The 56,524-nt window shown below is 54.5% G+C and carries 52 protein-coding genes and 1 pseudogene (1 of these 53 cut by a window edge); 30 read left to right on the forward strand and 23 right to left on the reverse strand.

What is annotated here, in order from left to right:
- Positions 1–612: 612 nt before the first annotated feature.
- The gene (locus ACGYLO_RS20195; protein ID WP_394377246.1) at positions 613–822 is read right to left on the reverse strand and encodes a DUF6447 family protein; all 210 of its coding nucleotides are present in this window, start codon (positions 820–822) and stop codon (positions 613–615) included.
- Between the two features lie 136 nt (positions 823–958).
- Here ACGYLO_RS20195 and ACGYLO_RS20200 point away from each other — a divergent pair.
- The 6 genes and pseudogenes from ACGYLO_RS20200 to ACGYLO_RS20225 all read left to right on the forward strand — a co-directional run.
- Positions 959–1,492: pseudogene (locus ACGYLO_RS20200) on the forward strand (site-specific integrase); the annotation flags it as partial.
- Positions 1,493–1,831: 339 nt separating this feature from the next.
- On the forward strand, positions 1,832–2,239 hold the full coding sequence (gene tnpA, locus ACGYLO_RS20205) for an IS66-like element accessory protein TnpA (RefSeq protein ID WP_394377247.1): 408 nt from the start codon (positions 1,832–1,834) through the stop codon (positions 2,237–2,239).
- The gene (gene tnpB / locus ACGYLO_RS20210) at positions 2,236–2,586 is read left to right on the forward strand and encodes an IS66 family insertion sequence element accessory protein TnpB (RefSeq protein ID WP_394377248.1); all 351 of its coding nucleotides are present in this window, start codon (positions 2,236–2,238) and stop codon (positions 2,584–2,586) included. Before tnpA ends, tnpB begins: the two co-directional genes overlap by 4 nt.
- A gap of 60 nt (positions 2,587–2,646) precedes the next feature.
- Entirely contained in the window at positions 2,647–4,278 is a 1,632-nt protein-coding gene (gene tnpC / locus ACGYLO_RS20215; RefSeq protein ID WP_394377249.1) for an IS66 family transposase, read from the forward strand.
- Between the two features lie 2 nt (positions 4,279–4,280).
- The gene (locus ACGYLO_RS20220; RefSeq protein ID WP_394377250.1) at positions 4,281–4,502 is read left to right on the forward strand and encodes a hypothetical protein; all 222 of its coding nucleotides are present in this window, start codon (positions 4,281–4,283) and stop codon (positions 4,500–4,502) included.
- Positions 4,503–4,523: 21 nt separating this feature from the next.
- Entirely contained in the window at positions 4,524–5,972 is a 1,449-nt protein-coding gene (locus ACGYLO_RS20225; protein WP_394377251.1) for a hypothetical protein, read from the forward strand.
- A gap of 511 nt (positions 5,973–6,483) precedes the next feature.
- Here ACGYLO_RS20225 and ACGYLO_RS20230 read toward each other — a convergent pair.
- The 4 genes from ACGYLO_RS20230 to ACGYLO_RS20245 all read right to left on the reverse strand — a co-directional run bounded on the left by ACGYLO_RS20230 (position 6,484) and on the right by ACGYLO_RS20245 (position 10,761).
- Positions 6,484–6,693: a hypothetical protein gene (locus tag ACGYLO_RS20230; RefSeq protein WP_394377252.1), complete on the reverse strand. Its 210-nt coding sequence runs from the start codon at positions 6,691–6,693 to the stop codon at positions 6,484–6,486.
- A 131-nt stretch (positions 6,694–6,824) separates the two neighbouring features.
- A complete protein-coding gene (locus ACGYLO_RS20235; RefSeq protein ID WP_394377253.1) occupies positions 6,825–8,720 on the reverse strand; it encodes a DUF4214 domain-containing protein in 1,896 nt (631 codons plus the stop codon).
- Positions 8,721–9,044: 324 nt separating this feature from the next.
- The gene (locus ACGYLO_RS20240) at positions 9,045–10,148 is read right to left on the reverse strand and encodes a hypothetical protein (RefSeq protein WP_394377254.1); all 1,104 of its coding nucleotides are present in this window, start codon (positions 10,146–10,148) and stop codon (positions 9,045–9,047) included.
- 253 nt (positions 10,149–10,401) lie between these two features.
- The gene (locus tag ACGYLO_RS20245) at positions 10,402–10,761 is read right to left on the reverse strand and encodes a helix-turn-helix domain-containing protein (protein ID WP_394377255.1); all 360 of its coding nucleotides are present in this window, start codon (positions 10,759–10,761) and stop codon (positions 10,402–10,404) included.
- A 13-nt stretch (positions 10,762–10,774) separates the two neighbouring features.
- Here ACGYLO_RS20245 and ACGYLO_RS20250 point away from each other — a divergent pair, with 13 nt between their 5' ends.
- Positions 10,775–11,992, forward strand: a complete 1,218-nt coding sequence (locus tag ACGYLO_RS20250) for a tyrosine-type recombinase/integrase (RefSeq protein WP_394377256.1) — start codon at positions 10,775–10,777, stop codon at positions 11,990–11,992.
- Between the two features lie 399 nt (positions 11,993–12,391).
- Positions 12,392–13,861, forward strand: a complete 1,470-nt coding sequence (locus tag ACGYLO_RS20255) for a hypothetical protein (RefSeq protein WP_394377257.1) — start codon at positions 12,392–12,394, stop codon at positions 13,859–13,861.
- Positions 13,862–14,029: 168 nt separating this feature from the next.
- Here ACGYLO_RS20255 and ACGYLO_RS20260 read toward each other — a convergent pair whose 3' ends face one another.
- Both ACGYLO_RS20260 and ACGYLO_RS20265 read right to left on the reverse strand, forming a co-directional pair.
- Positions 14,030–14,239 (reverse strand): DUF6447 family protein, encoded by a 210-nt coding sequence (locus ACGYLO_RS20260; RefSeq protein WP_394377258.1) that lies wholly within the window; start codon positions 14,237–14,239, stop codon positions 14,030–14,032.
- Positions 14,240–14,385: 146 nt separating this feature from the next.
- Entirely contained in the window at positions 14,386–16,254 is a 1,869-nt protein-coding gene (locus ACGYLO_RS20265; RefSeq protein ID WP_394377259.1) for a DUF4214 domain-containing protein, read from the reverse strand.
- A gap of 282 nt (positions 16,255–16,536) precedes the next feature.
- On the opposite strand from ACGYLO_RS20265, the gene ACGYLO_RS20270 reads away from it, so the two are divergent.
- Positions 16,537–16,869: a helix-turn-helix domain-containing protein gene (locus ACGYLO_RS20270; RefSeq protein WP_276155550.1), complete on the forward strand. Its 333-nt coding sequence runs from the start codon at positions 16,537–16,539 to the stop codon at positions 16,867–16,869.
- Positions 16,870–17,771: 902 nt separating this feature from the next.
- On the opposite strand, the gene ACGYLO_RS20275 is transcribed toward ACGYLO_RS20270, so the two are convergent.
- Together ACGYLO_RS20275 and ACGYLO_RS20280 are read right to left on the reverse strand one after the other, a co-directional pair.
- Positions 17,772–18,899: a ParB/RepB/Spo0J family partition protein gene (locus ACGYLO_RS20275; RefSeq protein ID WP_394377260.1), complete on the reverse strand. Its 1,128-nt coding sequence runs from the start codon at positions 18,897–18,899 to the stop codon at positions 17,772–17,774.
- 3 nt (positions 18,900–18,902) lie between these two features.
- Positions 18,903–20,198, reverse strand: a complete 1,296-nt coding sequence (locus ACGYLO_RS20280) for an AAA family ATPase (protein ID WP_394377261.1) — start codon at positions 20,196–20,198, stop codon at positions 18,903–18,905.
- 503 nt (positions 20,199–20,701) lie between these two features.
- Here ACGYLO_RS20280 and ACGYLO_RS20285 point away from each other — a divergent pair.
- The 3 genes from ACGYLO_RS20285 (at position 20,702) to ACGYLO_RS20295 (ending at position 22,826) form a co-directional block, all read left to right on the forward strand.
- Entirely contained in the window at positions 20,702–21,382 is a 681-nt protein-coding gene (locus ACGYLO_RS20285) for a DnaA N-terminal domain-containing protein (protein WP_276155547.1), read from the forward strand.
- A 611-nt stretch (positions 21,383–21,993) separates the two neighbouring features.
- Positions 21,994–22,725 (forward strand): IS3 family transposase, encoded by a 732-nt coding sequence (locus ACGYLO_RS20290; protein WP_394377262.1) that lies wholly within the window; start codon positions 21,994–21,996, stop codon positions 22,723–22,725.
- On the forward strand, positions 22,632–22,826 hold the full coding sequence (locus ACGYLO_RS20295; protein WP_394377327.1) for an integrase core domain-containing protein: 195 nt from the start codon (positions 22,632–22,634) through the stop codon (positions 22,824–22,826). The genes ACGYLO_RS20290 and ACGYLO_RS20295 overlap by 94 nt, the downstream gene beginning before the upstream one ends.
- Positions 22,827–23,675: 849 nt before the next feature.
- Here ACGYLO_RS20295 and ACGYLO_RS20300 read toward each other — a convergent pair.
- Together ACGYLO_RS20300 and ACGYLO_RS20305 are read right to left on the reverse strand one after the other, a co-directional pair.
- Complete coding sequence (locus tag ACGYLO_RS20300) at positions 23,676–24,014, reverse strand: hypothetical protein (RefSeq protein WP_394377263.1); 339 nt, start codon at positions 24,012–24,014, stop codon at positions 23,676–23,678.
- Positions 24,015–25,187: 1,173 nt separating this feature from the next.
- Positions 25,188–25,547: a plasmid mobilization protein gene (locus tag ACGYLO_RS20305; protein ID WP_394377264.1), complete on the reverse strand. Its 360-nt coding sequence runs from the start codon at positions 25,545–25,547 to the stop codon at positions 25,188–25,190.
- A 760-nt stretch (positions 25,548–26,307) separates the two neighbouring features.
- On the opposite strand from ACGYLO_RS20305, the gene ACGYLO_RS20310 reads away from it, so the two are divergent.
- The 3 genes from ACGYLO_RS20310 (at position 26,308) to ACGYLO_RS20320 (ending at position 29,223) form a co-directional block, all read left to right on the forward strand.
- Positions 26,308–26,679 carry a response regulator gene (locus tag ACGYLO_RS20310; RefSeq protein WP_394377265.1) on the forward strand — a complete coding sequence of 124 codons (372 nt, stop codon included), beginning with the start codon at positions 26,308–26,310 and terminating at the stop codon, positions 26,677–26,679.
- Positions 26,680–26,798: 119 nt separating this feature from the next.
- Positions 26,799–28,586, forward strand: a complete 1,788-nt coding sequence (locus ACGYLO_RS20315) for a hypothetical protein (protein ID WP_394377266.1) — start codon at positions 26,799–26,801, stop codon at positions 28,584–28,586.
- A gap of 346 nt (positions 28,587–28,932) precedes the next feature.
- Entirely contained in the window at positions 28,933–29,223 is a 291-nt protein-coding gene (locus ACGYLO_RS20320) for a CcdB family protein (RefSeq protein WP_394377267.1), read from the forward strand.
- Positions 29,224–29,332: 109 nt separating this feature from the next.
- Here ACGYLO_RS20320 and ACGYLO_RS20325 read toward each other — a convergent pair whose 3' ends face one another.
- Positions 29,333–29,656, reverse strand: a complete 324-nt coding sequence (locus ACGYLO_RS20325; protein ID WP_394377268.1) for a hypothetical protein — start codon at positions 29,654–29,656, stop codon at positions 29,333–29,335.
- A gap of 80 nt (positions 29,657–29,736) precedes the next feature.
- Positions 29,737–30,171 carry a hypothetical protein gene (locus ACGYLO_RS20330; protein WP_394377269.1) on the reverse strand — a complete coding sequence of 145 codons (435 nt, stop codon included), beginning with the start codon at positions 30,169–30,171 and terminating at the stop codon, positions 29,737–29,739.
- Between the two features lie 626 nt (positions 30,172–30,797).
- Here ACGYLO_RS20330 and ACGYLO_RS20335 point away from each other — a divergent pair.
- On the forward strand, positions 30,798–31,046 hold the full coding sequence (locus tag ACGYLO_RS20335) for a type II toxin-antitoxin system Phd/YefM family antitoxin (RefSeq protein WP_394377270.1): 249 nt from the start codon (positions 30,798–30,800) through the stop codon (positions 31,044–31,046).
- A 130-nt stretch (positions 31,047–31,176) separates the two neighbouring features.
- Here ACGYLO_RS20335 and ACGYLO_RS20340 read toward each other — a convergent pair whose 3' ends face one another.
- Together ACGYLO_RS20340 and ACGYLO_RS20345 are read right to left on the reverse strand one after the other, a co-directional pair.
- Positions 31,177–32,145 (reverse strand): hypothetical protein, encoded by a 969-nt coding sequence (locus ACGYLO_RS20340; protein WP_394377271.1) that lies wholly within the window; start codon positions 32,143–32,145, stop codon positions 31,177–31,179.
- 101 nt (positions 32,146–32,246) lie between these two features.
- Positions 32,247–32,732, reverse strand: coding sequence for a hypothetical protein (locus ACGYLO_RS20345; RefSeq protein WP_394377272.1), 486 nt, complete (start codon positions 32,730–32,732; stop codon positions 32,247–32,249).
- A gap of 609 nt (positions 32,733–33,341) precedes the next feature.
- On the opposite strand from ACGYLO_RS20345, the gene ACGYLO_RS20350 reads away from it, so the two are divergent.
- On the forward strand, positions 33,342–35,303 hold the full coding sequence (locus ACGYLO_RS20350) for an acyltransferase family protein (RefSeq protein WP_394377273.1): 1,962 nt from the start codon (positions 33,342–33,344) through the stop codon (positions 35,301–35,303).
- Positions 35,304–35,334: 31 nt separating this feature from the next.
- Here ACGYLO_RS20350 and ACGYLO_RS20355 read toward each other — a convergent pair whose 3' ends face one another.
- Together ACGYLO_RS20355 and ACGYLO_RS20360 are read right to left on the reverse strand one after the other, a co-directional pair.
- Positions 35,335–36,798, reverse strand: coding sequence for a DUF4214 domain-containing protein (locus ACGYLO_RS20355; RefSeq protein WP_394377274.1), 1,464 nt, complete (start codon positions 36,796–36,798; stop codon positions 35,335–35,337).
- Between the two features lie 483 nt (positions 36,799–37,281).
- Entirely contained in the window at positions 37,282–38,436 is a 1,155-nt protein-coding gene (locus tag ACGYLO_RS20360) for a DUF4214 domain-containing protein (protein ID WP_394377275.1), read from the reverse strand.
- Positions 38,437–38,731: 295 nt separating this feature from the next.
- On the opposite strand from ACGYLO_RS20360, the gene ACGYLO_RS20365 reads away from it, so the two are divergent.
- The 7 genes from ACGYLO_RS20365 to galE all read left to right on the forward strand — a co-directional run bounded on the left by ACGYLO_RS20365 (position 38,732) and on the right by galE (position 44,686).
- Positions 38,732–38,977, forward strand: a complete 246-nt coding sequence (locus ACGYLO_RS20365; protein ID WP_276154641.1) for a type II toxin-antitoxin system CcdA family antitoxin — start codon at positions 38,732–38,734, stop codon at positions 38,975–38,977.
- A gap of 384 nt (positions 38,978–39,361) precedes the next feature.
- Positions 39,362–40,120 carry a hypothetical protein gene (locus tag ACGYLO_RS20370; RefSeq protein ID WP_394377276.1) on the forward strand — a complete coding sequence of 253 codons (759 nt, stop codon included), beginning with the start codon at positions 39,362–39,364 and terminating at the stop codon, positions 40,118–40,120.
- 125 nt (positions 40,121–40,245) lie between these two features.
- Positions 40,246–40,806, forward strand: a complete 561-nt coding sequence (rfbC, locus tag ACGYLO_RS20375) for a dTDP-4-dehydrorhamnose 3,5-epimerase (protein ID WP_394377328.1) — start codon at positions 40,246–40,248, stop codon at positions 40,804–40,806.
- A gap of 3 nt (positions 40,807–40,809) precedes the next feature.
- Positions 40,810–41,862: a dTDP-glucose 4,6-dehydratase gene (gene rfbB, locus ACGYLO_RS20380; protein ID WP_394377277.1), complete on the forward strand. Its 1,053-nt coding sequence runs from the start codon at positions 40,810–40,812 to the stop codon at positions 41,860–41,862.
- Positions 41,859–42,701, forward strand: coding sequence for a dTDP-4-dehydrorhamnose reductase (gene rfbD, locus ACGYLO_RS20385; RefSeq protein WP_394377278.1), 843 nt, complete (start codon positions 41,859–41,861; stop codon positions 42,699–42,701). The genes rfbB and rfbD overlap by 4 nt, the downstream gene beginning before the upstream one ends.
- Entirely contained in the window at positions 42,698–43,570 is an 873-nt protein-coding gene (gene rfbA / locus ACGYLO_RS20390) for a glucose-1-phosphate thymidylyltransferase RfbA (RefSeq protein ID WP_394377279.1), read from the forward strand. Before rfbD ends, rfbA begins: the two co-directional genes overlap by 4 nt.
- Before the next feature lie 132 nt (positions 43,571–43,702).
- Positions 43,703–44,686, forward strand: a complete 984-nt coding sequence (gene galE, locus ACGYLO_RS20395) for a UDP-glucose 4-epimerase GalE (protein WP_394377280.1) — start codon at positions 43,703–43,705, stop codon at positions 44,684–44,686.
- Positions 44,687–44,943: 257 nt separating this feature from the next.
- Here the strand turns inward: galE and ACGYLO_RS20400 are convergent, their stop codons facing one another.
- On the reverse strand, positions 44,944–45,396 hold the full coding sequence (locus ACGYLO_RS20400) for a hypothetical protein (protein ID WP_394377281.1): 453 nt from the start codon (positions 45,394–45,396) through the stop codon (positions 44,944–44,946).
- Positions 45,397–45,647: 251 nt separating this feature from the next.
- Here ACGYLO_RS20400 and ACGYLO_RS20405 point away from each other — a divergent pair, with 251 nt between their 5' ends.
- The 3 genes from ACGYLO_RS20405 to ACGYLO_RS20415 all read left to right on the forward strand — a co-directional run bounded on the left by ACGYLO_RS20405 (position 45,648) and on the right by ACGYLO_RS20415 (position 49,130).
- Positions 45,648–47,096 carry a mannose-1-phosphate guanylyltransferase/mannose-6-phosphate isomerase gene (locus ACGYLO_RS20405; protein ID WP_394377282.1) on the forward strand — a complete coding sequence of 483 codons (1,449 nt, stop codon included), beginning with the start codon at positions 45,648–45,650 and terminating at the stop codon, positions 47,094–47,096.
- Between the two features lie 335 nt (positions 47,097–47,431).
- Positions 47,432–48,352 (forward strand): aminoglycoside phosphotransferase family protein, encoded by a 921-nt coding sequence (locus ACGYLO_RS20410; protein WP_394377283.1) that lies wholly within the window; start codon positions 47,432–47,434, stop codon positions 48,350–48,352.
- 70 nt (positions 48,353–48,422) lie between these two features.
- The gene (locus tag ACGYLO_RS20415; RefSeq protein ID WP_394377284.1) at positions 48,423–49,130 is read left to right on the forward strand and encodes a hypothetical protein; all 708 of its coding nucleotides are present in this window, start codon (positions 48,423–48,425) and stop codon (positions 49,128–49,130) included.
- Here the strand turns inward: ACGYLO_RS20415 and ACGYLO_RS20420 are convergent.
- A complete protein-coding gene (locus tag ACGYLO_RS20420) occupies positions 49,105–50,475 on the reverse strand; it encodes an oligosaccharide flippase family protein (RefSeq protein ID WP_394377285.1) in 1,371 nt (456 codons plus the stop codon). The two genes, ACGYLO_RS20415 and ACGYLO_RS20420, sit on opposite strands and share 26 nt — an antisense overlap.
- A 443-nt stretch (positions 50,476–50,918) precedes the next feature.
- Here ACGYLO_RS20420 and ACGYLO_RS20425 point away from each other — a divergent pair, with 443 nt between their 5' ends.
- The 3 genes from ACGYLO_RS20425 (at position 50,919) to ACGYLO_RS20435 (ending at position 52,464) form a co-directional block, all read left to right on the forward strand.
- The gene (locus tag ACGYLO_RS20425; protein ID WP_276154775.1) at positions 50,919–51,086 is read left to right on the forward strand and encodes a hypothetical protein; all 168 of its coding nucleotides are present in this window, start codon (positions 50,919–50,921) and stop codon (positions 51,084–51,086) included.
- 314 nt (positions 51,087–51,400) lie between these two features.
- Complete coding sequence (locus tag ACGYLO_RS20430) at positions 51,401–51,679, forward strand: hypothetical protein (RefSeq protein WP_394377286.1); 279 nt, start codon at positions 51,401–51,403, stop codon at positions 51,677–51,679.
- Positions 51,680–51,978: 299 nt separating this feature from the next.
- Positions 51,979–52,464 (forward strand): hypothetical protein, encoded by a 486-nt coding sequence (locus ACGYLO_RS20435; protein ID WP_394377287.1) that lies wholly within the window; start codon positions 51,979–51,981, stop codon positions 52,462–52,464.
- A 273-nt stretch (positions 52,465–52,737) separates the two neighbouring features.
- On the opposite strand, the gene ACGYLO_RS20440 is transcribed toward ACGYLO_RS20435, so the two are convergent.
- The 4 genes from ACGYLO_RS20440 to ACGYLO_RS20455 all read right to left on the reverse strand — a co-directional run.
- On the reverse strand, positions 52,738–53,319 hold the full coding sequence (locus tag ACGYLO_RS20440; protein WP_394377288.1) for a TadE/TadG family type IV pilus assembly protein: 582 nt from the start codon (positions 53,317–53,319) through the stop codon (positions 52,738–52,740).
- Positions 53,316–53,846, reverse strand: a complete 531-nt coding sequence (locus ACGYLO_RS20445) for a TadE/TadG family type IV pilus assembly protein (RefSeq protein WP_394377289.1) — start codon at positions 53,844–53,846, stop codon at positions 53,316–53,318. The genes ACGYLO_RS20440 and ACGYLO_RS20445 overlap by 4 nt, the downstream gene beginning before the upstream one ends.
- Complete coding sequence (locus ACGYLO_RS20450) at positions 53,843–55,558, reverse strand: pilus assembly protein TadG-related protein (protein WP_394377290.1); 1,716 nt, start codon at positions 55,556–55,558, stop codon at positions 53,843–53,845. Before ACGYLO_RS20450 ends, ACGYLO_RS20445 begins: the two co-directional genes overlap by 4 nt.
- Before the next feature lie 321 nt (positions 55,559–55,879).
- Positions 55,880–56,524 (reverse strand): IS3 family transposase gene (locus tag ACGYLO_RS20455; protein WP_394377291.1); it runs 509 nt beyond the window's last position. Within the gene, positions 55,880–56,524 belong to an annotated coding region that runs on past the window's edge; the region does not span the whole gene.

The raw sequence follows: 56,524 nt of genomic DNA on the forward strand, positions 1-56,524 counted from the left end.
TGACGTCCTACGGCGCCTCATGAAGGGCGCGGACGCCACCAAAAGCGCTACCAGAAGTTACACCTCTCCCTGGGACAGGACCACCTGTAGCCTACGCCGGATGCTTACTATCATACCAGTTCCAGTTCGTTTCCAGATGAGGGCTTCATAAACATAGGCCCTCTTTATCGGATCGTCTATTTGCTGCCTAGATATCGGCGGGGGTTCACCGAGAGGTTTTAAGGTCTCAATCAGTCCGTACGAGACTCCCATAGAGCGAATGTATGGCCGCTTGTGGACCATGCATCATCGGCTTTCGCTAAAGCCCTCTGTGAGTTCCTTATATCCCCCCCTATGAGTCACTTCTGTGTCATTCTTAGGTGATCTCAAACAATGGTGGGAGCGGGATTTGGATCGGTTTCACCCAACGGCAAACTGGTCACCCATATTGGTCAGCCTAACACCCAAGTTGACGATCTCACAGACCCTATCCGTGAGCGACGTCATATACGGTAACGCCTATTCCCCCCGGTGGCACTCGCCCCCTACCCCCTTAAAGCAAAAAGACCTCCACCGTTTCCAGCAGAGGCCTTCTAGCAGGTGTAGTCAGGCAACTAAGTCTACAGTTGTAACTTACTGCTGTGGCTCAACTTTGGCCAGCTCTTCTTGCAATGCTCGTGCGTACGCATTCCGTGCTGTCTGAGCGATGGCCTTTTGCTGGTCAAGACGCTTCAGTTCTAAATCCACAGCTTGGATATTGCCCAGTTGGCTTCTGGCTTCATCACTAAGGCTGTCGACATCATAGGATTTGCCATCAATGTCGATTGTTTGAACGTTTGCCATGTTTGCTCTCCTTACGTTTTCTGAAGGCTTAGGTGCGGCAAGCGGTAAGTAAAATCAACCCGACATCCCTAACCGTAAATAGCAAAAGAGGGGACTCCTTCCTGAGAACAACAAGAAGGAACGGTATGTCACGGAAGAGGAACTGAAGCGCCTGTATGAGGCTGTAGTAGCCAGTAAGAACGCTATGCTCCGCTATGTCCTGCCCATGCTGGTCGTAACGGGTGCCAGATTGGGCGAGGCGCTTAATGCCAAATGGGCTGACTTCGACCTTGATCAACGCCTTTGGCGTATCCCTAAGGCCAAATCGGGTCAGGCGAGGCATATCCCCCTAGGAGAGAACGCTCTGAGGGTGTTGGAAGCCGTACAAGGCGTCTCTCGGTCCGACTACGCTTTTGGCAACCCAAAGACCGGGAAGCCGTATAAGTATCTGTACAGGGCCTGGGACAACGCTCGGATCAAGGCTGGTTTGCCAGAGGTACGAATGCATGACCTCCGTCACAGCTTTGCATCCTTCCTGATCAATAGCGGGCGGGGCATATACGAGGTACAGAAGCTCCTGGGACACACCCAGATCAAGACGACTCAGAGGTATGCCCACCTCACGCAGAAGACCCTTCTGGAGGCTGCTGACGTAGGTACAGCGTCTCTCACTGCTATCTTCAATCCGTAGTCCCCTGCCCTCTTCTGCGGCTCCAGTTTACGGCTGTAGAGAGTCAGATTGGCCTTACCCTTGATCCCCCTCCAAAAGGCAATGGTGACAAACCTATTGGCTAGATGGGGGGGGATTACCGTGCATCAGAACGGGGATATCGCAGGTACGGATGGGGCCAAAACTGGGTTAGCCAATACCCCTTATTTATATGACTCAAACAGTTATCAGCACATAGAGTAATATAGTATGGCAACCTCCCCCCTCACACAGGATCAAATACTATCGCAACTGAATGCTCGTAAGCCTCCGGGGGCGGCCGTCTGATCTCAGGCTCGATCTGATGGTAAGTCCGACCTTATGTCCGACTTTATCACTCGCCCTCAAATCGAAGTTCTGTCTGCTGCCGATGGTGAACGCCGCCGGCATTGGTCGGATGATGACAAACTGCGCATTGTGGAAGAAAGCTTTATTGGCCACCGTCAGGTGACAGCCACAGCTCGGCGGCACGGCATTTGCCGGTCACTTCTGACCACTTGGCGGCGGCAGTATCGAACTGGTGAGCTTGGGTCTTCTGGCTCTGTATCGTTCGCGCCGGTGACTGTGCCGAAGGAAGTTTCCACGTCGCAGGCAAATCCGATCGATGCCAGTCCACCTCCGGACTGCCGGATTGAGGTGGCTCTTCCGAATGGGCGTCGTCTCATCGTCCCGGTGGGCGTGGAGCCCGAAGCGCTTGCTCGGATTCTGGCAGTGGTGGCCGGGCAATGATTGCGTTTCCGGCGGCCGTGAAGGTGTGGATCGCAGGCGGTGCCACCGATATGCGGCGGGGCATGAACACGCTGGCACTACAGGTGCAAGAAGGGCTCGGCCGTGATCCCCATGCGGGTGAGATATTTTGCTTCCGGGGCCGTAAAGGCGATCTGGTCAAGATCCTGTGGCATGATGGCGTGGGCATGTCGCTTTATCTAAAGCGCCTGGAGGCAGGTAAGTTCATCTGGCCCGTGAGCCGGTCGGGCGAAGCGGTGCAGATCTCGGCGGCGCAGTTGGGTTATCTTCTGGAGGGCATCGACTGGCGTAACCCACGCTGGACACAACGTCCTGCAAAGGCTGGTTAATTTGCGCCAGGTAGCCTGTTTTTATTGGTGCTTCGCGGCTTCGGCTGGTAAATATTGGTCATGTCTGATGCCGCCTCTGAACTCGCTAAATTACGCGCCGCCCTGGCCGCCGCAGAGGCCCGTGCAGATGTGGCGGAAAGCGAGCTGGCGCAGGTCCGTGCGGTTGTCTCCTGCTCAGAAGCGATGATCCAAGAGCTCAAGCTTGAGATCGCCAAACTGCGCCGTGACAAATACGGTATCTCGTCAGAACGACGCGCCCGGCTGATCGATCAACTGGAACTGCAGCTTGAAGAGATGGAAGCGGCGGCCACCGAGGATGCCTTAGCCGCAGATCAAGCAAGCGAGAAAGCCAGCACGGTGCGCGCCTTCACGCGCCGCCATCCGATGCGCAAGCCGTTCCCCGATCACTTGCCGCGCGAGCGGGTTGTCGTCGAAGCACCGGTCGCCTGCACTTGCTGTGGCTCGGACCGGATCGTGAAGATGGGCGAGGACATCACCGAGACGCTGGAGGTGATCCCACGTCAGTGGAAGGTGATCCAGACCGTGCGCGAGAAGTTCACTCGCCGAGCCTGCGAGAAGATCAGTCAGCCGCCGGCGCCGTTCCATGCGATTCCGCGCGGATGGGCCGGGCCCAGCCTGATCGCAATGCTAATCTTCGAGAAATATGGTCAGCACCAGCCGTTGAACCGGCAGGCCGAGCGGTTCGCCCGTGAAGGTGTAGAGCTGAGCCTGTCCACCCTGGCGGACCTGGTCGGGCATGCGACTGTCGCCCTGCAGCCGATCCATGCGCTGATCGAGGCCCACGTGCGTGCCGCTCACCGCCTACATGGCGATGATACCACCGTGCCGCTTCTGGCGCGGGGCGGTGCAAAAAAGGCCCGGCTCTGGACCTATGTCCGTGATGACCGTCCCTGGAATGGCGGAGCACCGCCGGCCGCGTTCTTCCGCTTCTCCCGAGATCGTGGCGCAACCAATCCCAATCAGCATCTGGCAGAATGGCAAGGGGTGCTGCAAGCGGACGCCTATGGTGGATACAACGACCTCTATCGAGAGGACCGAGACGCGGGGCCCGTGACCAGCGCGCTGTGCTGGTCGCATGCGCGCCGGAAGTTCTTCGAACTGGCCGACATCGCGGGCAACGTCCGCAAGGGCAAACCTGCCCATCAGATCTCGCCGGTTGCACTGGAAGCGGTAAAAAGGATCGATGCCATCTTCGACATCGAGCGCGAGATCAATGGGCTGGATGCTGATGCCCGGCTCGTCGCCCGACAGAACCTGTCCCGTCCCCTGGTGGACGGCCTCCACGACTGGCTGCAGGAAGAGCGCGCGAAACTGTCCAGACACAACAAAGTGGCCAAGGCGATCAACTACATGTTTGAGAAGCGTGGCCGTTGGCAGGCCTTCACGGCATTCCTCGAGGACGGGCGTATCTGTCTGACGAATAATGCGGCCGAACGCGCCCTGCGTGGCGTGGCACTGGGTCGGAAGTCGTGGCTCTTCGCAGGCTCAGAGCGCGGCGGTGAACGGGCTGCCGCCATGTATACCCTTATCGTCACCTCCAAAATGAACGACATCGATCCGCAGGCTTGGCTCGCCGATGTTCTCGCCCGGCTGCCCGACTTGCCCGTCTCGCGCGTGCATGAACTTCTGCCTTGGAACTGGAAAGCCCTATCCCTTCCACAAGCAGCGTAACCATGCAGCTGAACAAGGTGTATTCCGTAAAGACAATCGACCGCGTCGCTGTCGAACTGGGCGAAACCGTTGATCAGATCTTCGGTCTCGCCATCGGTATGGAAACCGAAGATGGTGTGATCTGGGTCTACGGCCCCGGCGACGATAGTGTGATCGCATTCACTCCATTCGGAATCGAAAACCTGCAAGAGCTCATCGAAATGAACCGTGATCGCGAGCGATAACCCACCTGTGGCCTACGCCGGATGCTTACGAATGCTCTACAGGGGTCACATTCCCCTCTCAGCTTGCCGGGAAGAGGAAAGGGTTATGACCTTGCTTCACACAATCTCTTACCCAAGGTGGATGGATCAAAGCCATACAAGCAGAAGCTGAAGCAAGCTGTAGAAAACTTATACGATCTTCTCCGTAAAGACGGGGATGTTAAAGCCAATGTTGGTAAGCCTGTTGTGGTTAATGACAAACCACGGGCTGTGTTGACTGCATTCATCCCCAAAAACCGTGAAGCCAACCTGCTAGCGCTAGAGCATATCTTGCATAGCCTATCGTATATCGCCTCCCATCTTTCTAAGCAGTTACGCTACATCGGCATTCCGTTGAACCAAGGCGGATATGGTAAGACCGGCGCATATACACACCTCAGTTTCCCTGCCGTTCAGAGGATGGTCTACGCCCTCCACCTTTTCCAGCCGGAAGGTAAATCGTTCGTAGATATCATCCCCGGCACGTATGATCGTACTAAGCAGATAGGACAGGTCACACGTATTGAAGCCTCTCGCTCTGCGTTGGATTGGCTCACGCGTAAAGGTCTGATCCTCCCAGATCATCCCAACACTCCAGACCAGATATATGATCCTGTGCCTGTTCACCTAAGGCTGAAACCTTTTGGTCAGAAGGAAGCAAAGCGAGGGGACCCAATGGATCGCCCATTGCAAGGCACGGAGATGGTCTTACCCGTTAGCCTGGCCCTGTTGAAGAAAGCCAACCTCAGTCTGCCCCTGCCCGACTATGCCTTCTACGAACGCCACTGGGATTGGAAGAGCAACAGATCAAAGCTGATGGCCGTACGAAAAGCCGATCTATACCGTAGCTTTAAAGGTGAAGATGGCCGAGGTGGTCGGATATATGGCCATTGGGTCCAGATGCTACCTTCTGAGGCCCGTCAGTATCTCACGTTCCGCAACCAAGCTTCGGTAGAGCTGGACTATTCCTATATGCAGCTGGCCCTTCTGTATCACCTGCATGGCATTCCGATGCCAGAAGGCGAGCTATACGAGATTCCTGACACAAGCTGGTCGCGAGAAGCATGTAAGGCTGTGCTACGCATCTCCGTGGGCAGTAGCAGTAGGACCCAAACCGTGGCGTCACTTCGCAATGAGCTGATGGCAATGCGACTGAACGCTGCCAGAGCTGACGAACTGTACGAAGCATTCTGGGACCGTCATGCTGTTGTGCGGCCTCATAGCACGGGATCAAATGCCCCATGGCTGAAATTACAGGCCTTAGAAGCAAAGATCACGCTCAAGGTTCTCTGCTATCTAGCCGAATTCGGCATCCCAGCTGTCCCAATCCATGACAGCTTTCTTGTACCGGCAAAGTACGAGGCGGAATGCTACGATGCGATGGAAAGAGGGTTCACAGATTATGCCCCCAGCATTGCAGTTTCAATCAAGTCTACGAACGATGTAGTTTGATTATATCAAATACTTACGAGCTATCAGAAAGACTCATACAGCCTTTGTAGGGCCGCTTGCAGGCCATGGGCCACGAGAATGCCTACAGGCTCTGTATGACTCTTATATCGCCTCTACGGGCCTCTTCTGTGGCCGTTGTCTGGCCTTAAGTCTTCAGCTATAGGAAATTTGCCCTCAGCTACCACCAAAGCGCCTAAGTTGACGATCTCACCCACCCTATCCGTGAGCAGGGCGATATACGGTAACGGGCATACCCCCGGTGGCACTCGCCCCCTACCCCACCAGTAGAATGGTCTATTCAGTGCTGGAGTAGATTCATACAGGGCATGTAGCAGCATTCGGCACCCTACCCTACCTGAACACACTCAGAAGCTCTGTATGATTCGACCGTACAGCCAGAACTGGCATTGCCAGTAAGCTGGCCCCTGCCCTACCAGCAAAAAGACCTCCACCGTTTCCAGCAGAGGCCTTCTAGCAGGTGTAGTCAGGCAACTAAGTCTACAGTTGTAACTTACTGCTGTGGCTCAACTTTGGCCAGTTCTTCTTGCAATGCTCGTGCGTACGCATTCCGTGCTGTCTGAGCGATGGCCTTTTGCTGGTCAAGACGCTTCAGTTCTAAATCCACAGCACGGATATTATCCAGTTGGCTCTTGGCTTCATCTGTGAGGCTGTCGATCTCATAGGATTTGCCGTCGATGTCGATTGTTTGGCCATGTGCCATGTTTGCTCTCCTTACGCTTTTGAAGGTTTACGTGGGGTTAAGGGATGTCGAATGCAAGTCAGTACTTTCAACCCTCCATAGCAAAAGAGGGGACCCGAAGGCCCCCTCTCTGTCCAATCCAAAGATCAGTTTTAACCAATGTTTTCAGGCAGCTGTATAGGAGGGGTTGCCACGCCTACGATGAACGCGGAGGAATCAAGATCAGCAACAGAGACATCATCCAACATGATCAGGCCGTCATTGCCCTCGTCTCCTTCGGCATAGACGTAGGCATCGCCAGCGTAGTCAAATACGGTGAAGTCACCGGCATCAATGTATTTGGCAGCTTCGGCTACAGCTTTTGTCAAAGACCCCGCGTTGCTAACAGCTGCCGCTTGATCGTTTGCAAGCTCATCGTAGTCACCGATGAGCTTGCTCAAGTCGAGAACGTCATCATTGGCATTGAAGTCCGCGATTGTGATCAACGAAGCACCAAAGTCATCATCATCGGAAGCGTCGGATGCCACATTTTCTAACCTGTTAAATGCAATGCGGTCAGCACCTGCTCCAAGAGCGACATTGATAGCAGTGTCGGTATCTGTCGCTGCCACGGTAACGGCATCATCGCCCGCACCACCGTTAATAGATAGCGCGTCAGCTGAGAAGTCACCGCGAAGTGTCAGATCATCGTCGCCGCTACCACCGAGAATGGATTCAAACGCATCGGTGCCGGTAAGGACGGCTGTGATCCCACCTGTCGACGCGCTTGCGTCTACTGTCACGATGGTCTCAAAGCTCTCACCTCCGTCAAGCACTGTATCGCTAGTGAGTGCTAGGTTCAGTGTGGAAACGCCCTCATCGTCGGCTCCGTCAGGAAGAGCCAGCTCCAGAGTGCCTGCATCGCCATTAGCAAGCGCAGCAACACTACCCGAGATGGATACAGTTTCAACATCTGCACCGGCTACCGTAATGGCTGAGCCGGAAGTCACACCTTGGAGAGCGACAGATGCTCCGGCCACATCATCGTCATAGGAAACGATAGCTTCAACTTCGCCACCACGGAAGCCAGCTGTCTGGCCCGCAGCAAGTTTCGCTACGCTATTAGATGTGTTAACCTGCCAGATTTGCTGAGCTGCCGCACCAAATTGGCGAGCGTCTACCTGGCCCATCAAAGAGCCAGCGCCACTGTTAAGGTTGACAATTTCAATGTTGGAGATGCTTACGCCAGCAGGGATGGTCGTATTAGCAATGACGGCTTCTGCTACAAATTGCATAGCGCTATCACGTACTTGGATCGGCTCTGAGGTATTTGTAACAAACAGGTTCAAGGTGTCTTCACCCGCACCACCGTCGACCTGATCCCCAAACTGTAGAGTGCCAGTCGTCCCATCTCCAACAACTCCGGTAAACGTGTCATTGCCTGCGGTACCAACGACTTTCTCGCCAATAGCTGAAGTAAGTGTAAAGTTATCGCCAGTACCAGGGTTGCTTTCACCAGAGACAAAAGCATCGGTGGCGGCTTTCGCGGCTTCCACGGTTGCATCGTCTTCGGTGACGCCATTTACAGCTGCTGCTGCGGCGGCTTTGGCGGCGGCATCAAATTCAAAGCCAGGAGTGTTTGCTGCTTCAGTCGCAAAATCCAAGCCGGCTTCGACCTTGTTGTCCAGAACAGATTTATCAGATGTGCCTGCTTCTTCGTCGTCACGTGCGCCTTCGATGATCGCTGCAATCATATCTCCTACGGAGACGCTTCCGCTTTCCAGAGCGTCGACCCAGAAATCACGGCCTTCATCATCAGGTGTGCGGCCGAACAGGTTCGCGTAAATGTTTGTAACAAACAGTTCAGGCGAAGAAACGTCCGGGGTTGTTAGGTAAGGGTACAGAGCTTTGGCTTCGGGCGAAGCAGCGAAGTCGGCTGCGATTGTGTTAAATTCGCGGCCGTTGTCGATCTGGTCGATCCAGAATTGAAGACCTGCTGGATCGGGTGCGCGACCAAAATAGCCTACGTAAAGAGCTGTGATCGCTTGTTTCTGTTCAAGAGTGGCCATTGTCTATTATTTCCTGATTTGAGCAATATTCACGATAGGATTCCTTTGAGTGAAACCTTCATCTAACGCCGCCAATATTTAGAATAATTTAAGATTATCTAATGACGACCTATACTGATTTACTAAGGTTAAACATCTCAGGCAAGCATATAACTTCGGTAGAAAGCTGGCTGTAATGTCTGCGCTCTTTAATCTGCCAAAGGACTGGGTAGGGAAGCGGACCTCTGAAGGAATTTCAGTATTTCTGCCCGTGAATAGCAAAAGAAGGGACCCAAAGGCCCCCTCTCTGTCCAATCCGAAGATTGAGATTTTTATAACACAGACTTAGGCAACGAGGTTGGAGCCATCGATCATGTCGGTCTGGAAACCAACAACCTTAACAAGACCATCACCACCGTCAAAGCCTGCGCTTCCACCGATATCGTGGAGGATGTAGGCATCTCCACCAAAGTCGAAGATTGAGTAGTCATCGTCAGTCGTTGCCAGAGCAGCAATCTCAGCAGCGGCGGCCAAGTTGGCGGCGGTATTTGCATTGCCAAGCTCAGTGTTGGTCAGAACGTCCCGCCCATTACTGCCGAGGTCCGACAGGTCCAGCACATCTTCGCTTGCATTGAAATCAGCCACGGTGATGAGGTCGGCTTCAATTTCAGTGGCGTCCGAGATGTTGCCGAGTACATCAATCTTCAGAGTGTCGTTACCGGCACCCAGAGTGATATTCAGCGCGTTCTCATCGCTGGAATTATCCGCAGCGCTCAGCAGCATGCCATCGTTGCCGGCACCAAGGTCAACAGTCAGTTCATCGGCTGTCATGTTCGACATGTTGACCGAAACCTGGTCGTCACCGCTACCCAGAGTAAGGGTCTCAAGCTTGGAGCTAGGAACATTGGCATAGCCAATCACGAGATCACCAGTTGATGCAGATGCGTCAACAGTAACCACATTGGACAAAGTGGCGGCAGTCTGAACACTGATGCTAGTATCGCTGGAAAGAGTGAAGTTCATTGTCTCCACGGTACCAGGAATTGTATCAAGTTCCAAAATACTGCCGGTTTCGCCGGAAATATTCACTGTCTCCAGATCAACATCTGCCGCACCGGTATCAGTGTCCGCAATGGTGAACTCAACCTGCGTCACACCATCAAGTGCGATGTTTGCTTCTGTGCCAACAAAGTTAGCAGTAAGATCTTGCGGAGCTGCGCTACCAGTGACGTCACGGAAGCCAGCAGTCTGAGCGTTGGACAGCCCCGAGATGCCAACAGCTGTGCCAATTTGCCAAATCTGCTGAGCAGCCGAACCGAAGGCATTTGCGTTTACAGATGTGCCTACTGCACCTTCATTGATGTTGATGACTTCGACGTTGGAAATCTTAACACCAGCAGGGATGGCAGGTGTACCTGTCGTTGCTTCAAACAGGTTCAGTGTGTCCATGCCTGCGCCACCGTCAATTTGATCGCCAAACTGAAGTGTGCCGCCGTTGCCATCTGTGATAACGCCCGTGAAGGTGTCGTTACCAGCTGTACCGACAACTTTTTCACCGATAGCATCAGTGAGCGACCTGACTCAACTGTTCCCTTTGTTGAGTCCCTATCGGCACTTAGCTACTACCTTAATAGATGTAATCATTTGGACCAAATGTGGACCAAAGAACTCACTTAGTTAATGCCGTACAGATACCTTAGGATCAGGAATCCTCTCCGGCGGGTGCTTCAGAAATGAATAATGCATCTAGTTTTTCGATGCCCTCCGGTGTCACCCGAACCGTGACTTCGTCTTGGGAAAGCAGATCAACAATGACACCGTAGTCGCGGAAAAAGCGCAATGCAGCTTCAAGATCATCAGAGTTAAAGCTGCCTACGGCTGTCTCAGCGCGGGCAAGCTTGGACTTCGAAATGCCGATTTTTCGGGCAAAAGCCGTTTGGGAAAGACCTAACGTAGACCTACCAGCGCGAAGCGCGGCAGCTAGCTTAATGGCGTGGATGCGCCGCGATGAAAGCCCAAGTTGACTGGGTGATTTGGTCCAGTTATGATCCTTTTGATCCACAAAGGATGTCCTTATGCCTAAAACTACCTTTACTACGCACTTTGTATCGCACGCATCTTGCCCTGTCGGCAAACGCAAAGAGGTATACTTCGATACCTCAACAAGGGGATTAACTCTGGAAGCCCGTACTTCGGGGGGCAAGACCTACTACCTCCGCTACACGGATGTCCGGGGTAAATCTCGTTATCTAAAGTTGGCCGATGCTGCGGACGTCACACTGGCTCAAGCACGGAAACTCTGCGAGCAAGCCCGTAACAGGATCGCAATGGGCGAGGACCCCAATGCTGAGAAGGCCCTTAGGCGACAGGTCCCGACTTTCAGTGACTTTGCGATGGAGCGGTACCTTCCCTACGCCAAGTCCTATAAGAGATCATGGGATACCGATGAAAGCATCCTGCGCGTTCATTTGATCCCCGCCTTTGGCTCCAAGTGTCTCGATGAGATCACCAAAAACGATGTGATCAAGTTTCGTCAGACGACAATTGATACTGGGGTCAAACCAAGCACCGTGAACAGGCGGCTGGTTTTGCTTCGCTACATCTTCAATCTGGCTGTACGTGACTGGGAGGTTCCAGGCGTTCCTCGTAACCCAACCCATGGTGTCGCTTTGCTGGAAGAGAACAACAAGAAGGAACGGTTCATCACGGAGGATGAGCTAAAGCGGCTGTACGATGCAGCAAAGCTTAGCAAGAACGTGATGCTGCAATACATCTTGCCGATGCTGGTTGTCACTGGTGCCAGAAGGGGCGAGGTACTACATGCCCGATGGGAAGACTTCGATATCGAGCGGCGTCGGTGGCGTATCCCCACGGCTAAATCAGGTAAGGCAAGGTATATCCCCCTTGGGGAGAATGCCCTTCGTGTGCTGGAAGCGGTTCGCGGCGTCTCCCGCTCAGAATATCCTTTTGGTAACCCCGAGACTGAGAAGCCGTATCTCCACCTGCATTCCGCTTGGCATGTGGCCAGGAAACGGGCTGGACTGCCTGAAGTACGGATGCACGATCTACGGCACAGCTTTGCTTCTTTCCTAATCAACAGCGGGCGGAGCCTCTATGAGGTTCAGAAGCTGCTGGGTCATACTCAGGTAAAGACCACTCAGCGGTATGCCCATATCTCTCAAGAAACACTTCTGGCTGCTGCTGACGTGGGTACGGCATCATTGACTTCCATATTAGCCCCAGGTCAGGGTTCAACTCTACATATCGCGGAAACAGCCAATTCGAACGAATAAAAATCGAAATAGAATAGCCCTGTACAGGCGAATTGGCGGGCATACAGGGCATCTAGGTGACTTTGGGTGGACACCCTACCTGAGCAGACCTAGCCGCCCCCTGCGCTTATCGATTTAGAAAAAAATGAATTTGATTGCAGTTGGAATTAGGATAACATCAACTCTTTACAGAATTTTCTGAAGGCGGGGGAGGCGATTTTGTGTATCATTATTGCCAGAATACCGTGAGGCTACTGGTGGCAGTCCAAACAATACGACAGAGTACCTGAGAGCAGTATTTTGAGTTTGGCTTTAACCCTTATTTTTATGGCCAAAGTGGACTTAGCTGCACTTAGTAATAATGTAAGGCCCTCGCCGCCCGCCGCCCGATAGTTTATCCTCGCTCTATATGATCCTATTATGACTGAAACAGAACAGACCCCTACCCTACCAGAAAGAGGCAAAGGTTACGATTTAGCTTCTCGGCCACTTCTACATGAAATAGATGGGTCCCGTTCCTATCAGTTAGATCTACAAAAAGCTTCAGTCGATCTGTACGACCGCCTGCGTACTAATCCTGACGTTAAAGCGAACATTGGCAAACCCGTCATAGTAGATGACAAACAAAGAACCGCTCTACCGGCATTCCCATCCGGAAGTAGGACAGTAAATCTGGGGATGATGGAGCATCTTCTCCATAGCCTGTCATATTTCGCTTCTCACCTTTCAGAGCGGGTGAAGTATATTGGCGTTCCTTTGAACCAAAAGAGCTATCGTCGTTCGGGACGATACAGTCATCTCGGCTTACGGGCGGCTCAGAGGGTTGTCTATGGGCTGCACATCTTGAAGCTGGAAGAAGAACCCTTCCTCGAAATCGTCCCTGGTACTTTTGATCGCACTCAGGGACAGGGACAAGTCACTCGTGTAAGAGCTTCTAAGCCTGCCCTGGATTGGCTTATTCAAAAAGGCCTGATCTTCCCCAATCACCCCTTCTACCCGAAACAGAAATACGATTTCGCGTATCACCTTCAGATCAAGCGGAAGGTGCCTAGGCCCCGCAAGGCTAAGCAGGTTAAACGACCAAAAGATGCTACTGAGAAGGAAATTCTGCATCGGCCACTTCACGGCACAGAGCGGATTCTTCCTACGAGCCTAAAGCTTCTCAAGAAAGCCAGACTAAGCCTCCCCCTGCCCGACTACGCCTTCTACGAAAACCATTGGGATTGGAAGGAAAGACGGTCCAAGCTTGTAGGTAAGCGTAACGCCCGCCTATTCCGTAGCTTCAGTGGAAAAGATGGTAGAGGTGGCAGGATATACGGCCATTGGGTCCAGTTGCTTCCGTCTGAAGCCCGCAAACACCTGACATTTAACAGACAGCCCTCCGTAGAGCTGGACTATTCTTCTATGCAGCTGGCCTTGCTCTACCATCTCCATAACACTCCCATGCCAGAAGGTGAGCTGTACGAGATTCCTGGCACTTATTGGCCCCGAGAAGCTTGCAAGGCCGTACTGCGGATATCTGTAGGCAGCTTTAGTAAGATTGAAACGGTAGAGGCCCTTGCGAAAGAGCTGTTGTCTATGCGGCTAAGAGCTGGGAAAGCGGGGGAACTATATGAGGCGTTCTGGGATAGGCATGATGCCGTCAGACCCCACACCGATGGTTCTTCACCGGCTTGGGTAGAGCTGCAAGCCTTGGATGCACAGATTGCCCTCAAAGTCCTTTGCTATCTTGCTGAGCAGGAAATTCCCGCCGTGCCAATACATGACAGCTTTATCGTACCGGCAAAATATGAAGCTGAATGCAGAGAGGCTATGGAGAAAGGGTTCGCAGACTACGCCCCTGGAATATCCGTAGCGATTAAGTCGACTGCAGATACTGCAATAGGTTAGCTTTACGATCTGACTAACCCGATATTGAGTCAGCCGTATATACGGTAACGCCTGTACCCCCGGTGGCACTCGCCCCCTACCCTGCCCTACCAAGCAAAAAGACCTCCACCGTTTCCAGCAGAGGCCTTCTAGCAGGTGTAGCCAGGCAACTAAGTCTACAGGTCTAACTTACTGAGCTGGCTCTAGTTCTGCCAGCTCTTCTTGCAATGCACGGGCATAGGCATTCCGTGCTGTCTGAGCGATACCCTTTTTCTGCTCAAGAAGCTTCAGCTCAGCATCTACAGCACGGATGTTACCCAGCTGGCTCTTCGCTTCGTCGCTTAGGCTGTCGATGTCATAGGTTTTGCCGTCGATGTCGATTGTTTGGCCGTTTGCCATGTTTGCTCTCCTTGGGTTTGTGGGGGTCTAGGTGGGGTAGGCATTGTTTAAAGGCAACGCAGTAATCCGATCCTACAATAGCAAAAGAGGGGACCCGAAGGCCCCCTCTCTGTCCAATCCGAAGATCGGTTTTTTAGATTGCCGGATTAAGCAACATCGAAGTTAGCTGCATTAAGCGTGCCGGTGAAGCCGGTCAGCTCAATGATACCATCGTCGGTGTTGAAGCCGGTGGTGCCGTTATCAACAACTACATAAGTGCTATCGTTGTACTGGAACGCGACAGTGTCGTTCGTCGTCGCGGCCTTGAGTGCCGCATCAGCCGCCTCAAACAGGGTATCCTTACCCTTCACAGCTGTTTCCTCGACGTTGGTCAACGTGTAAACAGTAGCGCCTGACAACGCCAGAACATCATCGCTACCGGTGAAGTCAGTGATGGAGATCATACCGTCGATTGTTTTGGCAGTTGTATCGACCATCGCGTTTGCCAACCCATTGCCGTCGGCAGTGAACGTGCCACCGGTAGTGGTGCCAAAGTTAACGATGTCTTTGCCTTCGCCAAGCGTAATGGTCAGGGTTGTATCGTCGTCGGACGTTGCTTCCAAGTTCAACGTGTCGTCGCCAGCACCGGCGTCAATCGTCACGCTGTCTGCACCCAGAAGGTCAAGCTCAACAGTGATTTCATCGTCGCCACTGCCACCCATGATGGACTCAAGTTTAAGAGCGTCATTAAGAACGTTCGTACCGTCGATATCCGGCAGATCCGAAGTGATACCACCTGTCGAGCCGCTCGCATCGACTGTCTTGAGTTTGAAATACTCTTCACTACCACCAAGGTTCAATTCAATATCGCTTGAAACGTTGACGTTCAGAGTTTCAAGCTCAGGCAGATCATTGGGGCCGTTTGTGGAAAGAACTACCTGCTCAACTGTGGCATTCGGGTTGGACGAACCCGTAATTGTCAGTTCAGTCAGTTCTTCCCCGACCACATCAACGCGAATGTTTCCAGTATTATCAAGTGCAATTGTACCGGATGTTGCGCTATCTGCATACACGACATCAACGCCGAGGGCCTGAGTCAACCCGGTTGTAACTGCACGGAAACCAGCAGTCTGACCTTGCGCGAGTTTCTCAACGCGAGTAACCGAACCAACCTGCCAGATTTCCTCAGCAGCGGAGCCGAAATCTGTCGCATCTACAGGAGAACCTGCCGCAACGCTGTTGATGTTAACGACTTCAATGTTGGAAATCTCGACGCCAGCAGGGATACCAGTCGAACCGCCAGTAAACAGGTTCAGCGTGTCGCGACCTGCGCCACCGTCAATCTGGTCGCCGAACTGCAAAGTACCAGACGTGCCACCATCGACAACGCCTGTGAAGGTGTCGTTGCCAGCTGTACCAACAACGCTTTCACCGATAGCATCAGTGAGCGTGAGGTTGTCGCCAGTACCGGGGTTGCTGTCGCCGGATACGAATGCATCTGTGGCTTCTTTAGCAGCTTCAACCGTTGCTTCGTCTTCGGTCACACCGTTTACCGCTGCAACAGCCGCGGCTTTAGCTGCCGCGTCGAATTCAAAGCCCGGAACTTCAGCTGCGGAAGTTGCGAAATCCAAACCAACTTCGACTTTATTGTCGAGAACAGATTTGTCGAATGTACCAGCAGCTGCATCATCGCGTGCGCCCATGATGATCGCTTCGATCATGTCAGCGACAGAAACGCTGCCGTCTTCCAGAACGCCGGTCCAGAAGTCCAAGCCTTCTTGATCAGGAGTGCGGCCAAAGAGGTTCGCATAGATGTTTGTGACGAACGAAGCAGGCGAAGAAACGTCCGGTGTTGTCAGATAGGGGTACAGAGCCACAGCCTCGGGGGAAGCAGCGAAGTCCGCGGCGATCGTGTTGTACTCGCGACCATTGTCGAGCTGATCAATCCAAAATTGCAGACCTGCTGGGTCCGGTGCGCGATCAAAGTAGCCCACGTAGAGGGCGGTAATCGCATTGATTTGCGTTGAAGTTGCCATGATTATTAATCCTGCTTTGTGAAAGTTCACGATAGGGTTCATTTAGGCGATCAGCACTTCGGAAAGATGTACCTCACAGCACACAAACCCAGATCACCTGATGACCACTAGCGACTGACTATCAAAGCCAGAATTATCCGGCAAGCCTAAAAATGCAGTAAAAAGTATACCACCTTCTCCAGTCCTATGTTACAAAGAGGGACGAGCGACTTTGGCCTCACTTTGCGATTGCTTCCGCTCATAGATGTAACAAAAATACAACTTCGCCACCTGGGAGATTGAGTGGCGGTGTTGCAATGCTGCGAGTTAAACACAATGCCCAAAACTATAACGTCAGCGGTTTCGGATAAAGGTAGTGATCCGCGGGTTGAGCTAGGGGGCTGGTTGAAGTCCTTGCGGGAAGCCCAGGGGCTTTCTCAACGTAAAATGGCTGAAGAACTCTCGTTGGACTATTACACCTTCATCTCTCAGCTCGAGACTGGCCGGGGAAAAATCCCAAGCGCTCGCTATGGTGACTGGGCCAAGGTTTTGGATCAGCAACCAAAACCCTTCATGAAGAAGCTCCTTAGCTATTATGAGCCGGAAGCTTATGAAATGCTGTTTGGTGATAGCTAGGCATTCCAGTAATTCGTGGCCTTGACTGAAACAGTTAATTCCACCGCTGCTAACAAGCGGCTGAGCCTCTTCACAGCGCAGGCGCGCCGTTAGATCAGAGCCCTAACGGCGCGCCTGGATCCGAAATCTTTTCACTGCACCAGCGAAAGGTCACCATATCCGACATTGGACAGGTTCAGTACAACCACCGCCGCCGATTGCTCGACTCTCTGGCCGAATCTTAATTCGCGATCTCCGAACTCAAACAAAGCTCTACAGTAGACTCAACCCTACCGCCTGTGACCTTCCGCGAAACCTAGATCGCCCCTTTCGTCAACGATTCTCTACGTCTGGGCCCGGAGCTTGAAATGCGCCGAAAGCTCTCCATCCAGCTGCTAACTCCGGTCGCAGAAAGTTATGGCCTTGCATCGAGGCCGGGCGCGCTGGAATCTCAGAAACATGATGGTCAAACATAACTTTAGCCGAACCCATTACACCTGCCCCTCTGACTACGTTACACGCCATCCCCAATCCAATACCGAACTTGAGCTCGCGAGAAAAAAGCGCCATGCGCGGTATCAGCGTCTAGGAAATCTGCGCTGCAAAAGCGTGTCATCCCTTGTGGACGACACGCGCAAGAATATCGGGTTCATACATTGGCGGAGAAAACTAAGTTACTTCTGAACTGCCAGCTAGGCGGTTAGCGCCAGTGTTGAACAGCATCCGTGCGCCCGACGATGGTATTCGTACGAATTATCGCGAATTAGACACCTGCCGCCTTAGGTGCAGCTGGTTTTAAAGCATTGGGCAGAAGGTGTGTGGCATTGGGACGTTCGCTAAGCTGGCAGCCTTCCAAGAATGGTCGCGACCGGAGTATCTCCAGGTCGCAGTCAAACTATTTCGCAATATGAAACAAGGGCGCGCTACTTGTCAGTCTCGTCCAAGATAGCCAAAAGGGCCTCGATCCCCTGCTGCAATCGCGCTCTCGGGACTGCCGAAAAATCTCGGGCTAACCGCAACTCAACCTTCCCATCAGACGCAATCACTCGCGCTTCCCCCTCGGGGCGGCCCATTCTAAGCGAGGTTTTGGACACTGATTTCGACACACGAGCCGACGCAGGTTTCACACGCGTTAAAGCGGTGTGTAAGACGGCGATCTCTGACTCTGCATCCCGATCCGGCAAAGCATGCAGGCTCGAAGCAAGCTCCCCTGCCCTTTCAGGCTGACTTGCAATCAATTTGTAAATGTCCAAACCCAAGGCGCGTGGCATTGCCTCTGGGTAGCGGATCGCGCCTTCCAAAGCCTCCAATACCCGCGCGAACTGGCGAATGTAGGTACGTTTCTGTTTAAGCGCAGAAGCATAAAGCGTCGACACCGCATCTCCCACCGGAACGCTTTCGTCACTGGCGTAGGACAGGGCCAGCTGGGCCATCTCACCGAACGACAGGTCTTTTCTGATCAGGTTTTCGTCGACCATCTTTCGATAGAGGTCAACCAAAGGTTCCCCGCGGGGAACCATCGCCGCAGGAATGCGTGTGTAACGCGGATCGCCTGTCTCGTCGGCCAGTTGCTGAAACGCCGATAGACGGCGGAACCCTTGGATAAGCTCGTATCCATCATCAGTCTTTTCGACTCGGATTGGGTTTGAGAGCCCAACCGCCTGGATAGAATCTTTTAGCTCCGCAATCTCAGGATCTACATTAGCCGACCGGTCTCGGGTCAACTTCGAGGTTTTCACCTGGGAAGTGCTAATAAGATCAGTGATCAAACCCAGCTTCTTCAACCTCACATGCTCATGGGCCAACGCGTCGTTCTCAGCGCGGATCGCCGCCTCGGCATTCGCCCGTTCTCGCGTCGCCGCGGCGGTTTCTGCAATCGCGCTGGCCATAGGGCCACGGCGCGGGGCCGCCGGCTCGTGCTCTTGTAGCGGATGCCCCTGAACATTGTAGCCGCTGGTTTCCGGAAGGCTGTTCCCCGCGGGGAACTCTGTGGCTTCCTCTTCGGCATCTAACTTGAAGTTAATATCAAATACAGAACGCTTCTTTGACATCTATCAGTCCTCCAGTTTTTCCCATGCGTGAACGAGCGTGGTTTGGAACTCGCCATAAGCGCGATCGAACGACATCCGGGCGCGCCGCCAAGTCTCGCGCGTCATCTGTCGGTAATCCATTTCATAGATCGACGAGAGGAATCTCCCAGATTGCTCGACCGCGCGGGTCATCTCAATTGGATGCTCTGTAACATGCGACTTGAAAACCTGATGAAAGGCTGCCTGCATCGCACGGTGCAGATCATTGTTCGGTTCGAACCGAGTAAGCAGGAACCGCAGATCGGCGAACACCTTGTCTGGATCCGTCCCAGAAGGCAGCCGTCCACGAAACCGCCCCAAATCTTCCAGCGCTTCGGCCAACTGTCCGATGAAACTAGTAGTGCTGTCATACTCCCAATAACCAGGGCCAGACGGGACATAGAGTACATCAGCCGCGAAGACTGCATTCATAGATTGGTAACCAATCGCAGGCGGGCAATCGAAGATCACAAGATCATAGGCATCCGCCGGAAGCTGATCGAGAAAACGCGAGACGGCTGCGAAAAATGACCATTCAGGGTTTAAATGCCGGTACTGTGCGCTAGCGAATTCGACAAAGGCAGCATTCGCACAGCTTGGAATAATATCAATGGTAGGCCAACTTGTCGGCTTGATAAAATCCATTACCCGCAAATCGTTCAGACCCATGCCCGTTACCGAGGGCGGCAGTTTTCGGCGGGGTAGGGCCGTTCCGCTTTCCGCACCACCCGCAGCTGCATTCATCCGCTCTGTCTCACGGATCAGATCCCGGGCCATGATTCCCCAGACTGTCACCTCTTCGGAAACGTCCGACAACCCCATCGAATGGCTCAAGGTTGCCTGCGGATCGAAATCCACCGCCAGCACGCGGTAGCCATCGAGAGCAGCGGCATGGGCGAAATGCAGCGCCACGGTGCTCTTGCCCGCCCCGCCCTTAAAGTTTGCAATCGCCGCACGGATCGCCCGCTTTCCCGTCGGGCGTTTGGGCATCAGCGACTTCCCCTTGATCTTCAGCTTACGTCGCAGTTCGTTGATTTCCTCAAGCGCGTACCAGCGCTGGCGCCCTTCTTCCTCAACAGTCCCCTCGGGCAATGATGGGTCCGCCGCAAGTCGGCTGCGCAGTGTGGAGGGATTAATTTGCAAGATAAGTTCGGCAACTTCCCAGCTTGAAAATCGACGAAGTGTTTTTTCCATCTCAGGAGAGTAAGTCTGTTGCCGGATGAAGCCCTGCATCTTCAGGGACTGGGCCTGCAACTTTGCTAAATCAGTATGGGTGTACATATACCTTCCTCAATGCCTCAGCTCGTTCTTTTCAAAGTTCCCCGCGGGGAACCCCTCGACGGGACGCTAATCACAACTCCCCGTCGGTTTACGCCGATACTGGCGTTTCTGCAAAGGCCTATTGTGAAGCAAAGCGAGAATTGCGGTATTTTTAAAACACCCTCGACGACGATTCCTTGAAACGATCAATATCGCCCCTAGAGCACGCACAATACATAATATAGGGGGACGCATCCAATTCCCCGACGACATATTGGGGGACAAATTTAGCCTACTACGGGACAGCCAGGATGTCCCCCAATACCTATATACCCAAAAAATCATTATTTTTAGATGAGGTACGGACGACAATGAAAAACCGCCTCTTGACAGAATCAACGTTTTGGACGCAAATCAGGACAGAGGTCGGAAAGGCGTTGTGTCTTCCAAACAAACCCAGGGTCCGGCGAAGACCCACCGCGAGGACGACAGCGACTGCGGGAATCCGCAGCTAGAGGGCATCCATGCAACTGGTCAAACCGGCAGGTCAACGCGACGCTGCCCGCAAATACGATATCATCACAGCATTAGGCGCGTATGCGCTAGCGCGAAACAAGCACGATCAACGTTTGGTGCTCCGCCTTGTTACCTTGATGACCGCGCGTTATAATTGGGCGCGGGATGAGCTTGCAGTAGGCCAACGCGAGATCGCGCAACTCTGGTCCGTTGACGAACGTACTGTTAAACGTGACATGGCGAAGCTGCGCGGAATGGGATGGCTTGTGGTCAAGCGCCAAGGCGCGCGGGGCAGGGTGACAGAATACGGTCTTGATCTTGACCGAATACTCGCCACGACCGAGGGTGCATGGTGCAAGGTCGGCCCCGATTTCGATATGCGCATGGGCGGCAAGCCGGAACAGAGCCCCATCGTGCCTTTACCTGTAAAGGGTCATATTCCGGCGCCCGATATTAGTAGCGGCAACGAGTGGGCCTTGGCGCAGGCGATACTTTATACCGAAGCGCCCGATCTATATGGCAGTTGGTTGCGCAACCTTGTGCGCGTGGAGAGGGCGGGGGGCCGTTTGATCCTCCGTGCGCCGAGCCGCTTTCATGGCAGTTATGTCCAAACCCATCTAACGCGGCGCATTCTAAGTGCCTGTCAGGCCGTCGATGCTGATGTTACCGAGATCGCGGTGATTGTCTGAGGTTGAACTCTATAGGAAGGCTGGGCGCCCCTTTTTTACTGGTAATTGACAGGACGTTTGTATCGCTCTTCCAAGTAGCTTATTCGGCCAAATCTGACACGGACGAGCCGTTTCTGTCCGTCTGGTAAAGTCACGAAGCGCCCTTTGCATTCGGCATGGGTTACACCCGATGTCGACTAAGATTGATCAGATGCGGGTTGGGAAGTTGTCGATTGCCTCTTTCGCTTTGCTTTCTGTTGCCTTGGACATCTGGGAAAAGGAAGACATGGAGAGGTCCACTCCAAGGTGGTGGAACTTTAGGAACTGTACATTGGCGAGGTCTAGGCCAGTTGCCTCGGTCTTTCGTTGGATAGCCCCTGTGGTCCTCAGGTGCGCGCCAGCCATTTGTCCTCTGCCTTGGAAGATAGCTAATCCGCTATGCAGGCGCTAATTGCAGACAATGTGCCGTGATCGAAGGGGACGAGATCGACCTCCCCAAGCTTGTTTGGGAAGCTCGAGCGCCAGCTGGGACGCAAAACGCTGGAAGTGAAGATCTTGAAGGAAGCGCTCGACAAGTCCCGCTCAAAAAAACCGACCTTGCTTGCGCAGTCGCTCAAACCGGGCGGTTCCCGATGAAGGCGGTGGCACAGACGTTAGGCGTATCCCGTTCGAACTTGCATGAACGACAGAAAGGAACCACGAAGCCGCGTCGGAGCTATTATAAAGCTCAAGACGCGGCGCTCTTGCCACGTATCGAGCGTTTGGTGGCGGAGCGCCCAACCTATGGCTACCGCCGGATTTGTGCAGTGCTGAACCGGGAACTCAAGGCAGAAGGCCTTGCCCCAGCAAATCATAAACGCGTCTATCGCATTATGAAGGCCAATCACCTGCTGCTGAAGCGATCCGGCTTCGACCGGCCCGAACGCGCCCACGATGGCAAGGTCATCATGATGCGGTCGAACTTGCGCTGGTGCTCTGACGGGCTGGAGTTCACCTGTTGGAATGGCGACATTATCCGCGCGGCGTTCCTGCTCGATGCTCATGATCGTGAAGTCATCGCCTGGCGGGCCGTCGCCAATGCCGGGATTAGCGGCTCGGACGTCCGTGACATGCTTTTGGAGGCTGTCGAGAAACGCTTCGGTAGCTATCACGCGCCAGAGGTGGTCGAGGTCTTATCCGACAATGGAAGCGCTTACACAGCAAAGGAAACCCGCATCTTCGCTCGTCAGCTCGGCCTGAAGTCATGCTTCACCCCAGTCGCCAGCCCGCAATCCAACGGCATGTCCGAAGCCTTCGTAAAGACGCTCAAACGCGATTACGTGCGCGTCAAACCACTACCCAATGCCGAAACCGTTTTGAATTGATAGGAGAATGGATCGAGGACTATAACAACAACCACCCCCACAGCGGCCTAAGATGGCGCTCGCCTCGCGAGTTCATCAAGGCCACAACCGAAACCGCTTAGGTGTCCGGTGAAACGGGGGCCGGTCCAGCTAAGGTGGGATAACCTCGGTTTCACCGGCCATCCGCCGTGGGTGGCGTGCAAACCTGATCGGCTTTGCAGCGAGGTTCGCACGGGCAGCTGCCTGATTTTGCATAGCCGATCCACCTCATTTTTAAGTTACATTTTCGAAGCTTTTGCATGCTTGGGGGATATGATGCTTTGTCTGATTACGTTGCGGGAATAGTCGAATGAAGAGCCTCGGCACCACTTGCGTCCCAACACCGTCCTGCCAGGGATGTTGCCATTTTATATGCTGACCTCGCAATGAAATTTGCATGACTAGCGTACAGTATCATGGTTATAGGCGCACCCTCGGCGCGGAAAATACCAGTAAGAAGACCACACGTGTACCTAGCGTACTAAGACTTGATCGCGTATTTTAATTAGCAGTATTTTCGCGCCTGCGCGATGCACACGAACTGATGGTGGCTCTGGGGCAACAAATACATAGATCATTCCGTCATACGGGCCTTGATGGGCTCACTGGTGTAACTATCAGGACCTTCAGTAAGGTATTACAGTCTACGAAGCGTGAACCAAGAAGCTGTAATCTCTATGGTAAGCATTACATTCTTCGATGTGTTTTTCACGTGGGCCCCGGCATGGGTGCGGGGTCTTCGTGTTCGAGGCCCCTTGTTATGGCCTCGCGTGCTTGATCATTCCATGTTTCGTCGGGGGGCTCTGAGGTGATTGGGAGTACGATGGTTTCGTCGACCCAACTTATGGCGATCACTTCACCGTCGCGCGCTTTCGCCAAGGCGACGGGGAGGGGTGCGCCTGTGACTTCGCGGATGAGGTTTCTGATATGGATCAGCCAATCTGCCCGCGTCCAGTGGGGGGCATTCCGAGGAGGTCTGCGAGGGCGCTGATCTGGCCCTGCATCTGATGCTGCTGGTCGAGCATCTGGGCGAGACATTCGAGCGTTTGGCGGTGGAGCGACATTAGTTCCTCTGCGGCTGTGGGGATGGGGGGGCCATGCGCCATATCGCGCATGGCTGAGGCCGCCTGGCTCAGGCTGACGTCGATCTGGCTGAGGTGCTTGACCAGCTGATCGAGCTTGGCCGTCATCGGTGGGGCGGCTTCGCGTGCGAGCAGGGCTTCCAGCAGATCGATGAGGTGCATGAGCCGGGCTTCGGTGGGGTGGGGCAATGAGTGTCTCCAATATCTGTGCTGTGCGGGAAAGCCCGCGGAGGTCGAAGGTGAGCAGGGCACGCTGTATAAGAGCTGCGCTGAGGAAGCTGCGCAGCCTTTGCGCAAAAGTTGAAACGATGGTCGCAAGCTGCGAGTTCAGGCCGACCAAGGTGCGAGGGGCTGCGATGATATCCAAAGGTTTTTGGAGGACGGGATCTCTGGGGATGCTGCACAACTTATAATTGTTCTCCGCGCGGCGCTTAAAGCCTTTTCGGAGGCGCTGCGGCGCGCGCGCGATCTCGCGCCAGCGGGCGCTCTGCGCGTCATAAGGATCGATGGCGTCTTCAGCGCCATCGCCCAAAGCGGCCCCTTTGAAGGTGACGCGGGGGCCTGCCCGGTGGAGGGCGCCGCAGGTAAGGCTCGTGCGGCTCTCACTGGTCACGCCCCATTGATAAGGAGCAAGACCGTGGTGAAGCGCCTGCCGGATCGCCTCTCGATTTGATGCATTTTGTTGTACCGCCTGGCGCAGCAGGGCCCATGCGCGGAACCTTGGGTCCGAGGGGCCGAGCCTGAGCTTTTCGCCTTTGGCCGAGCGGCGCATGATTTCTGCGGCTTCTTTGGCCATCCAAGAGGGTGGGGTGGTGGCGCGACGCCTCTTCGGGTCGCGCGGGTCAAACCAGCCGTAGTGGCTGTTGACCACATCGACATAGGCATCCCAATCCGCGCGGCTGCCGATGGTGGGCGGATGGGGATTCCAACTGCGCAAAGGCGCCCCCGGGAGACCAACTGCGCGGGGCATCAGAATGTTGACTTCAAGGCGGCCCAGATGGGTATGGGTTCCCACCAGCACCGGGGGCCGAGCCCGCTCGGGAATGCCAGCGCAGGCCAGCTCCAGAAACAACCTGACGGTGCCGTCGATGGCCCGGCGCAGACCGACCGCACCGTCGTTGAAGCGCGCCACGTCGAGCTCATCCTCAGCCCAGCTCAGGGTGGCGCAGCGGTACCGGCACTGGAAGGGCAGGCTGTCGATCATCATCCCCACAAGGATGGGATCTCCCAGCAATAGCTCGGGGGCAGGGGACCGCCGTGTTACGCTGGCCTGTTGCTGCGCAGTCTTGGTGACCTCCGTTTCCAGCAGATAGCGGATCACCTGCGCGGCGGGGCCAGTCTGATGCTTGGACCAAAGCAGGATCATTTGGCGCGTGCCTCTTGGGGAACATTTTTGCCGATCAGTGCCGTGACGTGAGACAGCTGATCTTCGATTGCAGACAGCTGTGCCAAGGCTCCAAAAGTGGAGAGGGTAAGGGGGCTGGCCAGCTGACGATCGGCCAATTGCATGAGAGCGGCATGTGATGCGGTCAAGAGGCGCACGGCCTCTATGGTCTTAGGCCGGGGCTGGGAAGCCGCGCGGCGCAGGCAGGCCTCGACCGCAAAAGCCGAGACCGATTTGCCGGCGCGCGCGGCTGCTGCGCGCATGCGGTCCCATTCGTCTTGGGTGGCATGGATGCGCCGAGGCGCGGTCTTGTGGTCTCTTATGGTCCTGTGTCCCATTGATCCTGTCCTCATGTTGCGGGCCCGTCCGGGGGGCCTCGCTCCTGGGCCGAGGCCTGCGCCTCTCGCCTTCAGAATAATCAGGGAGAACAGGGCCCCCTGTGAAGCTTATTGGCTGGGTGGCCGCGGGCTCCGGGGCATTCTCGAGGCCGGGGGGGAGGGGTGAGGTGATCAACAAAACAAGGGTTCATAGGGCGTTCCAAAGCGCCGTCGGCCGGGTTTTCGCCAAACCAAAAAACTGTCCGAAGAAGGAAGCGCGGGATGCTCTCGTAAAATGCCACATAAAGATTTACGCGTATTTTGCGCGTGTTGATGTCCGGGAAACTGCGAAGAGTTATAGAGAGTGTTCGGCGGTGGCGGATGCGACCAGGGGCCGAAGCAGGTGGCCGCGCTGTCCCAAGGTGATCTGCTCAGTAAAGCATGAATGATATCAAGTAATCATCTGCGGTTCTCTTGTGTATTCACCGGGAGGCTTTGGAGCGCTTGAAGCGCGGGGCAGAAGACGGTCCCTCAGATTGCAAGAGACGGTCGGTACTGCCTTCCGATACGATGTGATATCAAGAAATCATATGGACCCAATTGCGATCATGACGACCGCTACCTGAGGGGCGCCGAACCTTGATGTATTGCGCAGCGCTTTCCGAGCACGGTTATGCAAATCTGTGCTATTATGCTGTTGCATGCCAGCTATGCCTTTTCTGCCTTAGGTTGTGTGGTCTAGGGTGGGAAGGTCAGTGTAACACCATCATGGAGTGGCCCCATGATCAAACTGCTCCACGTGGATGATGAGGCCGATATCCTAGATATCGCCAGAATGTCGCTTGAGCTTCTTGGCGACTTTGAGGTGGTGAGCTGTCTCTCTGGCGAGGCGGCCCTTCTGGCTGCAAAGCAGATTACGCCGGATGTCTTTTTGTTGGATGTCATGATGCCGGGCATGACTGGACCGCAGACATTGGCAGCCCTTCGGGTCATCCCAGGATTGGCAGATATTCCTGCGATTTTTTTGACGGCCTCTCAGCACGACGGAAAGGGGTCGGAGTTGTTGGCGACAGGCGCGATAGCGGTTTTGGAAAAGCCGTTTGACCCTCTGACGCTCGGCCATCAGATCAAGGCTTTATTGGAAGGCCAGTAGTTTAGAACCGCAGCGCGGCGGAGGTATTTGATCGTTTCTGTGGTTGTGATTGACGCATGGGGGCTTGGGGGTATGGTCAAAGGCATTCTTCTATCGGTAGGCTTTCCATGATTTCTGTGATGTTCTTGACCGCTTTCGTTGCATGTCCGGTAGATCGCTTGGGCGGGCAGCACAGGGATCATGCCGATAAGTATTTGCTCTCGGTTTCAGAAACCCGCGACCGCGCCGGGCCTGACGCGGAGATCACTAGGGGCACACAGACCGGGGAGCCGGGTCTGGCTTTCGGCCTGAATGGCATCAAGGATTACGCAACGCAGCAGCCCTTTATCGATGTGATGAACACCTCGCGGCCCTGGATCGGTCACCGGGAAGGACAATGGGGCGCGGTGGACGATGACGCGCTGCAGGCCATGGGGGTGTTGGACGCGCATGGCTGGCCAACCCAGGTTCCTGAAGGAGTAACCAGTCTGGAGAGCTTTATCCTCACGGAACTTCCTGTGGAAGCCACCCATGCGGCGGGTACCTATCACCTGCGCTACGAAGGGGCAGGGGAGATCGAGATCTTCAATGGCTCTAACCTGCGCTATGCAGACAAACACATCACCTTCGACTATGTGCCCAATGGCCGGGGGCTGGTGGGGATTAACATCCTCGAGACGGACCCAGAAGGGACGGGGAACCATATCCGCGACATCACTGTCGTTCATGAAGACAATCTACAGGCGCATGCGGCGGGGGAAATCTTTAACCCGGATTGGGTGAAACTCATCGATGACGTTCATGCCCTCCGCTTCATGGACTGGATGAATACCAATGATTCCGAGGTCTCTTCCTGGGCCGAGGTTACCCAGGTTGCCGATCACACCTATGTTCCTGGCGCTCCGGTGGAGATCATGGTTGCCCTGGCCAATCAGACCGGGACCGAGCCTTGGTTTACTCTGCCCTATCACGCCGACAGCGACTACGTTGAGACTTTTGCGCGCTATGTCCGCGATGCCTTGGACCCGCCGCTGCGCGCGCATTATGAACTGTCCAACGAAGTCTGGAACTGGCAGTTCGAGCAGGCCCATCAGTCTCATGCGGATGCCATCGCGCGTTTTGGGGAAGAGCTTTCCGACGGATGGGTGCAAAACTATGCAGCCAAAGCTGCTGAGATGGCCGCTACACTCGATGCGGTCTACGCCGGATATGAGGCGCGCCTTGTCAAGGTCATCAGCACCCAGACGGGGTGGCTGGGTTTAGAGAACTCGATCCTGGAAGCACCGGCCTGGCAGGAGATGGGGCACGCCGCGCCTTACAAGAGCTTCGACACCTATGCGATCACCGGATACTTCGACGGTGCCCTTGGCCGTGACAAGGCAGGGCTGGTGAAGGCATGGATTGCCGAGAGCCGCCAGAAAGCGCAAGCCGTGGCAGAGAGCCAAGGCCTTTCTGGAGAGGCGCGGGCGGCGTGGGTCGACGCGCATCAATATGATCACGCCACAACCCTTGCCGTACAGGAGCTGCGAGATGGCTCCGTGACCGGGGACAACAAAGGCTCTCTGGCCCATTTGGCGGAGTTATTTGCGTATCACGCGAAGGTCGCGGAGCACTATGGCCTTGATCTGGTGATGTACGAAGGTGGTACGCATATCGTGGGGGTGGGCGAGAACCTTGACGACGAGGACCTGTCGGCGTTTTTCCAGCATCTCAACTATACCGAAGAGATGGGGGTGCTGTACGAAGAGATGCTGGGTCATTGGGAGGCGGCTGGCGGCACGCTCTTCAACGCCTTTGTCGATGTGGCCCGCTCGAGCAAATGGGGCAGCTGGGGGGCGCTGCGGCATCTCAATGATACAACCGCGCGCTATGACGCTCTGATGGCGTTTAACAAGACGTACCCGCGCCCCTGGAGGGCGGGGAAGTAGATCCTATATGGTGCCACCGTCGACGTTCCGCGGCTACCGGAGGATCTGCGCCTCATGAGAGAATGCCAGATTTCTTGTCAACGGCTCGTAAAAGAAGGCTTTGAGCATTACTCTGCGCAAGACCTGTTCGAAGCGCTCGCCTGGACTGCTAGCATTGTGGCATGTCCGCAGATACTGGAACGGCGCAAGGCGTCCTCGGCCTCGGCGCCGATGTATGTTCCCTGAAAGAACCCGCCGCCAAATTTCGGCCTTACGCAAACAGAATACTGTTTGCAGCGCAATCAAATTGGCATGCGCGTAATGGGCACCCCCTGGCCGATATCGTTGCGGCGCCGGGGAGAACTTCGTGGTCTCGCTGACGCGATTTGATGTCGCGCAGTACAATGGCGTTTTTATGGTCGTGGTCGAAAGTGACTTGCTCCCGACGGATGCCTCTGTCGTTTTCATACCCTTGCTCGTGGATTACCCTGCGGTCCGATACCTGAACCCCGAACGTGAATACGATGGACGACGCTTGGTTTTGGCGACGAGGCTGATTGTGGCGGTACAGCGATCGCGTTTGCAGCGTACCGGAAATGTTGCAAACCAGAGTGATTTGATCACCCGCGCCGTGGATGTTCTTATGGCGGGCATCTAGCCTGTCATCCTTCTGTACCGGCGGGATGTGCCTGCCCATGTGGGCTTTAAATCCTCCCTTTTGACGCTTGGCAGAAGGCACCTGTGCTATACGGACGGCATTTTGACATCTAGGACCGCTTTGCTGCGTGGTTCTGCTCGGCTAATCGGAGTTGGAACTCTTTTAGGGCCGCCGGGTCTGAAAAGTCCGGCGCCAAGGTGAAAACATCATGGCTCCCGATGAGCTCGACATGAATGCCAAGTCCTTCCAGAAGTATTACGGCTTTTGCTCTGACGGATCTGCGTAATTTGGTATCTTGGCAGCCGTACACATCCACATGGGCGATGTCGTTCGGTCTGATATGATGCACTTGGGCGATGAGTTCTATCGATCTATCAGGATAGTCGGTTGCAATCGCTTCTTGCGCGGCTGCCAGTGCAATCGCATTTGTCATATGGCCTCCTTGGGGCGGCTTTTGCGGCCTACCTTAAGCAGCAGATTACCCTCGCGCGCTCTACGCAGACGGGGGCCTTATCACGCCCCCCGTGCGGCGGCTTCGGCTTCAAGCTGTCCGATCCGCTCAATATAGGGTGCGATCACCGCATCATGCTGTCGGTAGGACTGCTCGAGCGCGGCGAGGCTGCACAGCACAGCGTCTTTGATTTCGGCATAGGTCGGGGCACGGTAGCCGGTGGTCGCCGCGAGCGGGCGGGCGACGAGGGCGGCCACCTCGCGGGCAATCGCCTGAGGGTCTGCAGCGGGCGGCGCGGCGACGGCAGGGGCGACCGAAGGGGGAGCGGTCTGAGCAAGGCGCGCGTTGCCCAAAGCCTTTTGCAGGCGATCATTGCTGACCGGACCGCCAAGGGCCGTGCGTACCGCTTCATAGGTTGGCACGACATCGGTCTTAGCCATGAGGGTGCGGATGGTATCGCTGAGTTCCGCGTCGGAATGGGCAGGATGTCTTGGCATGAGGGCCTCGTGGGGTATCTGTTTGCGAGTAGGATAAGCGCTGCCCTCGCTCGGCCAAACCCTTTGCGGGAGGTTATCCACATGTTCTGGCCAAAAGAGGTATCGAAGGCCTCAACTCACCTGCAGAATGTCACGCTCTGGAGCTCAAAACTGGTCTGAGAAGACCTCTGTGACACGGGTATTGTTTAAAAACAATGAGTTATCCTTTGTCACATGTCACAGCCGAATGAGTGTCTCATGCGTAGGTGCGTGCGTATGTGCGTGCGCGCGTTAATACATTTATCTATATTCCGTGACATTTAGAGATATGTATATATAGTCATTGGATATCATATACTTAGCCATGTCACAGAGGCTGTGACATTCCTGTGACAAAAGCGGTGTTCTGTGACACGCTCCGGATGGAGGAATGCTGACGGCGGGTCCCTGTTTTGAGCACGATGTGCAAAGCACGTTCGGGTTGATGGAAAGAGTAGGGGCCGCAACCAGGCATCGGAGCTTCTGGGCTCCGCGCGTCTTGTCGTGGATCTCTGAACTCTCTTGGTCGCAGGTGGCGGTCGACAGGTAACTTGTCACCGCTTTGGGGGTTGAGGGTCAGAATGCTTAGAAGGGCGTAAGCGATGGGAATGACAGCGATCACCAGCCGGACCTTCAACCAAGACGCCAGTGGCGCAAAGCGGGCTGCGCAAGATGGCCCTGTGTTTATCATAGACCGGGGCAAGCCCGCGCATGTCTTGCTCAGCATTGAAGCCTACAGGCGGCTTGCAGGACGCCAGGAAAGCATTCTTGATTTGCTTGCCGATCCAGAAACGGCTGACGTAGCTTTTGAACCGGATCGCTTGGGCAGCTTTACACGTCCCGCTGATTTGTCTTGATGTTCATCCTCGATACGAATGTGGTGTCCAAACTGCGCAAGGCAAAAGGAGGTAGGGCGGCTGCGCGAAGCGCCACCCGGGTCGCGGGCCACTGCGGGAGAGGGGCCTGCTGCCTGGTTTTCTCGGGTACTTATTGAGTGCTCTGAGGTTGGGGAAGGGAAACACTGGGGTCCCAGCCTGAGGCGACGGCGTCGAGAAGCGCGGAGATATAGGTCTTCCCATGGTGATGATAGATTTCACTTGTGATGCGCATGTGAGACCGAAACAGGGCAGGGGGGACGATGAGGTCTGGCCGATGGGTTGCAATATGCGCGTGCAGTGCTTTTTCGATGCAGATGGCGCGATGCCCGGTGTCGACTGATGTCTCACGCAGGAGCGCCCCCTTGGATAGTTCCGGGTCGTCTTGCACCTGGCGCAGGCGGAGTGCTGGGTTGCTGCTGAAGCCAAGCTTGAGCACAGGAGCCTCAGGTAGGGTAAAAGCCATCAGGTAGATTTTGCTGGGCTTGGAGGCCCAGCTCTCTCCGCATCCGGCACAGTCGATATCTCCGCTACGCATGTTCGCAATGGCGACATCTTGTTGATGACCGCACTGATGTTCGTAGTGGCGATAGCTCTTATTGGTGCGCAGCGCGTCTCCCACAAGCTGCCAGCCCTGCACCTCGGCTTCGGCGGCATGGCGTTCTTGAAGACAGATACTGCAGCTCAGCTTATGGCCGCCGTCGGCGGCTGCTTCGACACGCGTATGTTGCCGGCGATCGCGATGACCGCAAACGAGCTGATAAAGGCCGTAGTGACGGTCTCCATCGGGGTCTGGCCCGCAGAGTTGGGCGCCTACCGCGGCGGCTGCGGATTCGCGGCGGATACGGATACAATGGGGACATTCCGGATTATGCCCTAAGACAACGCTGATGCGTTTGAGGGTGGGGGTGCCACAGGTTTTGCAGCCGAGAATGACATGCAAGCGATCGACCGCACGGCCGATCAGGCAAAAACCTTTGGCTTCTGCGGCTGTCTGCCAATGGGGAAGTTGCGCGCCTTGGAACACGGGGCGAAGGGCCCCATCGACGGGGAAGGGATACATGGTTTTGCGAGAGGGCATAAAGTTTCCGTAAAATTTGCCGGGCGCAGGTACTGCGTCATCCCGGTGGGATGTGGAAAAATACGTTTTGGAAAAGAACGGCGCTCGACCGGGACTATGGGTCAGGAAAGCCGATCGGCGCCGCGGGGGTGCATGGAGATGACCACCATGTTTGCTGAATGAACGATCAGCAAAGTGCTGGCTTCTTCCAGAAGAGCCGAAAGTCCCGGCTGTGTCTTGCGATGCCCCCGGGCAATCTGGAGAAGCTGTCGTCCCAGCCGGTCCAATGAGCTTTCGGTGGGAGTTTGTTCAGGTACGCTGTGCAGTAGGTATCCTGCTGCACAGCGGGTATCGGGATGAGCGCCGGACATATTGCGCAGTTCATATAAGGCTTGCGTGCAATTTGCCCAAGCTGACGCCGCCGCGTGAGCCAGGATGGCCGTTGCGGCGGGAGCTGCTTTCGAGCGACCGGCGCAGTAATGCCAATCCGCCTGCAGGGCGGTGAAGTAAAGATCGAGCGCATGGCGGAATTGCAGCGCAACACCGCAAAGCAAGCTGTTGGCGGGTTCTGTTTTAGGATTGGGCGTGATAAATTGGTCTTTAGCCATAAAGATTTCCTCGTAGTCTGCGTGGTTAGTGGGGCGGGGGAGTTGCAGCTCCTCCGCTTACACGATAACATGATATCATGTAATTGCGATGTCAATAGGTGATATTATGAAATCTCGCGGCCGCCCCAAAGCCGATACCCAACCGCTCATGGTCCGTATGCCGACGGCTCTTATAGAGGCGCTCGATGATGCCCGAAGGCAGGAGGAAGATATCCCCACCCGGCCTGAACTGGTAAGGCGGATTGTCGAGGAGTGGGTCACGCGCCGCGGCCCAGACCAAACGGCCCAATAGCCGCTTTGGATAGCTTGAGGGGCCAAAGCGGCGTTAGAGCCGCTTGCGCGGCAAGCAATCAGAAAGATTGAGGTTCATGTAACTTCGGGCGCAAGGTGTCTTCGTGCGACATCACGGCGATGGCGCTGTATAATATTCTCGTAAAGACGCGTAGGGCCTGTAGCACGATGCGACCGACATCTGCTGATAGGTCATTTTCTGATTTGGCCTGCATCTGGTTCACATCTTCTTTCGCCGTGATAAGAGAAGCAGGGCAATGATAGCACTGTTTCTAATTACTTTATGACAGCATTTTAGCTTTTGGTGTGATTTGACTTATGCAGCTTCAAAATTTGAGACGGCAAAGCAGCGAGCCTGTAGGGTACAGGCCTGACATTGATGGTTTGAGAGCCCTTGCGGTTGTCGCTGTGATCGCGGGCCATGCGTTCGAGGGCTGGTTCCCGCGCGGCTACCTTGGAGTGGACGTATTTTTTGTCATATCGGGCTTTGTCATAACGCTGTCGCTCCTGTCGGGGCGTTCACCCTCTTTTGGCGCCTTCTTCGCAGCGTTTTCCTTAAGGCGTATCAAGAGACTCCTCCCGGCGATGGTCGTATGTGTCGGACTGACCTGTGCCGTTCTTTTGGTGATCGATCCCGATCCTAAGGCGTCGTTTTCCGCCGGGGCTGCCGCGCTGTTTGGGGTTTCGAACTTTGCCCTGTACTTTCAGGAGCTTGACTACTTCTCAGCTTCGATAAGGTACAACAGCTTTACCCATACGTGGTCACTTGGGGTGGAGGAACAGTTCTATTTGCTGTTCCCGTTTATTTTCTGGTTTGTCTTCAAGCCGAAGGGGAACCGTGATGCGCGTGCGCTGATCTATGCGATCGGGCTGCTAAGTCTTTTGTCCTTGATAGGATTTGTTCTCCTCCAAGCTCAGGCTCCCATGGCTGCTTACTATATGATGCCCCTGCGGTTTTGGGAGTTGGGTATCGGTGTCGCCTCGGCAGCTTTCCTCCATCATCGGCCGATCAAGGTGAAAGGCGCTTGGCGAGGCCTTTACGTGCCAGCGCTCATCGCGGCCATCGTCATAAGCTTTGTGGTGCCTCTTGGCGAGAAAGCTGTTGGTCACATCCTAATCGTCATCCTGACCACTGCTTTGCTCTTTGTCGGGGCGGATGAGCCGGCGCGAACAGGTTTGTTGACCAACAGATCAGCGAGATACCTGGGCAATATATCCTATTCTTTGTACCTTTGGCATTGGCCCTTTTTGGCGTTCGGTCTCCTAGCGCCTTACAGTCTTTTATCGAACCCAGGCGTAAGCATAGCAGGGGGCTTCTGTGCGGCTGTTCTATCTTATCATTTTGTAGAGCAACCCTTCCAACGGCGCGCGACACCGCGCCCTCGGGTCTGGCATTTTGCGAGTGCTTTGATGACAGTGCTTTCGGTCATTATCCTAGTGGCTGCTGGCAACACCTACCGCAAATCATTGGAGCCGTCTCAGCTTGAAGCCGCGCTGCCCCCTGCGACCTTGCCACTCCCCGAAAGTGGCCTTCCTTTCGACCCGACCTGTGTTGTCGACGATCAAAGCAGGTTGTTGCAACAAGATACCTTCGAGCACTGTACTTTTGCGCCGCTGGCGGGGGGAGGCCGATCCGAAACACTTTGGGTCATGGGAGATAGCCACGCAGGCCATCTGCAAGGTGCTTTATTGAAGCTGCGCGATGATCACGGGCTCGGCTTTCACTTGGTTGAAACTCCCGGGAAAGTTTTTCCTGTGATGGACCCTGAAGGATTTCCTCCCCGAGAGGCGCTTTTTGAAGAGGTGAAGCACAGCTGGAAGGCCGGTGATACCGTTGTGTTGGCGCGCCTCTACTTCAATCGCACCGATCCTTTGAGTATCCAGAATGATTTTCGAGAATGGGTGGAGCATGTGGATCGTTTGGCGGCTGAGCTCGAGCGTCAAGGGATCAGTCTGCTTCTGGTTGGCCCGTCGCCTATGTTTTTGTTCGAGGACATACGTGCATGTTCGCCCCGCGATGAGCTTAGCTGCGCGATAGACCGCGATACGTTGCTGCCCCTGATTGATGCCATTCATCAAGATTTGGCCGCCATTGCTCAAACACATGATAATGCGGCGTTTGTGAACGCCTTTGAAAAGCTGTGCCCGCCGGATGAAGCCGTTTGCAGCCCCCTTCGAGAGGGCCGGTTCTTATACCGAGACCGCGATCACCTGAATACACAAGGTGCCGCGCAACTCTCTGAACCATTCTATACAGCGTTACAGGAACTCGCCCTATGATCCTGTTCGGAGCTTTCTAGTATCGTTTGTCCTAGGCAAAGTTGGTGAAAGGATCGTCGACGACTCCTATCAGTTTAAATAGAAAATCGCCGCCCCCAGATGTAATGGCATCACTGTAATGTTCATCCACACGTGTCTTCGCGCTGGCTATGTCCGAGCTCGCCTGATTGCCGAATATATTCAGCACGTCATGTGCATCGGCCGTATCCGACATGCCCTTGATCGCCGCGAAATAGACCCCGAGGTTGGCCTTATTTTCTAGGTAGGAAGTATCGGCACCTATTGCTCCTTGGATGATACTTAGGACGAACGTGGCAGGTTGCACTGCTCCACCGCCAAGTGCATTCGTCCAGAACTCAAAGCCCGCAGGGTCCGGGGTGCGCCCAAGTACATTCTCATATACGGCAGCTACAAAAGCCGACGTATCTGCTGTATTTGGGTATAGTAACTGAGCTTCGATCGACTGAAAAAAGTAGTTCGCGATTGTAAGCAGATCCATACCTTCTGCCAACTTGTCAGCCCAGTAGAACAGCCCTTCAGCATCCGCTGCCCTGTTGAAGTACGCAACATACACTTTCGCTAGGTCTAAAAACTGAGAATTATTGAGCTGCGTTAGACCACTGAAGTTCGACATTTCAATATCTATGTCATTGAATTCGATAAGCTCGATATTTGTGAGCGTATCTGTTCCCCCGGCTCCGTTTCTATCAAAGACCGTCACGGCGCCGGAATCGGCAAGGGAGATCGTGGCGTCTCTCGATGAGATACCCACTGAGACCGTATCAAAGCCAGTACCGCCATTAAATACGTTTGGACCTGGGGTCGCGGTGAAGACATTTGTATCACTCACATAAAAGCCAAGATCTCTAAGTATTTCTATGTCTAATGGGGCGACGCCAATGGAGTTTCCCCCCATAATAGAAGCAGCAGGGGAGGCAATATGCCCGCCTTCTCGCGTGGGCACGGGGCCGCCATGCGATAAGACAGCGTTTTGGCCAAGGAAAAACCCGTCTGAAACAAGATTGTCAAAGACTGTGGTCTCGCCGTACCCATGCCAGACACCAAAAGCATGACCGAACTCATGTGCCATGACAGACGAAATCCCCCCGTAGCGCGTGCCGAGGTCTGGGCCTACTCCGATAGTTGCATCATAGGCTTCGCCATTTGGATCGACACCGGTCAACAGCTCATGAAAAACGCTCGGAACTGCTGCCGGATATCTGTCATCTTGAACGGAGGAGAAACCTATCCAGGCTACGCTTGTCCCCGGGATGGACTCGTAGATTATTTGGATTTCAATATTGGCGTTCGGTGAGAATTGAGCGCCCGGCATCAAGTCGAACCACGCCTGCCAGCCTTGTCGAACTGCAACCTCTATGGCAGCACTGGAATAGTCGACGTCCGCATCGCCGTTGGGGTCTACGGAAGTTCTCGAGAATTTTCCTTGTTGGCTATCGAAATCGTCTTCGAACGTGATGGTCAGCGTAGGGGTCATAAAGCTGTCTCCAAACTGCTGTTTGAAGGCTGGCAACTTCTAAACGGGCTGTCAATCTAGGGTCTTAATTGTTTCGGACAGTTAAATACCGCGCTAAGCTCGGTCGCGATGCGAGCCCCCGGCTGGTTGCGCAAGGCGCGCGCACTAAGCGCTTATCGAGATGCGAGACGCTGTCTTATCGCATGGCGAGATCGTATTGGAGCCAATGGGGCAAGCGCCTTAGTGTTCTCCATGTCTCATTTCCTTTTGGTGCTCAAGGCTTCACTGTTTGTGCATTAGTTATCGCGTAGCACTCAGGGGAAATGAAGGAAAACAGTGTTATATCGCCGAATTCAGGCCAAAATAGCGCTTTGACTGTTTCGGAGCATGGAGCGCGACATATTCTTTTTCGCAAACGTAGTATTGGGAAGTGATTTTCAGATGATGGTGTCTGATTGATGCTTTACGCCTCTAACGGGTTGAGCCTCTTTTGGCCCCCCTGCGTTATACATACCAGATGCCGTCATCTATGGCTGGCGCGACTTTGGCGATGTTTTCTTGTGAGTCCGAGAAGTACTGGAGGATGGCCTCTTGGCTAAGGCCTTTGTTTTGCTGATCGAGCCAGAAGTCGAAGCCGGCCTGATCGGGGGCTCGGTCGAGAATATTGCCGTAGAGCAGGGTGAGATAGGCACTATCTTCTAGGGTTTCTGCTTGCCCATATTTGGCGGTGAACTCTTGGGAGTGAAGAAAGTAGTCTGCCATCGCCGGCAGCGCTACGGTGCCGGCATCGAAATGTCTTAGCCAGAAGCCCAGGCCTTCCGCGTCAGGGGTGCGGTCGAACGTGGCCTGATAAAGCCGGTAGACGGTTCCCGCATTCCCATCGGTATCGAAGGCTAGATAACCGTCATCGAACTGCAGCCGTTCGATGTTTTGCAGCTCGCGGGTGATGCCTGACGCCTCATCTTGAACTTTTATATTGAACTGATTGTCGTCGGTCACCGTATAGAGGCTCGCCGCGCCTTCAAAGCGGACCGTGTCCAAGCCCTCGTGGCCGTTTATGGTATCTGAGCCGGCCGTGGTGGTCAGCATGTCGTTTTGCGTAGTGCCGGAAAGCCGTGCGCCATACATGGTTTGGGCGCCAAGGATGTCATGGGCTGTCAGTTCAGTTTGGTTTGCGATGGTGGGGTACATGATGGTGTGTGGGTCATCTGTATGCAGCAGACCCATGGTGTGACCAATTTCATGCAAGGCTGTGGTGTAGAAGTTTAGCGCGGATGTCGACACTTTGCTGGTGGCCCAGTTCTCGGCCAGATCGAAGCGGATTTCCGCTTCCTGAACAGTGTACAAGTTTGCGGATGCACTGAGCTTGCTAAAATAGGACGTGGCGTTGCCAACAACGCCATAGGGGCCATCAATGTTATCCCATCCAAGCCGTAGCTGGCTTTGGGAGCCGTCTGCGACCTGAACGAATTGAATGTTCGCACTGTTCTCCCAAGCCTGAAAGGCGTCGCGGATCAACTCTTGGTAGAGGGGGTTTATGATCTCGCCGGCAAACGCACCCCCGAGCGCACTGGGACGTGCAAAGCTCCAGGACACGACGCCGCCGGACTGGCCCTGCTTGCCCGCGCCCCACTTATAGTCAGCCAGAGTATAGCTCATATAACATAGCCTCTCGTCAGCCGGAGGCTGATCTGTTTTGAAGGAGAAAGGGTCCTGCTTGACGCCTCAGTCATAGCCCTTGAGGGCTGGGTTGTTTTTGAATGCTGTAGTTACATTACTGGGAAAGCGTCCAACAAGACGGAAAGAGGCATGGGCACTCAAAACGTGAAGTAACTTCCTAAGCCTTGCTTTCCCGACACGGCATAGGAGTTCGCGCCTTGGTTGTTCTTTCGTCGCAGATCGCTCATGACATGCATCCGAAGTGTGCGTATTTGTGTATATAGGAGGTGTCCTGATGCGGCAGCTTGGCGCAAGAAAGCAACGTACACATATTACGCTTACCTGCGCTAATTTGGCGGCAGCACGGGAATTGGGCCTGAATGTTTCAGCAATCAGCGACGCTGCGGTCGCTGAGGCTGTGCGTCTTGCGAGAGCTAAGGCATGGACTTGGGAACATGCGGCAGCCATCGCAGAGCGCCGCGCGTGGATGGAAGCGAACGGTGCGCCTTTAGCGGATCTTCAAGTGCTGAAGATCGATTGATGGCTCTGTTTCGCGCGTGTCGTATTGCGGGTGGGCGGTTTGGTCTCAATCTGCAAGCCGATCTGATTGACTGGGACCCGCGTGGTTGCCCCACAGGTTCCAGTATTTCAGGGCCAAGTCTATTGAGCGATTGGAGCCCATGTTTGCAATTGGAAGTGCCAAGTAGGGGCTTCACACTGGTGAGATTGCTGGCCTTTACCTGAGCTGCCTAATGTCCTTTCCCTCTTTTACTGCTCCTATTCCTTCGCGATGCTGGTTTTCCATGCAAATTTGATTGGCGCGAAGATGGAGATACCCCATTGTTGAGGCTTCAATGCATCCAGCGGGGTCATATGCCTGCGGACGGGAGGGGCATGGGCCATGGGGCATTCTGGGCATGATATCATGACCCGTTTGGTTGGACAGATGGAGGCAGCTTTTGCGATCCGAGGGAGGTTGCAGAACTTGCCGGACTGCGCCCGGCCGGAACGGTCTTTCGCCGACACGCCGTCAGTCTGGTTTTCGCAGCCAGTCCCGGGCGTGGACTGGCCTGTGCTTGAGCGGGAAGCCCGCGCGACCTTCGGGGATTTCGACATACTCTTGACGGTCTTTCAGTGCATGTTCTCGTTCAAAGAGCAGGTCGCGTTGCTCCTTGAGGACCTAAGGGGGCTGTCGCCCTCTGAAGAGAACATCAAACAGCTTGAGAGGCATAGGGCGGAAGCTGTCCACCATTTCCTGTCGAATATTTCCCGGGTCGCGCTGCGGGGGAGGGTCTATCCGGCGGAAGCCTCCCCGCTTTGGGGCGTGGGAGGTGGCTATAAGCGCAGCGCCGAATGCGTCTGCGGACCTTATGTGTATCACCTGAAGTATCGTGCTCAGGATGTCGCTCTGAGCCGGAATGACCTGGGAGACGATATGTCGATGGCGGCGGATTGTAGCTATTCAGGGTATACGCCGCGATTGCTCATTTTCGATGAGACACCTTCGCCTTTGCGAGATTGGTTGGAGAGTACGTGCCGCGGTCATGGCGGAGAGGTTTTTCTGGGTGAGGCGGCTTGGGCACATGTCATCGAGCAGGCCAGTCCGATCGTCCGGATTTGCATAGAGCGTTATTCTCGCGATCCACTGGCTCTGGTGGCGGCTGAGCAATCGGGCGCCGCTTGAATGCGGTTGGGTAAATCTCATCGAGGCCTTTGGTTCGGGGTTTGGTGCGATGGGTGTTCTTTTTTCCTTGCAAAACAGATGCTAGCTCATTGAGGTACGCGAACCGCATTGGAAAGACGGGCCGTATGGAAATAGAAAAAACAGGGCTTCCGGGTGTTTTGCTGCTCATTCCGCGCCGCTTTGGGGATGACCGGGGCTTTTTTGCGGAGACTTGGAGCCGTGCGCGCATGAAGGAGGCCGGTCTCGACATCGACTTTGTCCAAGACAACCATTCTTTTTCAACGCGCGCGGGCACCATCCGGGGGCTGCATTTCCAGGCACCTCCCCAAGCACAGGCAAAACTTGTGCGCTGTGGACGGGGCGCGCTTTTTGATGTTGCGGTGGACATCCGCCAAGGCAGCCCGAGCTATGGGCAATGGACCGGCGCGTTGCTCAGCGAAGACAACGGGCGGCAACTGTTGGTGCCCGCAGGCTTTGCTCATGGGTTTGCGACGCTCGTTCCCAATACGGAGATCGTCTACAAATGCTCTGCGCCCTATGCCCCGGAAACCGAAGGCGCTGTTCGGTGGGACGATCCGGATATCGGGATCCATTGGGGGGTTGAGGGCGATCCCATCCTTTCGGAAAAAGATACGCGCGCCCCTAGGCTTTCCGATCTCAACACCCCGTTTCGCTATGAGGTCTGAGCCATGAAGCTTCTTGTCACGGGAGGCGCGGGGTTTATTGGTTCGGCAGTCGTGCGACTGGCCATCGCTCGTAAGATAGAAGTGGTGAACCTTGATGCGCTGACCTACGCCGCTTGCCTCGACAATCTGGCCCCGGTGGCAGACAGCCCGCTTTATCATTTCGAGAAGGCTGACATCCGCGACCGTGCGGCGCTTGATGGTATTTTTGCCAAACACGCTCCTGACGCGGTGATGCATCTCGCGGCGGAAAGCCATGTTGATCGGTCCATTGATGGGCCGGGCGCATTTATCGACACCAATATCACCGGCACCTATACTTTGCTCGAAGCCGCGCGTGCGCATTGGCAGGAACGGGGATGCCCTGAGGCTTTCCGCTTTCACCATGTCTCAACCGATGAGGTTTATGGTTCGTTGCCTGAGGATCCACAGGTATTGTTCACGGAAGAGGCCGCCTATGACCCCCGCTCGCCCTATTCGGCCTCGAAGGCAGCATCTGATCACCTGGTCCGAGCCTGGCATCACACCTACGGTTTGCCGGTGGTGGTGAGCAACTGCTCAAACAACTACGGCCCCTACCATTTTCCGGAAAAACTGATCCCGGTGGTGATTTTAAACGCCCTGGCGGGCAAGCCGCTGCCGATCTATGGCACGGGTGCCAATGTGCGGGATTGGCTTTTTGTCGAAGATCACGCCGATGCGCTGCTGACAGTGTTGACCAAAGGAGAGATTGGGCGCAGCTACAATATTGGCGGGGAAAACGAATGCAGCAATCTGGAGCTGGTCGAACGCCTGTGTCGCATTCTGGACCGGCTGCGCCCACGCGCGGACGGGATCAGCTATGCCGAGCAAATCACCTTTGTCGCTGATCGCCCCGGCCACGATGCGCGCTATGCCATTGACCCGAGCCGTATACGTGATGAGTTGGGCTGGCGGCCGTCGGTAGCGCTTGAAAAAGGATTGGAGCGCACCGTGCAGTGGTATCTTGGCAATGAACCCTGGTGGCGTGCGCTGCAAGATCGGCAAGGTGTCGGTGAACGGCTGGGCGTGAAGGCGTGATGCTCGTCTTTGGCAAAACTGGTCAGGTGGCGACCGAGCTTCAGACCCACGCACCAAAGGCGCGTTTTTTATCGCGGACAGAGGCGGACCTGAGCGCCCCGGCAGCCTGTGCGGCTGCGATTAAGGCCCTAAAGCCTACGGCCGTGATCAATGCTGCGGGTTATACGGCGGTCGATGCTGCGGAAACGGAAGAGCGGCTGGCGCAGGTCATCAATGGCAACGCGCCGGGGGCCATGGCGCAAGCCTGTGCAGACCTTGGCATTCCCTTGGTCCATCTTTCTACGGATTATGTCTTTGACGGCGCGGGGCAGGTCCCGTGGAAGCCTGGTGATCCGACAGTGCCCTTGGGGGTCTATGGGCGCACCAAACTGGCCGGGGAAGAGGCGATCCGTGCCACCGGATGCCGGCATGTGATCTTGCGGACGTCTTGGGTGTTCTCCGCCCATGGCAGCAATTTTGTAAAAACCATGCTGAGGCTGTCGGGAAGCAGGAATGCGCTGTCCATCGTGGACGACCAGATTGGCGGTCCTACACCGGCCGCCGCGATTGCGCAAAGCTGTTTGCGCCTTGTCGAGGCTTTGCAAGGCGGACAGGGGGGTGGGACCTATCACTACGCCGGCAGTCCTGCGGTGTCGTGGAAATGTTTCGCGCGCGAAACATTTGCCGCAGCGCAACGCGATGTTGTGGTGAGGGGGATCCCCACATCCGAGTATCCGACAGCTGCGAGGCGGCCGTTGAACTCCAGGCTCGATTGCACTTCGTTGCAGGCTGATTTTGGTATAGGGATGCCGGAGTGGAAGCCCGCCCTTACTGAAGTCGTCAAGAAGTTGATCGCATGACCAAGCGCAAAGGCATCATTCTCGCAGGCGGCTCAGGTACCCGGCTCTATCCCATCACCATGGGTCTCAGCAAACAGCTGCTGCCTGTCTATAACAAGCCGATGATCTATTACCCCTTATCGGTATTGATGCTGGCGGGCATTCGAGAGATCGCCGTCATCACCACGCCTCACGATGCCGATCAGTTTCGCCGTACCTTGGGGGATGGGGCGCAATGGGGGCTTAAGCTGACGTACATCATACAGCCCAGTCCGGACGGACTCGCACAGGCATATATTCTTGCAGAAGACTTCCTCGCGGGCAGCCCTTCGGCGATGATCTTAGGTGACAATATTTACTATGGACATGATCTACCCAAGTTGATGGCCGCGGCGGACGCGCGGCCCATGGGCGGGACTGTGTTTGGCTACCGCGTGGCGGATCCCGAACGCTATGGTGTGGTGGCATTTGATGACCACGGCGAAGCGCGGCAGATCATCGAAAAGCCTGAGCATCCTCCCTCCAATTACGCGGTGACAGGGCTCTACTTTCTGGATGGCTTGGCACCTGCGCGTGCGGCGCAGCTCGAGCCCTCGGCGCGCGGCGAGTTAGAGATTACCTCGCTATTGCAAATGTATCTCGACGCCGGTGAGCTTGGCGTGCAGCAAATGGGACGCGGTTTTGCCTGGCTTGATACAGGCACGCATGGCTCGCTTCTGGACGCAGGGAACTTCGTCAGAACGTTGGAGCAGCGCCAAGGTCTGCAAATGGGGAGCCCAGATGAGATCGCCTTTGCAAAAGGCTGGATCAGCCGCGAGAGCTTACAAGAGCGAGCCGAGAAATTTTCCAAGAATGACTACGGGGACTACCTAAAAAGCCTTCTCGGCTAATTGTCTTCTTTAGCGTGGCTACCCGCTGCAGGAGGTGTAGGAGTGGTGGGTCGCTGACTTGGAGGGGAGGTGCATACTTTGCCCGAACCGCGCACAAGCGTACAGTAAGTTCAAATCGCGAGGAAGAACGGTATGAGCAATGTACTGGTCACTGGTGGGGCGGGTTATATTGGTTCGCACGCTTGTAAGGCATTGAAAGCGGCGGGCTTCACTCCCGTTACTTTCGACAATCTCGTGACCGGCTGGCGCGATGCGGTGAAATTTGGCCCTTTTGAGGAAGGTGATCTGCAGGATCGTGTGCGGCTTGATGAGGTTTTTGCGAAACATCAGCCCATCGCGGTGATGCATTTCGCCGCTCTTAGTCAAGTGGGAGAGAGCATGGCAGAGCCCGGCCTTTACTGGCGCAATAACGTATGCGGTTCTCTTACGTTGATTGAGGCGGCGGTTGCTGCGGGCTGTGATCGGTTCGTCTTTTCGTCGACCTGTGCGACCTATGGCGATCAAGATAACGTCGTGTTGGATGAAAACAGCGCTCAGTATCCGATCAACGCTTATGGCGCCTCGAAACGCGCGATTGAGGGTATTTTGCGCGATTTTGAAGCCGCCTATGGGCTACAACATGTTATTTTTCGCTATTTTAACGTGGCGGGGGCGGACCCTGAGGGGGAGGTGGGCGAGTTCCATCGCCCAGAGACGCATCTAATCCCACTGATGCTAGACGCGATTGCCGGCAAACGCGCGGCATTGACCGTGTTTGGGGATGACTATGACACGCCTGACGGCACCTGCATTCGTGACTATGTACATGTCTGCGATCTGGTTGATGCCCATGTTTTGGGTTTGAGATGGCTGCAGGATGATAAGGGTAGCCGGGTGTTCAACCTTGGCACTGGCAGCGGCTTTTCGGTACGCGAAGTGCTCGACCATAGCCGCGCTGTGACCAATCAATCGGTGCCCCATGAGATCGGTGCGCGCCGCCCGGGAGATTGCACCAAGCTCGTGTCAGGTTCTTCTCGGGCCGAGGAAGAGTTGGGCTGGACGCCGAAGCGCTCGACTTTGGATAAGATTATTGCCGATGCTTGGAGGTGGCACCAGAGCGGTCACTATGATGCTTAAGCTCGGTAGTGCAGTCAGACCCGATCTGATAATTTTTGCAATGGCTTGAGTTGAACTCTTCTCGAAGAAGGCTTTGGATGATGCCGAGAATGTGCCGTTCTATGGAGCGATTTAAAGAGTGAATCTCAGATATGCTTATTCGGAGTTTTTAGCTTGAATTTCGGAATTCAGGTTGGAGTATTGCCTTTTCGCCAGAACGGCTTGAGGTGTCTTGCGAACTCTATCAATAAAGGCTGAATGTGGGGCTTTTTGCTGTCTTAGCAGTCTGAATATCCGTCGCCATCGGCGGGATCGATGCGCAAATGGGTGACGCGCCCCGGCGTGCCGCAGACCTGGATGAGCCAAGTTTGGCTATAGCCCTGCCAACCGCTTCCCAAAAGTTCTTGGAGATAACGGTCTACGCCACCTGCGCGCACCAGATCGGGGATCATGGCGCGCAGGGCGGGGTTGCTAAAGTAAGGGTCTGTTTCATCTCCCGCGTGACGCAGGCCGAAACGATGGAAGTTTGCGCGGTCTTGCTGGATGACGGCGCCAACGCTTTTGAGGGGCGCGCCTTTGGAGTTGTAAAAATCTTCCCTGCCGATTGTGGTGTAATAGGCCGCGAGATTGGGGTCGGCAGAAACGGCTTGTGCGGTGATCAAAGCAATCGCAGGTACCACATATCGAAGCTTATGTCCTGCGGCGTGAAATGCGGCAATATAAAGGCGCATGGCGGTATCCTCGAGTAAAAGATGCTAAATCAACCGATACTGTCGCGACTTAGAAAACACACCGAAGCGACTCGCGCAGCCTCGCCATCATAGCATATTGTGGTGCTTTACTCTCGTTCTAAGCTCGCGGCCCCGCTGTCTAGCGGCACTTTCTTTGGAGGGCTGGAAAAAGGCCTTTAGGAAGCTGTTGATTGATCTATGGTTATTGGGAATACCGCATGACCTAACCCCTCTATCTGAAGGATGTTTTCATGACCCATGTTGTTCACCCGATTTTGCTTGCGGGCGGCTCTGGCACTCGGCTGTGGCCGCTGTCCCGGAAGAGCTATCCTAAGCAATTTGCGGAACTCATGGGAGAGATGAGCTTGTTTCAAGCTTCGGCTAAACGGCTTTCGGGGAAAGGCTTTGCACCGCCTATCGTGCTGACCGGGGCAGATTTTCGATTTGTGGCGACCGAACAGTTGGCGGCTGTGGAAATTGCGCCTGCTGGTATTCTCATCGAGCCTGAGGGACGCAATACGGCCCCCGCTATTCTTGCGGCAGCTTTGAGCTTGGCGGCACGCGCGCCTGAGGCGCTAATGCTGGTGGCCCCTTCGGATCATGTCATTCCTGACGCAGCGGCGTTCCGCGCCGCGGTACAGGCGGCAACTGCGGTGGCGCAAGAAGGTGGGCTTGTCACCTTTGGTATCCGCCCTGATCGTGCTGAAACCGGCTATGGCTGGTTGGAAATGAGCCAGGCGCCTGGCGCAGACTTCGCGCCGACACCTCAACCGCTCAAGAGTTTTGTGGAAAAGCCGGACAAAGCCGCGGCTGAAGCCATGTTGGCGGATGGACGACACCTGTGGAATGCGGGGATTTTTCTGTTTTCGGTGGAAGCGATCATTGCAGCCTTTGAAGCTCACGCTCCAGCCATGTTGCAGCAGGTCCGTGCTGCTGTTGAGGGCGCTGAAGAAGACCTGGGCTTTACGCGGCTTGATCCCGAGGCCTGGCGCAAGGTTGAAGACATCTCGATCGACTACGCGGTGATGGAAAAAGCCGACAATCTCAATGTGGTGCCCTATGCGAATGGATGGTCGGATCTAGGCGGCTGGGATGCCGTTTGGCGGGAAGCTGGGCCTGATGAGACAGGCGTGGTGGTAACGGAAGCGGCGACAGCGATTGATTGTCATGATACATTGCTGCGCGCCGAAGACAGTCAACAACAGCTAGTAGGCATTGGTTTGCAAGACATCATTGCGGTCGCGATGCCTGACGCGGTTCTCGTGGCGCATAAAGACCGGGCTCAAGACGTGAAGAAGGCCGTGGCAGCCCTCAAAGCAAAAGGGGCTGCTCAAGCGGAAACTCTGCCGCGGGATTACCGTCCTTGGGGGTGGTTCGAAAGTCTGGTGGTGGGATCGCGGTTTCAAGTTAAACGCATCGTTGTCCATCCGGGCGCCGCACTCAGTCTGCAAAGCCATCATCACCGATCAGAGCATTGGATTGTCGTGGAAGGCACGGCCCGTGTGACCATCGACAAAGAGGTGCAGCTCGTGAGCGAGAACCAGTCGGTTTACATTCCTCTAGGGGCGGTCCACCGAATGGAGAACCCCGGCAAAGTCCCCATGGTACTGATTGAGGTGCAAACCGGCAGCTACCTTGGGGAAGATGATATCATCCGCTACGAGGACGTTTATGCGCGCGGGCAGGGGGCGAAAGGGTAATCCGGAATCTTCCTCTATAACGTCGGGCACGGATGGCATTAATCCGAATGCAACTTAAGGGCGTCCGGCGTATCACCTGTGGCGCTTAATCTATGTAGGTGCCAGTGGCTGCTGAAGACCTGAAGGGTTCTTCCATTGTGTTCGTCGATCAGCGCAGCCACACACTTGGAAAAACTTGACCGGTTTTGGATATTGCAGGACCCTTCCTTCGTACCGCTCACTTGGAGGCGGCAGGTGCCTTAATTTAGGGTTTGAAGGGGCTTAGTCTCGGCTCATTCAATCTATAGGGTGTGGCATGACTTCAATGTATTCCAAGGCCTGTGGAGGTTGGAGAGTTGCTTGATCCTATTCGCTCGGAGGTGTTGATCGGCGCATTGCGCCGGTGCTCGGAGCTTAGTGAGCAGTCGGGGGCGATAGAACGGGTTGCGTCTGGATCGGCCCCGCTTTTTTCGGAGCCGGCTGATGCGACTGTGAAGCTGGTGTGCGTCTCCGACAACGGCCCGTCCTATTTTGTCACGGTTTCAGGAGACGGGAATCCGGATTTGGTGGCCCGTGCAACGCGTAATATCCAACAGATAAGACGGCTCTTATCGGAACGTGCAGCAGAGCCTGTTCTGGAGCCTTTGGAGACTGGCGTCGTTTTGGGCCGTTCTTTTGCGGTATGGCCGATGCTTCCGGCCTTCCCCCAAGGCCGGGTGCCACGATATTTGGCCAAGCGACTTATCCGCCCCGACATGCTTGACTGGATTTCGGAGGTTTATGACGAGACCCATACCTGCGCGAACGCAGCTGAGAGACAGGTAATTGCGGCTAATTTGACGAAGCTGATCGAGGATCGGCACCATCCAGATCGTTTGAGAAAGGCCGCAGAGCGCGCAGCAGAGCGACTGGAGGCGGAGCAATGGGCGCCGTTTCACTGTGTGCAGCATTCAGACCTTTGGCTGGGCAATGTAATGTTGGCCCCCGCCGGTTCTTCGCGATCTTTCTGCGTTATTGATTGGGCAGGGGCCAGTTGTAAGGGGTACCCGTTTTTTGATCTCTTCCGGTTTGCTCTTAGCGCCAACCTGTCTCATCGATTGGTGAAGGCCCGCGTAAAACGCCAACTTGGCCAACAAGGGGCAGATCCTGTGGATGGCGTATCCCATGTGCTTTGTGCTGTGGGTGATATGCAAGCGCAGCTCGAGTTTTTCCCTGAAGAGTTGTTTCGCCGGATGGCAGTGGAAACCACCGATTTTGCTCTGAAGGTATGCAGGTGAGTTTTATGAGAGCGAGATGTGAGCGCGCATTTGTCTTGGAAGGGATTGTGTTCTCCAGGTCGGAGACCGGATGATGGCGCAAGGCGATGTTTTTTCCCCTACTGTTATGTACATCAATCCGCACGCTTTGGCTCTGCATACTTTAGAGCCCCATCTGAAGTGGGTGGTCTGGTCGGCCGAAAATTTGCCGCGCTTTGCGAATAGATATTTCATTTTTCGATTGAAGGGCTTTTTGGCACGCAAAGGTGTCTTCAGGGGAAATTGGGACCTTAAAAGTCGGCCTTTTGTCGAGCGAGACGAGTTCCTGCTTATGGCAGACCTCTATGAAAGCTTGCCGGATTTTCGGCAGTCAGCCTGGTACAAGCGTGCCAAGCAGATGATCACCACAACCGGACGGTTCTCTCATAAAGATTGTCTGGCGCACGATCTGGTGGAGCTTGACCAAGTGTTTGAAGGATACCTGGTTCATCTTCTGTTGACGATGAAGTCAGAGGGTTACCGTCAAAGAGAGGGAGCAGATTACCCCGAAGCGATGATCGGGCGCGATGGCACGCTTATCAAGACGGCACATGGCACGCATCGTCTATGTGCCGCAAAGATAGTAGGTGCGCCGGGGCTGTTCCCGGTGAAGGTGGTGGGTGTACACCGCGAATGGCTTTCGATGTTGTTGGCAGGCAGCAATGGCAACCAATCTGAGGTGGTTTCAGACGCGCTGAGAGAGATTGAGCAAAGGTATCGGGCTGGGGCTGAAATCATCCCCCTACGCCGTTTTGTATGAGATCCCACACCTCAGTGCGGTGCAGCCAAACTGCGGCGCCGCCGAACGCGACCATAAGGCTCAAGAACACCATATCATGAAGGCCGTCCCAAGCGTGGTGTGTGCGGGCAATCCAGATGTTTGCTGGCAAGGCCAACACCTGCGCCGCAGCCTGCCCTCCAATTGCTCCTGCCATACCAAAGAAATAGGTGCCCAAGAGCATCAGGGAGAGCATCAAAGAAGCCTTAATAAGAGTTACCACGAAGAATTGGCGGGAGTTTCCGCTGGCTAAAGCGGCGTGGTTGTAGGTCAGCCCAACCGCTAAGGGCATCTGGGCACAGGCGACCAAAACAAGTATCACGCCAGAAGGTGCGTAGCGCGCATCATAGAGAAAATCGACGAGGAGGGGGCCCAGAAGGCTCAACAGGATCAGGAGGGCGAACAAGCCCGATGTGACCGCAAATCTAAGTTTTCTGATCTTGGCGAAATTTTGGAGCGAGGCGCCGGGAGGATGTTCACGGTATAGCGGGATCAGGACTTTGCTGGAGACCTTTGCTGCGAGCATGATGGGGAAGCTCGCTAGGAAAAAGCCGATGCTATATATGCCAAGTGCTTCTGCAGTTAGAAACTTTCCCAAGATGATCTTGTCGCCTTGGGCCACGATGAAGCCGCAGATGGTGCTTAAAAAGATCCATTTACCGAAGGATATGAGTTCTGCCGCTGCCTTTGTGTCCCAGCGAAGACGGTTCTTGTGGCCGGGCAAGCCGAACTGCATCACGATGAGCAACACGAAGCTACCTGCAAGGCTCCCCCAAACAAGCGCCCATACTGATTGCAGCTGCCAAGCGAGCGCCAAGGTAATCAAAAGCCCGCATGCCTGTCCGGCAAGATCGAACTGTGTGACCCGTCCGACTTGCAGGTGACGGTGCGCGGTGGCGATACGGGTGGGCATCAACCCTGCCGCAATGAGTTCCAACCCGGCGATCGGCAAGATGGTGGCTAGCAAAGGTTCATTGAAGAAGTTTGCGACTGGCCAAGCTATCGCACAGGTGAGCCCCCACAGGATGACACCTCGCGCGACTTGAAGCGTCCAGGCCGTGTCGAGAAAAAGCGGATCATCCCCTCTATGGTCTTTCTGTATCCAAGGGCGGATGCCCAAGTCCGAAAACATTTTCATGCCGACGATGAAGACGGTCACCAGCGTCATAAGGCCGAAGGCTTCGGGAAAAAGTAGCCGGGTCAGAATAAGATTGCCGAGCAGTCTTAGGCCTTGAGAGGCCAAGGCTCCGAGCCCAATCCAGCTTGAGCTGCGCAGTACACGCGTAATGATGGACTGGCTCTTCATGTCTGAATCTTGCAGTGCCATGCGCAGAACGCTCCTCGTTCAATGTATTAGGAGTATCGCCAGTTTGGGTTGCCGTAAATCATGGTGAGGATGTTGCTCCGAGGTTTGAAGCATTGGCGGTTACGGCGGCACGATAGGGCTGTGTGAGCTCTGTTTGAACTAGGAGCACTGCCTGTAAGGTGGGTCACTCCCCGCCGGTTCTCACAGCTTTGGTTGATGCGGTTCTGCTTTGAAGCCCATTTGGGCTTGGTCGGTTGTAGGAACGGGTGGCGCGGGATCGCCCATGCAAATCGCAAGCTCGGCCACCCGCGTGGGGGTTCTGGCGCGAAAGCAAGCTTCTTAACGTTTGGCGCGGGGATAAGTTCCCTTTTAAACCTCATTTACCTCTCAAGAAGCGTCTGTTGTGGCTTTACGGACAGGGTCCTTGGAAATATAGAGAGGGTATTGGGTAAAGGGGTAGTCTTATGATCCGAACTATTTTGATCAGCAACTATATTCAGGTGCAAGGTGCCTTTGTTCGTTCTTTAGGGGATGGCAATATTGTCGTTTGTACGGGGAACGGAGAGTATGCAGGCCGTCCAATTCAAGGGGATGCCAAACCCGCTTCACATGAAGTGCTTGCAGTCGCCTAAGATCCCAATGTGGGCGCAAGCTCGCATGTCGCCGGTGGAGAGGTTATGCATCAACGGCGGCTCTGCTCTTTTGTAAGGGGAGCATCCTGCAAGGGAAATTGCAGATAGTATGAGGATAAATTTCACATATTAAGTTCCGTTGAGGTTTATTTAAAGTTCGAGGATTCTTGATTTAGGGTTCTGGAGCTTTACGAGCTTATTGTTTGGCCATTCAAGGCATGGATGCCCTGACTGGAGCGTGCAGAGGACGATGAAGCATTATCATCAGGTAGCCAGCTGTGTTCCAAAATTTGCTCTCACTGAGGAAGTTAGGTTTGGGCGAAAATACACTTAGATCAAAAGTATGCATACCCGCAGGTCAGGGCGTATCCATTCTTTTTCGTTCAGGAAAAAGCAATAGGGTGCCGAAACGTTCGCGTTTGACCCACGGTGATATGCCTTTGGACCCGGAGGTGCTCTCTGAGGTCCTTGGCTGCCTCGAAGATATGCAACTGCCAGTTATCGCCAGTAGGCCGCGTTTGGCGGAAAGCGTCATGTCAGATGCAGCACTGATCATCCGGGCATTGGCGGAAAAAGCTGATATCGACATATAATTAAGGGATGCTGTCCCCCTGGGCACAGTCTTGGCTTGATTTCTTTTGTCCTAGGGGCGTTCATATGCCGTTATGGGATAGTGGCCGCAGTATGGCAGGCCCGCTCGTCACGGGGGAAGTCGGATGGCGCGAATAACATGGAAAGAGCCGGACCGGATGCGGGGGCCAAGGCTCTGGTTGCTCCGACCAATTTGCTGGATGGTTGGCCATGGAATTTATCAAAAAGACGGTGAAAGCTGGTTAGAGGCCAAGCTTGAGTGTCCTAGATGCGGTCGAACGTTTCGTAGATAGGAAGTTTGGTGGAAGTATATTTGAAGTCGCTTGAACAATGTATAGAAGCGGGTAATTGGCCCGCCGCCTTGTGTCTTGCTCTGAGCTTGCCGGATATGGCTGGCACTGTTGAAAACCCCAATGGCGAGCCACGCCAAAGATATATGGATTGGTTCAACGATTGGATCGGGCCTAAATACCGAACCCAGCTTCTAATGGGCCAGCAGACATTTTTGTCCGGAGCTGACTGTTATGGGTTGAGGTGTGCCGTGCTCTATCAGGGGCAAGATGCTTCTGAAGCGCGTCACCGCCATAACGTAAACATCTTCGAGCGCTTTAGGTTTACAATCAGTAAAGCAGATCACTGCGTTCGTAAAAGCCACAACTTTCACCTGAATGCCGAACGCTTCTGTCGCGACCTCATGGAGGGGTGTGAGGCTTGGCTGAAGAGCGCGCGAAGAGACCCGGAGAAAGCCGCGGTTTTAGGTCGCACTTTAAAAATTGAGAGTGCATGATGTGGAATGGAGCAAGGGGGCTATAATTTTTTGTAAAGCACTGACCTGCCTCTAAAATCTGGACCGTTTGAAACCAAGGTTTCCGATCAAGTTTTTATAGTTGGTAGAGGGGTGCAAGCGCATAAAGTATCAAAGTTCCGCGCACCTCGCGAGGTTCAACCTGCTCGCGCGACTGTTGCAACTACACAACGATAGGACCCCTTAAGCTCGATTGCCTCAGTTAAGCATTGCTCCGTCGTCCCCTGCATTGAGATCCGCCATTGTTTCGGCAAGCTATACACCGCAGTTTTTCCAGCAGAGCTGAGGCGCGAATCTCATACGAGTAACCTGCGCCATATCGACCTGTGTTTCTTTAAGTCCAATATTCATCAGTGGCTTATGGGTAAAAGAGGTTTCGACCAGGACAATGCGATCTCCTTTGGCCATCATCGGTATTTGATCTCGACGACTACCATTTTTGAAGTCTTTGCTCTTTAGTTTTGAAAGACCCTGTCCATCAGACGCTTCAGAGAAAACGACTTTCAGAGTTCGCCTAGCTGTATTCTGGCATTTCCGAGTGCAGCTTATCTGAGTAATTCGTACGCCAATAGAGCTCCCGCGCCCCGTCAGTCTGCCTGCAATAGATTGGAGGCCTTCAAGATAGGTCTCATCGATGGGAAACGTTTGCCGGGAAATAGCATCTGCGATCACCGCGGTTGCGTCATTCGCAACGGCCCTAACGCGGAATGCATCGGTAAAGGACAACATTGAAACGATTGCCCACACAAGCAACGGTGCTGCTAAAACTAGCTCAACAGACTGACTTCCTTCTTCACTTCTGAAAAATTGTAGTATCTTTTTCGGAAAACAACTCATCCTTGGGGCTCCGTCACAAAAGCGGTCGTAATCCTTACACCATATTCACCATCCGAATTTTCGGGTAGTTTGCGGCCTAGACCTGTTCCTGGAAGAAGTGGGTCAAACAATCGGCACACGCGAACAAGCATGAGATCGTTTTGCTGGCCTGGAATGAAGTTGTTTGCAGGGTCGAAGTCTTCTTCACGATCAACGCAAGGAACAACGCCGGAGATGTTTCTCCATTGAGGGACCGGCATCGCTTGCATCTGAATCCGTAAGGAATCTAAGCATCCTGCACTGAAGAATGACTTATCGCAAATCATTGCCTTCATCTCTTCGTAGCTTGGGGGGTTGGCTGAGCTAAGCCTCACTTCTCGCGCTACGATGTTTGTCGCGCGGCGGAGCATAATTTCCCGCGCGCTCCAAAGCCCGGTTTCAAGAGCCATGAAGAATAGGTATAAAACAATAGGTACGAGAATTACGAACTCAATGGTTACCGCGCCGCTTTCAGATGATCTGAACTGATTTGGATTGAATTTTATCATTTAGTCAGCCTCAGCATAGAGATAGAAGAGGCAATCATTTCGAAAGCCGTCTGGAGCTCCATTCCTTCGACATCGAAGTAGTGAGCCTCTGTAGAGGCGCATCCTTTAAGAAGTTCCAACGAGTCTTCCTCTTCGACCTCCATACCAATGGTATAGGTAACAATTCCTGCGGCTCGGGCCGTCGCGCAAATGTCGCGTAGGCGGTCATCTTTTTCGTCTGCGCTCACAGTTTCGATCATACTATTCCAAAAGTTATTCCTCTCAGTGTTTCTATCCCGCCAGTAATTCTCTTGCTCCCCAATAAAGTTGTAAGAGAAATAGTCGGGTGACATTTCGTTCCATATTTCAGGCCATGTCATTTTTTTCTTATCAAGGCTTTGACGATAGCTTTCTGAGAGACCGGTATGCTCATTGAGAAGCATATTGGACCATAGTCTACCTTGCCATAGGTATTTATGATTATAAGGCGTGGGGTAGGGGGGGTAGAAATAATCTTCTCCGTAGGGATAGCTCCCATCATGCGCGCCAGCCCTCTCCTCAGAGACGACATTGTAGTATGGGCCATCTCCGTTTGCTGCAGTAAATTTGAAGACATTGGACTCTCCAGATGCGTATCTATCGCGCACGCGATATTCTGTTTGGTTTTCGCCATCTGTCATGATTACCAGAACCTTCATGTTGTTTTGGGCTCTATGTGGGTGTGGCCTTCCTCTGAATGCTGGATTGATCTTACCTTCGGTTACGAGGGCACTTACTGGTCCTTGAGCAGATTCATCTAGCAACGCGAGGGCCCATTTGACGCCTACATCGATCGAAGTTGAACCTTCCGGGGTAAGGCTGTTTATCTGCGCCTTGAGGTCAGTTGCGGAGCTAGATAGGGGGGTGATCTCAAAGCCCTGATCTATACGACATGCCCACTGGCCCTCAGAAGGGTCGTATATATCTGTACCTTGGAACTGAAAGTGCGCCGAGCGCTGCAGGAGGCTGTTTGGATAGATTGATAGGCTGCGGAAGTCGTCTTCTTCAAAATCTACACAGTGAGAATAGTCGTGCTCTGTGGTGGTATTATAATAATCGAGCAAGTCCGCCCCTGCATTAACCTTGGTAGAGTAGGGAATGATCGAGATAGAGACTCTGCCCTCTTCCGCTTCACTTAGGACTTCGTCTACAAAGCCCGACGCCGCTTGCTTTAATGCGTTAATCTTCCGGCTGCGGCCGTCTGAAGTTGGCCAATCCATAGACCCTGATACATCTAGGGCAAGAGAGATCTCGATATCTTCAACGCGCTCAACCGCTCGAGATTCAATCTTCATTTCGAGCGCGTCGTAATCGAAGTATCTGAAGAAATAGGTGCGCACGTCATCATCCATAGATGCGTAGACAGTACGCCCAACGACAATTCCTCCGATCTGCTCAATATCAGTCTCAACATTGATGGTAGACGTATCTACACCGGAAGATGCCATATAACTTAGGACGACATCCTCGGAATCCATATCCTGCGATAAGCTCGCTGCAGCTAGTACTGCGTTATCGAGGTGAGTCTGAAGGTAAGTTCTGGTGCGCTCATGGTTTGCTAGGTCTACAGCGAGCCCTCCTGCCACGATCATACATACGAACAGCATCAGCGCGAGAATCATAATGCCGCCGTCTTCATCTTTCTTGAAATTGCAAATCTTCTTATAGAACCAGCGCGGTGCATCGTTGTGCATTAAAAAGTCTCTTTCGGCGGTGGCGGTAGAGAGTGTCACTCACCCACATACTCGTCATTGGTAGAAAATGGTTGCTCTTCTAGTAGATGAGGAAAGGGACTGTAGCTCGATAAAACTGTGTCGATTTATTGTTTCTTTCTAGTCCTTTGGATTGCTGGCCTGCCACATAAATTTCCCTCTACCGTTGATGTGGGCACCGCCTACGTGTGAGATGGCGGCTCTCTGCATTGGGTTTGAAGGTTTCATCGATCCAGCAGGTAGAACGGCGATCCATGCGTCAATTGAGCTACTCCCCATCTCTTGGACAGGATCTGGCGTAAATTAAGCTACTCGTTGCACCTGCTGATCGGGTTGGTTGATATCATTTCTTTGCCAGTAGACCAGCGCCGGAGGCTGGCCGCCCAGGGCTGAATGCGGGCGCTGGTGGTTGTAGAAGCTCATCCATTTCCGGATGGCTGCCTTCGTCTCTGATCCTGTCTCCCAAGCATGCAGGTAAACGCACTCGTATTTCAGGGTGCGCCACAGCTTCTCGATAAAGATGTTATCGAGGAAACGGCCCTTCCCATCCATCGAGATCCGCACGCTGGACCGGCGGAGCCGATCCGTCCAGGCGAAGGACGTGAACTGGGAACCCTGATCCGTGTTCATGATCTCTGGCGGCCCAAACTTGAGGATGGCCTCGTTCAGCGCCTCGACGCAGAAGTCGGCCTCCAACGTGTTCGAGATCCGCCAGGACAGAACCTTGCGGGTGTGCCAGTCCATGATCGCCACGAGGTATAGGAAGCCGCGCCGCATGGGCAGGTAGGTGATGTCCGAGCACCAGACCTGGTTCGGACGATCCACGCGCAGCCCTCTGAGCAGGTAGGGATAGGTCTTGTGGCCCTTCGCCGGCCTGCTTGTGTTGGGCTTCTGGTAAATCGGCATGAGCCCCATCAGGCGCATCAGCCGCCGGATGCGCTTCTCGTT

The organism is Sulfitobacter sp. 1A13353, from assembly GCF_043557255.1.
GTDB lineage: Bacteria > Pseudomonadota > Alphaproteobacteria > Rhodobacterales > Rhodobacteraceae > Sulfitobacter > Sulfitobacter faviae.

What these genes read in the sequence shown, in the direction of transcription:
- ACGYLO_RS20195 (WP_394377246.1), bottom strand. Translation starts at nt 822, where the DNA reads ATGGCAAACGTTCAAACAATCGACATTGATGGCAAATCCTATGATGTC.
- tnpA (WP_394377247.1), top strand. Translation starts at nt 1,832, where the DNA reads ATGTCCGACTTTATCACTCGCCCTCAAATCGAAGTTCTGTCTGCTGCC.
- tnpB (WP_394377248.1), top strand. Translation starts at nt 2,236, where the DNA reads ATGATTGCGTTTCCGGCGGCCGTGAAGGTGTGGATCGCAGGCGGTGCC.
- tnpC (WP_394377249.1), top strand. Translation starts at nt 2,647, where the DNA reads ATGTCTGATGCCGCCTCTGAACTCGCTAAATTACGCGCCGCCCTGGCC.
- ACGYLO_RS20220 (WP_394377250.1), top strand. Translation starts at nt 4,281, where the DNA reads ATGCAGCTGAACAAGGTGTATTCCGTAAAGACAATCGACCGCGTCGCT.
- ACGYLO_RS20225 (WP_394377251.1), top strand. Translation starts at nt 4,524, where the DNA reads ATGCTTACGAATGCTCTACAGGGGTCACATTCCCCTCTCAGCTTGCCG.
- ACGYLO_RS20230 (WP_394377252.1), bottom strand. Translation starts at nt 6,693, where the DNA reads ATGGCACATGGCCAAACAATCGACATCGACGGCAAATCCTATGAGATC.
- ACGYLO_RS20235 (WP_394377253.1), bottom strand. Translation starts at nt 8,720, where the DNA reads ATGGCCACTCTTGAACAGAAACAAGCGATCACAGCTCTTTACGTAGGC.
- ACGYLO_RS20240 (WP_394377254.1), bottom strand. Translation starts at nt 10,148, where the DNA reads ATGGACACACTGAACCTGTTTGAAGCAACGACAGGTACACCTGCCATC.
- ACGYLO_RS20250 (WP_394377256.1), top strand. Translation starts at nt 10,775, where the DNA reads ATGCCTAAAACTACCTTTACTACGCACTTTGTATCGCACGCATCTTGC.
- ACGYLO_RS20255 (WP_394377257.1), top strand. Translation starts at nt 12,392, where the DNA reads ATGACTGAAACAGAACAGACCCCTACCCTACCAGAAAGAGGCAAAGGT.
- ACGYLO_RS20260 (WP_394377258.1), bottom strand. Translation starts at nt 14,239, where the DNA reads ATGGCAAACGGCCAAACAATCGACATCGACGGCAAAACCTATGACATC.
- ACGYLO_RS20265 (WP_394377259.1), bottom strand. Translation starts at nt 16,254, where the DNA reads ATGGCAACTTCAACGCAAATCAATGCGATTACCGCCCTCTACGTGGGC.
- ACGYLO_RS20275 (WP_394377260.1), bottom strand. Translation starts at nt 18,899, where the DNA reads ATGTCAAAGAAGCGTTCTGTATTTGATATTAACTTCAAGTTAGATGCC.
- ACGYLO_RS20280 (WP_394377261.1), bottom strand. Translation starts at nt 20,198, where the DNA reads ATGTACACCCATACTGATTTAGCAAAGTTGCAGGCCCAGTCCCTGAAG.
- ACGYLO_RS20285 (WP_276155547.1), top strand. Translation starts at nt 20,702, where the DNA reads ATGCAACTGGTCAAACCGGCAGGTCAACGCGACGCTGCCCGCAAATAC.
- ACGYLO_RS20290 (WP_394377262.1), top strand. Translation starts at nt 21,994, where the DNA reads ATGAAGGCGGTGGCACAGACGTTAGGCGTATCCCGTTCGAACTTGCAT.
- ACGYLO_RS20305 (WP_394377264.1), bottom strand. Translation starts at nt 25,547, where the DNA reads ATGGGACACAGGACCATAAGAGACCACAAGACCGCGCCTCGGCGCATC.
- ACGYLO_RS20310 (WP_394377265.1), top strand. Translation starts at nt 26,308, where the DNA reads ATGATCAAACTGCTCCACGTGGATGATGAGGCCGATATCCTAGATATC.
- ACGYLO_RS20315 (WP_394377266.1), top strand. Translation starts at nt 26,799, where the DNA reads ATGTTCTTGACCGCTTTCGTTGCATGTCCGGTAGATCGCTTGGGCGGG.
- ACGYLO_RS20325 (WP_394377268.1), bottom strand. Translation starts at nt 29,656, where the DNA reads ATGACAAATGCGATTGCACTGGCAGCCGCGCAAGAAGCGATTGCAACC.
- ACGYLO_RS20330 (WP_394377269.1), bottom strand. Translation starts at nt 30,171, where the DNA reads ATGCCAAGACATCCTGCCCATTCCGACGCGGAACTCAGCGATACCATC.
- ACGYLO_RS20335 (WP_394377270.1), top strand. Translation starts at nt 30,798, where the DNA reads ATGACAGCGATCACCAGCCGGACCTTCAACCAAGACGCCAGTGGCGCA.
- ACGYLO_RS20340 (WP_394377271.1), bottom strand. Translation starts at nt 32,145, where the DNA reads ATGCCCTCTCGCAAAACCATGTATCCCTTCCCCGTCGATGGGGCCCTT.
- ACGYLO_RS20345 (WP_394377272.1), bottom strand. Translation starts at nt 32,732, where the DNA reads ATGGCTAAAGACCAATTTATCACGCCCAATCCTAAAACAGAACCCGCC.
- ACGYLO_RS20350 (WP_394377273.1), top strand. Translation starts at nt 33,342, where the DNA reads ATGCAGCTTCAAAATTTGAGACGGCAAAGCAGCGAGCCTGTAGGGTAC.
- ACGYLO_RS20355 (WP_394377274.1), bottom strand. Translation starts at nt 36,798, where the DNA reads ATGACCCCTACGCTGACCATCACGTTCGAAGACGATTTCGATAGCCAA.
- ACGYLO_RS20360 (WP_394377275.1), bottom strand. Translation starts at nt 38,436, where the DNA reads ATGAGCTATACTCTGGCTGACTATAAGTGGGGCGCGGGCAAGCAGGGC.
- ACGYLO_RS20365 (WP_276154641.1), top strand. Translation starts at nt 38,732, where the DNA reads ATGCGGCAGCTTGGCGCAAGAAAGCAACGTACACATATTACGCTTACC.
- ACGYLO_RS20370 (WP_394377276.1), top strand. Translation starts at nt 39,362, where the DNA reads ATGACCCGTTTGGTTGGACAGATGGAGGCAGCTTTTGCGATCCGAGGG.
- rfbC (WP_394377328.1), top strand. Translation starts at nt 40,246, where the DNA reads ATGGAAATAGAAAAAACAGGGCTTCCGGGTGTTTTGCTGCTCATTCCG.
- rfbB (WP_394377277.1), top strand. Translation starts at nt 40,810, where the DNA reads ATGAAGCTTCTTGTCACGGGAGGCGCGGGGTTTATTGGTTCGGCAGTC.
- rfbA (WP_394377279.1), top strand. Translation starts at nt 42,698, where the DNA reads ATGACCAAGCGCAAAGGCATCATTCTCGCAGGCGGCTCAGGTACCCGG.
- galE (WP_394377280.1), top strand. Translation starts at nt 43,703, where the DNA reads ATGAGCAATGTACTGGTCACTGGTGGGGCGGGTTATATTGGTTCGCAC.
- ACGYLO_RS20400 (WP_394377281.1), bottom strand. Translation starts at nt 45,396, where the DNA reads ATGCGCCTTTATATTGCCGCATTTCACGCCGCAGGACATAAGCTTCGA.
- ACGYLO_RS20405 (WP_394377282.1), top strand. Translation starts at nt 45,648, where the DNA reads ATGACCCATGTTGTTCACCCGATTTTGCTTGCGGGCGGCTCTGGCACT.
- ACGYLO_RS20415 (WP_394377284.1), top strand. Translation starts at nt 48,423, where the DNA reads ATGATGGCGCAAGGCGATGTTTTTTCCCCTACTGTTATGTACATCAAT.
- ACGYLO_RS20420 (WP_394377285.1), bottom strand. Translation starts at nt 50,475, where the DNA reads ATGGCACTGCAAGATTCAGACATGAAGAGCCAGTCCATCATTACGCGT.
- ACGYLO_RS20425 (WP_276154775.1), top strand. Translation starts at nt 50,919, where the DNA reads ATGATCCGAACTATTTTGATCAGCAACTATATTCAGGTGCAAGGTGCC.
- ACGYLO_RS20440 (WP_394377288.1), bottom strand. Translation starts at nt 53,319, where the DNA reads ATGAGTTGTTTTCCGAAAAAGATACTACAATTTTTCAGAAGTGAAGAA.
- ACGYLO_RS20445 (WP_394377289.1), bottom strand. Translation starts at nt 53,846, where the DNA reads ATGATAAAATTCAATCCAAATCAGTTCAGATCATCTGAAAGCGGCGCG.
- ACGYLO_RS20450 (WP_394377290.1), bottom strand. Translation starts at nt 55,558, where the DNA reads ATGCACAACGATGCACCGCGCTGGTTCTATAAGAAGATTTGCAATTTC.